Annotated in this window: 57 protein-coding genes and 4 tRNA genes; 52 read left to right on the forward strand and 9 right to left on the reverse strand. The window is 43.5% G+C overall.

What is annotated here, in order from left to right; genetic code table 11:
- Window positions 1-137 precede the first annotated feature (137 nt).
- Window positions 138-641: a lantibiotic ABC transporter permease gene (locus ADF75_RS10760; protein ID WP_239665193.1), complete on the reverse strand. Its 504-nt coding sequence runs from the start codon at window positions 639-641 to the stop codon at window positions 138-140.
- A 182-nt stretch (window positions 642-823) separates the two neighbouring features.
- A complete protein-coding gene (locus tag ADF75_RS01900; protein ID WP_048788956.1) occupies window positions 824-1,762 on the reverse strand; it encodes a DHH family phosphoesterase in 939 nt (312 codons plus the stop codon).
- A 177-nt stretch (window positions 1,763-1,939) separates the two neighbouring features.
- On the opposite strand from ADF75_RS01900, the gene ADF75_RS01905 reads away from it, so the two are divergent.
- From ADF75_RS01905 to ADF75_RS01925, 5 genes are all read left to right on the forward strand, one after another.
- Complete coding sequence (locus ADF75_RS01905) at window positions 1,940-2,383, forward strand: flavodoxin (RefSeq protein WP_023026746.1); 444 nt, start codon at window positions 1,940-1,942, stop codon at window positions 2,381-2,383.
- A 131-nt stretch (window positions 2,384-2,514) separates the two neighbouring features.
- Window positions 2,515-2,796 (forward strand): chorismate mutase, encoded by a 282-nt coding sequence (locus ADF75_RS01910; protein ID WP_048788957.1) that lies wholly within the window; start codon window positions 2,515-2,517, stop codon window positions 2,794-2,796.
- A gap of 1 nt (window position 2,797) precedes the next feature.
- A complete protein-coding gene (locus ADF75_RS01915) occupies window positions 2,798-4,009 on the forward strand; it encodes a chloride channel protein (RefSeq protein ID WP_048789041.1) in 1,212 nt (403 codons plus the stop codon).
- A gap of 117 nt (window positions 4,010-4,126) precedes the next feature.
- Window positions 4,127-4,474 carry a 50S ribosomal protein L19 gene (gene rplS / locus ADF75_RS01920; protein ID WP_003003254.1) on the forward strand — a complete coding sequence of 116 codons (348 nt, stop codon included), beginning with the start codon at window positions 4,127-4,129 and terminating at the stop codon, window positions 4,472-4,474.
- A 43-nt stretch (window positions 4,475-4,517) separates the two neighbouring features.
- Window positions 4,518-4,589: transfer RNA gene (locus ADF75_RS01925), tRNA-Arg, on the forward strand.
- Between the two features lie 65 nt (window positions 4,590-4,654).
- On the opposite strand, the gene ADF75_RS10110 is transcribed toward ADF75_RS01925, so the two are convergent.
- A protein-coding gene (locus ADF75_RS10110; RefSeq protein WP_239665194.1) for an IS3 family transposase occupies window positions 4,655-5,784 on the reverse strand; the annotation gives its coding sequence in 2 pieces (ribosomal slippage) (window positions 4,655-5,520 and window positions 5,520-5,784; 1,131 coding nt in all).
- Between the two features lie 260 nt (window positions 5,785-6,044).
- On the opposite strand from ADF75_RS10110, the gene ADF75_RS01940 reads away from it, so the two are divergent.
- From ADF75_RS01940 to ADF75_RS01970, 7 genes are all read left to right on the forward strand, one after another.
- The gene (locus tag ADF75_RS01940; RefSeq protein ID WP_048689901.1) at window positions 6,045-6,278 is read left to right on the forward strand and encodes an Imm74 family immunity protein; all 234 of its coding nucleotides are present in this window, start codon (window positions 6,045-6,047) and stop codon (window positions 6,276-6,278) included.
- Window positions 6,279-6,298: 20 nt separating this feature from the next.
- Window positions 6,299-6,853, forward strand: a complete 555-nt coding sequence (locus tag ADF75_RS01945) for a hypothetical protein (RefSeq protein WP_048689898.1) — start codon at window positions 6,299-6,301, stop codon at window positions 6,851-6,853.
- 70 nt (window positions 6,854-6,923) lie between these two features.
- Window positions 6,924-7,346 carry a hypothetical protein gene (locus tag ADF75_RS01950; protein ID WP_048689895.1) on the forward strand — a complete coding sequence of 141 codons (423 nt, stop codon included), beginning with the start codon at window positions 6,924-6,926 and terminating at the stop codon, window positions 7,344-7,346.
- Between the two features lie 33 nt (window positions 7,347-7,379).
- The gene (locus tag ADF75_RS01955) at window positions 7,380-8,024 is read left to right on the forward strand and encodes a DUF6572 domain-containing protein (protein ID WP_048689894.1); all 645 of its coding nucleotides are present in this window, start codon (window positions 7,380-7,382) and stop codon (window positions 8,022-8,024) included.
- Window positions 8,025-8,081: 57 nt separating this feature from the next.
- A complete protein-coding gene (locus tag ADF75_RS01960) occupies window positions 8,082-8,549 on the forward strand; it encodes a hypothetical protein (protein WP_048689892.1) in 468 nt (155 codons plus the stop codon).
- Between the two features lie 207 nt (window positions 8,550-8,756).
- Window positions 8,757-9,044, forward strand: coding sequence for a hypothetical protein (locus tag ADF75_RS01965; protein WP_239665195.1), 288 nt, complete (start codon window positions 8,757-8,759; stop codon window positions 9,042-9,044).
- Between the two features lie 253 nt (window positions 9,045-9,297).
- Window positions 9,298-10,110 carry a PrsW family glutamic-type intramembrane protease gene (locus ADF75_RS01970; RefSeq protein ID WP_048689885.1) on the forward strand — a complete coding sequence of 271 codons (813 nt, stop codon included), beginning with the start codon at window positions 9,298-9,300 and terminating at the stop codon, window positions 10,108-10,110.
- Between the two features lie 44 nt (window positions 10,111-10,154).
- Here ADF75_RS01970 and mnmE read toward each other — a convergent pair whose 3' ends face one another.
- Entirely contained in the window at window positions 10,155-11,528 is a 1,374-nt protein-coding gene (gene mnmE, locus ADF75_RS01975; RefSeq protein ID WP_048689881.1) for a tRNA uridine-5-carboxymethylaminomethyl(34) synthesis GTPase MnmE, read from the reverse strand.
- A 160-nt stretch (window positions 11,529-11,688) separates the two neighbouring features.
- Here mnmE and rpiA point away from each other — a divergent pair, with 160 nt between their 5' ends.
- The 8 genes from rpiA (at window position 11,689) to ADF75_RS02015 (ending at window position 18,967) form a co-directional block, all read left to right on the forward strand.
- On the forward strand, window positions 11,689-12,366 hold the full coding sequence (rpiA, locus tag ADF75_RS01980; protein WP_048788958.1) for a ribose-5-phosphate isomerase RpiA: 678 nt from the start codon (window positions 11,689-11,691) through the stop codon (window positions 12,364-12,366).
- 127 nt (window positions 12,367-12,493) lie between these two features.
- The gene (locus ADF75_RS01985; RefSeq protein ID WP_048788959.1) at window positions 12,494-13,705 is read left to right on the forward strand and encodes a phosphopentomutase; all 1,212 of its coding nucleotides are present in this window, start codon (window positions 12,494-12,496) and stop codon (window positions 13,703-13,705) included.
- 1 nt (window position 13,706) lies between these two features.
- The gene (locus tag ADF75_RS01990; protein WP_048788960.1) at window positions 13,707-14,249 is read left to right on the forward strand and encodes a DUF1697 domain-containing protein; all 543 of its coding nucleotides are present in this window, start codon (window positions 13,707-13,709) and stop codon (window positions 14,247-14,249) included.
- 13 nt (window positions 14,250-14,262) lie between these two features.
- Window positions 14,263-15,072, forward strand: coding sequence for a purine-nucleoside phosphorylase (locus ADF75_RS01995; RefSeq protein ID WP_048788961.1), 810 nt, complete (start codon window positions 14,263-14,265; stop codon window positions 15,070-15,072).
- A 5-nt stretch (window positions 15,073-15,077) separates the two neighbouring features.
- Window positions 15,078-16,343, forward strand: a complete 1,266-nt coding sequence (locus ADF75_RS02000; RefSeq protein ID WP_048788962.1) for a chloride channel protein — start codon at window positions 15,078-15,080, stop codon at window positions 16,341-16,343.
- A 413-nt stretch (window positions 16,344-16,756) separates the two neighbouring features.
- The gene (gene deoD, locus ADF75_RS02005) at window positions 16,757-17,467 is read left to right on the forward strand and encodes a purine-nucleoside phosphorylase (RefSeq protein ID WP_048789042.1); all 711 of its coding nucleotides are present in this window, start codon (window positions 16,757-16,759) and stop codon (window positions 17,465-17,467) included.
- A complete protein-coding gene (locus ADF75_RS02010; RefSeq protein ID WP_048788963.1) occupies window positions 17,467-18,225 on the forward strand; it encodes a hypothetical protein in 759 nt (252 codons plus the stop codon). Before deoD ends, ADF75_RS02010 begins: the two co-directional genes overlap by 1 nt.
- A gap of 10 nt (window positions 18,226-18,235) precedes the next feature.
- On the forward strand, window positions 18,236-18,967 hold the full coding sequence (locus ADF75_RS02015) for an NAD-dependent protein deacylase (protein ID WP_048788964.1): 732 nt from the start codon (window positions 18,236-18,238) through the stop codon (window positions 18,965-18,967).
- Between the two features lie 71 nt (window positions 18,968-19,038).
- Here ADF75_RS02015 and ADF75_RS02020 read toward each other — a convergent pair whose 3' ends face one another.
- Window positions 19,039-19,947, reverse strand: a complete 909-nt coding sequence (locus ADF75_RS02020; protein WP_048689847.1) for a LysR family transcriptional regulator — start codon at window positions 19,945-19,947, stop codon at window positions 19,039-19,041.
- Window positions 19,948-20,088: 141 nt separating this feature from the next.
- On the opposite strand from ADF75_RS02020, the gene ADF75_RS02025 reads away from it, so the two are divergent.
- The 18 genes from ADF75_RS02025 (at window position 20,089) to ADF75_RS02110 (ending at window position 37,878) form a co-directional block, all read left to right on the forward strand.
- Entirely contained in the window at window positions 20,089-21,456 is a 1,368-nt protein-coding gene (locus tag ADF75_RS02025; protein WP_048689843.1) for a DUF6688 domain-containing protein, read from the forward strand.
- A gap of 191 nt (window positions 21,457-21,647) precedes the next feature.
- Window positions 21,648-22,454 carry a dihydroorotate dehydrogenase electron transfer subunit gene (locus ADF75_RS02030; RefSeq protein ID WP_048689839.1) on the forward strand — a complete coding sequence of 269 codons (807 nt, stop codon included), beginning with the start codon at window positions 21,648-21,650 and terminating at the stop codon, window positions 22,452-22,454.
- A 10-nt stretch (window positions 22,455-22,464) separates the two neighbouring features.
- A complete protein-coding gene (locus tag ADF75_RS02035) occupies window positions 22,465-23,403 on the forward strand; it encodes a dihydroorotate dehydrogenase (RefSeq protein WP_048788965.1) in 939 nt (312 codons plus the stop codon).
- 375 nt (window positions 23,404-23,778) lie between these two features.
- Window positions 23,779-24,471, forward strand: a complete 693-nt coding sequence (gene pyrF / locus ADF75_RS02040) for an orotidine-5'-phosphate decarboxylase (protein WP_023023089.1) — start codon at window positions 23,779-23,781, stop codon at window positions 24,469-24,471.
- 266 nt (window positions 24,472-24,737) lie between these two features.
- Window positions 24,738-25,367: an orotate phosphoribosyltransferase gene (pyrE, locus tag ADF75_RS02045; protein ID WP_048689832.1), complete on the forward strand. Its 630-nt coding sequence runs from the start codon at window positions 24,738-24,740 to the stop codon at window positions 25,365-25,367.
- 60 nt (window positions 25,368-25,427) lie between these two features.
- Window positions 25,428-26,300, forward strand: coding sequence for a GNAT family N-acetyltransferase (locus tag ADF75_RS02050; protein WP_239665196.1), 873 nt, complete (start codon window positions 25,428-25,430; stop codon window positions 26,298-26,300).
- A gap of 39 nt (window positions 26,301-26,339) precedes the next feature.
- Window positions 26,340-27,851, forward strand: coding sequence for a glycosyltransferase family 39 protein (locus ADF75_RS02055; protein WP_006596441.1), 1,512 nt, complete (start codon window positions 26,340-26,342; stop codon window positions 27,849-27,851).
- Between the two features lie 25 nt (window positions 27,852-27,876).
- Entirely contained in the window at window positions 27,877-28,533 is a 657-nt protein-coding gene (locus tag ADF75_RS02060) for a uracil-DNA glycosylase (RefSeq protein WP_006596440.1), read from the forward strand.
- Between the two features lie 20 nt (window positions 28,534-28,553).
- The gene (locus ADF75_RS02065; protein ID WP_006596439.1) at window positions 28,554-29,018 is read left to right on the forward strand and encodes an NUDIX hydrolase; all 465 of its coding nucleotides are present in this window, start codon (window positions 28,554-28,556) and stop codon (window positions 29,016-29,018) included.
- Window positions 29,019-29,029: 11 nt separating this feature from the next.
- Window positions 29,030-30,298 (forward strand): dihydroorotase, encoded by a 1,269-nt coding sequence (locus ADF75_RS02070; protein WP_048788966.1) that lies wholly within the window; start codon window positions 29,030-29,032, stop codon window positions 30,296-30,298.
- A 53-nt stretch (window positions 30,299-30,351) separates the two neighbouring features.
- Window positions 30,352-31,191 (forward strand): SGNH/GDSL hydrolase family protein, encoded by an 840-nt coding sequence (locus tag ADF75_RS02075; RefSeq protein WP_048788967.1) that lies wholly within the window; start codon window positions 30,352-30,354, stop codon window positions 31,189-31,191.
- The gene (locus ADF75_RS02080) at window positions 31,163-31,819 is read left to right on the forward strand and encodes a YpmS family protein (RefSeq protein ID WP_048715892.1); all 657 of its coding nucleotides are present in this window, start codon (window positions 31,163-31,165) and stop codon (window positions 31,817-31,819) included. The genes ADF75_RS02075 and ADF75_RS02080 overlap by 29 nt, the downstream gene beginning before the upstream one ends.
- Before the next feature lie 314 nt (window positions 31,820-32,133).
- Window positions 32,134-33,696, forward strand: a complete 1,563-nt coding sequence (locus ADF75_RS02085) for a 2-isopropylmalate synthase (RefSeq protein ID WP_048788968.1) — start codon at window positions 32,134-32,136, stop codon at window positions 33,694-33,696.
- A gap of 11 nt (window positions 33,697-33,707) precedes the next feature.
- Window positions 33,708-34,745: a 3-isopropylmalate dehydrogenase gene (gene leuB / locus ADF75_RS02090; protein ID WP_048788969.1), complete on the forward strand. Its 1,038-nt coding sequence runs from the start codon at window positions 33,708-33,710 to the stop codon at window positions 34,743-34,745.
- The gene (locus ADF75_RS02095) at window positions 34,742-35,011 is read left to right on the forward strand and encodes a DUF1294 domain-containing protein (protein WP_048689804.1); all 270 of its coding nucleotides are present in this window, start codon (window positions 34,742-34,744) and stop codon (window positions 35,009-35,011) included. The genes leuB and ADF75_RS02095 overlap by 4 nt, the downstream gene beginning before the upstream one ends.
- Before the next feature lie 2 nt (window positions 35,012-35,013).
- Window positions 35,014-36,396 carry a 3-isopropylmalate dehydratase large subunit gene (gene leuC / locus ADF75_RS02100; RefSeq protein WP_048788970.1) on the forward strand — a complete coding sequence of 461 codons (1,383 nt, stop codon included), beginning with the start codon at window positions 35,014-35,016 and terminating at the stop codon, window positions 36,394-36,396.
- An 11-nt stretch (window positions 36,397-36,407) separates the two neighbouring features.
- The gene (leuD, locus tag ADF75_RS02105) at window positions 36,408-36,998 is read left to right on the forward strand and encodes a 3-isopropylmalate dehydratase small subunit (protein ID WP_048788971.1); all 591 of its coding nucleotides are present in this window, start codon (window positions 36,408-36,410) and stop codon (window positions 36,996-36,998) included.
- 94 nt (window positions 36,999-37,092) lie between these two features.
- Window positions 37,093-37,878 (forward strand): L-threonylcarbamoyladenylate synthase, encoded by a 786-nt coding sequence (locus ADF75_RS02110; RefSeq protein WP_006596430.1) that lies wholly within the window; start codon window positions 37,093-37,095, stop codon window positions 37,876-37,878.
- 75 nt (window positions 37,879-37,953) lie between these two features.
- On the opposite strand, the gene ADF75_RS02115 is transcribed toward ADF75_RS02110, so the two are convergent.
- From ADF75_RS02115 to plsY, 3 genes are all read right to left on the reverse strand, one after another.
- Window positions 37,954-38,586: a DUF421 domain-containing protein gene (locus ADF75_RS02115; RefSeq protein ID WP_048788972.1), complete on the reverse strand. Its 633-nt coding sequence runs from the start codon at window positions 38,584-38,586 to the stop codon at window positions 37,954-37,956.
- The gene (locus ADF75_RS02120; RefSeq protein ID WP_048788973.1) at window positions 38,583-39,035 is read right to left on the reverse strand and encodes a DUF3290 family protein; all 453 of its coding nucleotides are present in this window, start codon (window positions 39,033-39,035) and stop codon (window positions 38,583-38,585) included. Before ADF75_RS02120 ends, ADF75_RS02115 begins: the two co-directional genes overlap by 4 nt.
- Window positions 39,036-39,187: 152 nt before the next feature.
- Complete coding sequence (gene plsY, locus ADF75_RS02125) at window positions 39,188-39,829, reverse strand: glycerol-3-phosphate 1-O-acyltransferase PlsY (RefSeq protein WP_185761540.1); 642 nt, start codon at window positions 39,827-39,829, stop codon at window positions 39,188-39,190.
- A 188-nt stretch (window positions 39,830-40,017) separates the two neighbouring features.
- Between plsY and parE the strand changes: the two genes are divergently transcribed.
- From parE to ADF75_RS02180, 10 genes are all read left to right on the forward strand, one after another.
- Entirely contained in the window at window positions 40,018-41,967 is a 1,950-nt protein-coding gene (gene parE, locus ADF75_RS02130; protein WP_048788975.1) for a DNA topoisomerase IV subunit B, read from the forward strand.
- A 341-nt stretch (window positions 41,968-42,308) separates the two neighbouring features.
- Window positions 42,309-42,830 carry a hypothetical protein gene (locus ADF75_RS02140; RefSeq protein ID WP_048788977.1) on the forward strand — a complete coding sequence of 174 codons (522 nt, stop codon included), beginning with the start codon at window positions 42,309-42,311 and terminating at the stop codon, window positions 42,828-42,830.
- On the forward strand, window positions 42,820-43,638 hold the full coding sequence (locus ADF75_RS02145) for an aminoglycoside 6-adenylyltransferase (RefSeq protein ID WP_048788978.1): 819 nt from the start codon (window positions 42,820-42,822) through the stop codon (window positions 43,636-43,638). The genes ADF75_RS02140 and ADF75_RS02145 overlap by 11 nt, the downstream gene beginning before the upstream one ends.
- 204 nt (window positions 43,639-43,842) lie before the next feature.
- Entirely contained in the window at window positions 43,843-46,296 is a 2,454-nt protein-coding gene (gene parC, locus ADF75_RS02150) for a DNA topoisomerase IV subunit A (RefSeq protein ID WP_048788979.1), read from the forward strand.
- Window positions 46,297-46,469: 173 nt separating this feature from the next.
- Window positions 46,470-47,495: a branched-chain amino acid aminotransferase gene (locus tag ADF75_RS02155; protein ID WP_048788980.1), complete on the forward strand. Its 1,026-nt coding sequence runs from the start codon at window positions 46,470-46,472 to the stop codon at window positions 47,493-47,495.
- A 147-nt stretch (window positions 47,496-47,642) separates the two neighbouring features.
- Complete coding sequence (locus tag ADF75_RS02160) at window positions 47,643-47,873, forward strand: DUF2969 domain-containing protein (protein ID WP_048715920.1); 231 nt, start codon at window positions 47,643-47,645, stop codon at window positions 47,871-47,873.
- A 52-nt stretch (window positions 47,874-47,925) separates the two neighbouring features.
- Window positions 47,926-48,006: transfer RNA gene (locus ADF75_RS02165), tRNA-Tyr, on the forward strand.
- A gap of 9 nt (window positions 48,007-48,015) precedes the next feature.
- Window positions 48,016-48,087: transfer RNA gene (locus tag ADF75_RS02170), tRNA-Gln, on the forward strand.
- A 167-nt stretch (window positions 48,088-48,254) separates the two neighbouring features.
- Window positions 48,255-49,454, forward strand: coding sequence for a 30S ribosomal protein S1 (gene rpsA, locus ADF75_RS02175; protein ID WP_006596419.1), 1,200 nt, complete (start codon window positions 48,255-48,257; stop codon window positions 49,452-49,454).
- Between the two features lie 76 nt (window positions 49,455-49,530).
- Window positions 49,531-49,602 (forward strand) — tRNA-Arg (locus ADF75_RS02180).
- 162 nt (window positions 49,603-49,764) lie between these two features.
- Here ADF75_RS02180 and ADF75_RS02185 read toward each other — a convergent pair.
- Window positions 49,765-50,751 (reverse strand): L-lactate dehydrogenase, encoded by a 987-nt coding sequence (locus ADF75_RS02185; protein WP_048715922.1) that lies wholly within the window; start codon window positions 50,749-50,751, stop codon window positions 49,765-49,767.
- Between the two features lie 195 nt (window positions 50,752-50,946).
- On the opposite strand from ADF75_RS02185, the gene gyrA reads away from it, so the two are divergent.
- The 4 genes from gyrA (at window position 50,947) to radC (ending at window position 55,334) form a co-directional block, all read left to right on the forward strand.
- Window positions 50,947-53,403, forward strand: coding sequence for a DNA gyrase subunit A (gyrA, locus tag ADF75_RS02190; protein ID WP_048788981.1), 2,457 nt, complete (start codon window positions 50,947-50,949; stop codon window positions 53,401-53,403).
- A gap of 8 nt (window positions 53,404-53,411) precedes the next feature.
- Window positions 53,412-54,158 (forward strand): class A sortase, encoded by a 747-nt coding sequence (locus ADF75_RS02195; protein WP_048788982.1) that lies wholly within the window; start codon window positions 53,412-53,414, stop codon window positions 54,156-54,158.
- Window positions 54,159-54,311: 153 nt separating this feature from the next.
- Window positions 54,312-54,590 (forward strand): hypothetical protein, encoded by a 279-nt coding sequence (locus ADF75_RS02200; RefSeq protein ID WP_048788983.1) that lies wholly within the window; start codon window positions 54,312-54,314, stop codon window positions 54,588-54,590.
- A 60-nt stretch (window positions 54,591-54,650) separates the two neighbouring features.
- Window positions 54,651-55,334, forward strand: coding sequence for a RadC family protein (gene radC / locus ADF75_RS02205; RefSeq protein ID WP_048788984.1), 684 nt, complete (start codon window positions 54,651-54,653; stop codon window positions 55,332-55,334).
- Window positions 55,335-55,382: the final 48 nt, after the last annotated feature.

Consider the following 55,382-nt stretch of genomic DNA (forward strand, 5'->3'; position numbering starts at 1 on the left):
TGTTGAGGTGCTTGTTGGAACCCTTGTTGAGGCTGTTGAGGTGCTTGTTGGAATCCTTGTTGCGGCTGTTGAGGCGCTTGTTGGAATCCTTGTCCTGGAGCAGGTTGACTAAACCCTTGTTGTGGTTGTTGCCATTGTTATTGTCCAGGATGACCAGGTTGTTGAGGTGATTGGACAGATGATGCAACAGACTGTGCGAATCCTCTACTTGTTGATGCAAGTTCTTGGAATGTCCCTTTAGTGATTTTACCACCAGACATCGCAAGAAGTCCTGTGACAACAAGAGCAATACTTGCAATTACAGCAATAATCAAACCAAAACCAATAGAAAAGCCATCACCGAATTGGGATGAAGCACCCAAGACTCTAAACAAAGTGATGATCGTAATTAAGCTTTCAAGAATACCGATAGCAATGACACCAATAGAAAAATTCTTGTTCATTGGTGGAGCAATGTTTGGAAGGCAAGCTAGAACGATTGCACCAATAGCTAGGACAACGATGACCCATCCAAATTCACCTTGAATTCCACTGAAAGAATAACTTCCGAAGGATCCACCATTAAGTGTACTCCATGGCAAAAAGGTAGAAATGGCAGTAAGAGCTGCTGCGACAATGATAAAAATACGATGTTTATGCATAAAACGTCTCCTCTTTTTGTGATTATTATAGCATAAATAACCTCAAACTGGAATGGAAATGTAAGAAATCGTTCACATTTTTCTAAATTTTATTAACATTCATTCGTTTTTGTTTAAAATAAAAAAGGTCAATCGTCTCCACTAGAAACGACTGACCTGTCTGTTTGATTCGTTATTAATATCTACTTTGCTTTGGCAACTTCCTGTAATTCCCGATAGATTTGCTCGTTCTCTTCTAAGGAATAAGAGTTGGCTCCACTTGCGAGTGGGTGGCCTCCACCATCGTGGCGTTTGGCAATCTCGTTGATCACCAGAGCCTTACTTCTCATACGGACGCGGTAGTGGCCATCGGCTTGCTCGACAAAGATGGCCCAAACACTGACGTCTTCGATCCGACCAGGTGCTGAGACAATCGCAGCAGTTTCGGCATCAGTGATTTGGTAGTGTTTGAGGAGCTCTTGGGTAAGGGTCACGCGACTTGCTCCATTTTCATCGATTTCGAGATGGTCATAGACATAGCCTTGAAGCTTGGCAATCTTAAAGCTCATGCTATCCATGTGACGAGAAAGACCGGTAAAGTCAAAGTTAAAGCTACGAAGGTGGGAAACCATCTCGAAAGTCCGGCTCGTCGTTGAAGGGTAGAGGAAGCGTCCAGTATCTCCGACAATACCGGCATAGAGGAGACGGGCTGCTTCTGGAGTGATTTCAAGCTTTTGTTCAAGAGCCAAGAGGGTAATGAGTTCACTCGTAGAGCTCGAATCTGTGTCTACCCAGAGGAGATCTCCGTAGGCATCGTCGTTTGGATGGTGGTCAATCTTGATCAGAAAATCACCACTTGTGTAGCGTTTGTCATCGATGCGAGGGGTGTTGGCAGTATCGCAGACAATGACCAGGGCACCTGCATAGTCCTCATCTGTGACAGTATCCATGCTAGCCATCCAAGCAAGAGTTGGCTCATTAAAACCGGTTGCTAGGACTCTTTTATCTGGGAAGTTGGTCTGGATGATTTCTTTCAGGCCGACCTGACTCCCAATAGCATCCGGATCGGGATTCATATGACGGTGAAGGATAATGGTATCGTATTGGTTGATTTTCTCTATAATGTCCTGTGTAATCTGCATATAGTACCTCATTTAGTTCTCTTTCAATTTTAGCATAAGCCGGGCGTTTGGAAAAGGAAAAGGTCGACTGGTCATCTGGTGACGAATTTCCGAACAATACAAGGCACCCAGTACTTCCCTATGCAAAATGCGCGCGAAAGTGGTATAATGTCATAAGATTATTATTTGGAGGGAATTATGACATTAGCAAAGATTGTTTTTGCAAGTATGACAGGAAATACAGAAGAGATTGCTGATATCGTAGCAGATAAGTTTCGTGATCTTGGTGTCGAAGTAGAAGTCGACGAATGTACAACAGTAGACGCAGAGGACTTTCTTGAAGCTGATATTGCAGTCGTAGCGACCTATACCTACGGTGATGGGGAGCTTCCTGACGAAATCGTAGACTTTTATGAAGACTTAGCTGGTCTTGACTTGAATGGTAAAATCTACGGTGTTGTTGGATCAGGTGATACCTTCTACGACGAGTTCTGTAAGGCAGTCGATGACTTTGATCGTGTCTTTGCAGCAACTGGTGCGGTTAAAGGTTCTGAGTGCGTCAAGGTAGACTTGTCAGCTGAAGATGAAGATATTGAAAAATTAGAAGCTTTTGCAGAAGAAGTCGTAGCAAAAGTAGGCTAAACCATAGCTAAGAAAAGTGTTTGCATGTGGCAGGCACTTTTTTTGTGGTTGAAAACGTTCAACAGCTGGATAGGGCTAGTAAGATAGCTCGATTTTTGATAAAATGGGTAGCAAAAGGTGAGGAGACCAGTATGGAATTAGAGAAGATTCGCCAAGAGATTGATAGCATCGATAAAGAATTGGTCCATTTATTGGAACGCCGGATGCACTGTGTAGAAGATGTCATTCGGTACAAAGAAACCCATCAAAATCCTGTCTTGGATAGGGCCAGAGAAGATGAGGTCTTAGCCAATGTCGCTGGATTGGTCCAGGACAAGCGCTATGAAGAGACCATCCTTGCGACCTATCGTGATTTGATGAAGCGCTCCAGAGGCTACCAGGCCGATCAACTAGATGGGGATGAGGGTGCTTGAGATGACGATAAGTAAAAGAACCTTAGTATATACCCTAGACGCTCTCATGATTGGGGGGATCGTCGGGGTGATTGATACCCTCTTTGGGCGTGTCTTGATCGGGATTGGAGAAGTTCGTACGGATTACCTTCTCTATCTCTTACCCTTTCTGGCTCTAGCAGGTATCTTGATCACCTATCTCAATCGCACCTATGGAGGCAAGAGTCAAAAAGGGATGGAGCTTCTCTTTGAAGTGGGAGAGGGAAGGGAGAAGGACATTCCCAAGCGCTTGATTCCTTTGACCATCCTTTCTACTTGGTTGACCCATCTCTTTGGTGGATCTGCTGGTCGAGAAGGAGTGGCCGTCCAGCTTGGGGGAACTGTCGCCCATGCTCTTCGAAGAGACTGGCTTGGCCCATACGCTTCGCGGGTCTATTTGGTCACTGGGATGGCCGCTGGCTTCGGCGGGCTCTTTCAGACCCCTCTAGCTGCTATCTTCTTTGCTATGGAAGTCCTAGTGGTTGGGAGACTGGAGTGGCGGGCTCTCTATCCTGCGACCATCGCAGCCTTTGTTGCTAGTTGGACCTCTCACAGCTTGGGTCTAGAGAAGTTCACCCAGGTCATTTCTGACAAGCTCTCCCTATCCCCACAAGTATTTTTGCAGTTACTCCTCTTGGGGATCATATTTGGTCTGACAGGCAAGCTCTTTGCCTATCTCTTAAGCACCTTTAAACAAAGATTTGCCCAAGCCTTTGTCAATCCCTATGTGAGGATTGGAGTGGTCGGTCTCGGTCTGAGTATTCTCTTGTATCTGATTGGGACAGGTCGCTACACGGGACTGGGGACCAACCTGATTTCTCAAAGCTTTACTGTTGCTGATGGGAAGAGTTTGATCACTGGGGCAGACTGGAGCCTCAAGCTCCTCTTCACGGTGACGACCATTGCTGCAGGCTATAAGGGAGGAGAAGTGACCCCGCTCTTTTCTATCGGGGCCAGTCTAGGTGTCTGGCTAGCTCCTTTCTTTGGACTTCCGGTTTATCTGGTAGCGGCCTTGGGCTATGCGGCAGTCTTTGCTGGGGCAACCTCGACGACGATTGGCCCTATCTTGATCGGGTGTGAGGTCTTTGGTTTCCAGCATTGGCCAGCCTTTCTCCTGGTCTGTCTGGTAGCTACGCGTCTCTTTCCAGCCCTGTCTATCTATGGTGGACAAAAAGTTGCGAAAAAGTTGCAATAATCCTTTACAAACGGATATTCTTTTGGTATTATAAACTTTGTGCGTAATGGAAGCACAAAAATACAGTTTATCCGCTGAGGGAGTAACCCTCAAGATTGACGAAGATAGGAGAATAAAATGAATCCATTAATCCAAAGCTTGACTGAAGGTCAACTTCGTACTGATATCCCTGCATTCCGTCCTGGTGACACTGTTCGTGTACACGCGAAAGTTGTCGAAGGATCTCGTGAACGTATCCAGATCTTTGAAGGCGTTGTTATCGCTCGTAAAGGTCAAGGACACACTGAAATGTACACTGTTCGTAAAATCTCTAACGGTGTCGGTGTTGAACGTACATTCCCAGTACACACTCCACGTGTAGAAAAGATTGAAGTTGTACGTTACGGTAAAGTACGTCGTGCTAAATTGTACTACCTTCGTGCATTGCAAGGTAAAGCAGCTCGTATTAAAGAAATCCGTCGTTAAGACGAACAAGGAGGCGGGAGTAATCTCGCTTCTTTTTTTATAGGTCCCCTTAGTTCAATGGATATAACAACTCCCTCCTAAGGAGTAGTTGCTGGTTCGATTCCAGCAGGGGACAGAAATAGAAAAGAAAACACTGAAGATGGCACTGCACCCCAATAATGGGACAAGAGAAAAAACCTCTTATGCGACCAGTTTTCTGTACTCTACAGGAGACTGGTCATTTAATCTCTGTTGAATTCTAGTTTCATTATAAAATATGATGTAATTTTTAACAATATCTGTTATACTATCTTTAGTTAGGTTTCTCCACTTATGGAGATAGAAGGTTTCAGACTTTAGGATGGAATGAAACCATTCGATACAGGCATTATCTGCTGGTGTTCCTTTTCGGGACATGGAGCGGGTGATGCCTTTTTCTGTACAAGCCTGATAGTAGGCTTTTGAGGTATAAACAGATCCCTGGTCGCTGTGTAAAAGTGCTCCTTGAGGTAGCTCAAGTTGATGAAGTGTGTCGAGTACAAAGTCCGTATCTTGACACTCGGAGATGCTATAAGCTACAATTTCTCGATTATAGAGATCCATGATCGAAGATAGATAAAGTCTACAGTTTCCAAAGTAGAGGTAGGTGATGTCTGTGACAAGCTTCTCCATAGGCTTGTCTGCCTGAAAATCACGATCCAGCTTATTGTCTGTCACATGGTAAGGCTTCCCTAATTTAGGTCCCTTCTTGGGACGGACACGGCAAAGGCAGCCCTTTTCCTTCATGATACGATAGACCTTCTTGCGATTAACGACGAGGTTATAAACTTTCTTTAGTAAGCGAGTGATGGTTCGATAGCCGTAAATAAAGCGATTTGCCATACAGAGTTGTTCGATTTTATCTGCTATTTCGTCTCTTTTCTGAGAATTCTTACACTCCTGTTTCCAGCGATAAAAGGTGGAGCGTTTGACTCCGAAACACTCTAAAATAATAGATACAGGGCACGTTTTCTTATACTCTTCTGCTAGCTTGATAAGACTTACTTTGTCGATTTTCTTACCAAGCTCTGATACTTTTTTAGTAATTCCACCTGCAAACGTAACTGTTCGACTTCAGATAATTGTTTCATTCCTTTACCATAAGTATATTGTTTCCCCACAGGTTGGTGGAAACGGTACAATTCATCATTCTGATACCAACGCCACCAGGTCTTGACCTGACTAGCATTTTTGATACCGAGGGTATCCATGATAACCTTATTTGATTTACCCGCCTTCTTCATTTCGATACAGGCTAGCTTAGTTTCTACCGAATATGCTTTTTTGACCATAACAAAACACTCCTGTTTCTAGTTTACCAGATTTCAACAGGAGTGTTTTCTTGTGTCTCATTTTATGGGTGCAGTGCCGATTCAGTGTTTTTTTATTGGTTTATGGAAGGATGGATCTTGGGGAAAGTGCTTGTATGGTATAATAGTGGAAAATGAGAACATTGATTTTTAAGGTAGTCCTATCATTTTGGAATACCAAATTAAAAGATTATGAGTGCTCTACAAGTTTAGTCTGAAAGGGATAAAGAAAAGGGAGTAGAATGAAAATTTCTGGTACAAGGTCTATCATCACATTTGACTATGAAAATGGCTATGTTTTAAAAGAAGAGGGAGAGTTGCTGACTGATGGTAGCTTTATTGTATATAGGTCAAGCATACAGAATTGGGAGCCACCTTACAACCACATTCCTATCACACAGAACGAGATAGATAAACTTGTCGAGGAAGTGAACTCCATGATGACGGAGCAAACAATTCAGATCGAATTTATCTGAGTTAGAGTAGGAGAAGGGTGATGAAAATTGATTACAGTGAACAGATGCTCACTTGGGAGTGGGATGGTAGTGAAATAAAGATAGAATTACCAGATATCATTCATGCGGAATATCATAAAGATGAAAATATTATAATTGTCTATAGTGGAGAAAACTTTGTAAGCAAATCCATTTTCTACTTTAGTTTAGAAGGAAAATGGTTAGGGCAACAAAATCTACTAGAAGGAACCCTAGATTGGAATCATAATGGGAAGCATCAGGTTAGTTTTCATCATTTACATTGTCTTCGCTTTAGTCCTAAATATCAGCGTATCTTGAGCATATTTCGCTCATCCAGCGATTTTGACGTTCCATCACAACTAGAGGTTTATAATTTAGAAGGTGAGAAAATCGACAAAATTGAATCTCCTGCAGGATTTACTATGCTATATATTTCTGAGATAAGTAAGAAGAAACTGAGAATTGTATGCGAGGCTCTTAAAGAGGATTGTTTTGATAAATCTGGTCGAAGTGATTTCTATTTTGATGTGGATTTAGAAACTAGAAAATGGATAAAAGATGGTCCGGCTTACTAAAGAATAATAAACGAAATCTGAATTTTATGATATTTTGGTTGATAGATAAACTTGCATTAGGAGATATAAAATGAAACCAACAAACCTAGAATGGGAAGATGTTATCCAGTTTGAAGAGGTTGAAGGATATGGGAAATCCATCTGGAAAAATGAGGATAAATATTATTTAGTTTCAGAAGAGGGAACTGTAGCTTCTTGGTTAGTGGTTTATGAATTACCCCAAGAATTATTCTCTCTATTAGATAGTGGAGAGAGATCGCTACTCGAAATTTCTTGGAAGATTAAACACAATTGTTGGCCACCGACGGAAGAAGAGAAGAAAGCTAGTGAGAAACAATTTGTATTAAAAGGCTTAACTCCTTTAATAGCTAGTCCTAAGAGTTGGGAATTATTTACTCAGGAAGAGCTTGAAAGATTAATTCCACTTGCTGAACGGAAATGGATTGACTGGAGAGGCAAACTTCCAGATGATTATGTATCGCCATTGAAATAGCTTATGGGGAAAATAGAAAGGGTTTATTTTTAAATGAATCAGATAAAGGGGAATGGATTCATTATAACTGAAGAAAATGGCAATTATACAATGTCCTGGATGACAGGAGGTTTCCAAGATAGAGAAGTTACTTATCCAGTTAGTAAAGAATTAGTGGACAAGGCTTTAAGGTCAGAACAGGATGCTTATGAGGTTGAACTATTCTTACAAACTGGAGAATGGGTGACAAAAGAAAGTAAGAAAGTAGCCGGACAAAATTATTTTAGATCTTCACCAGTTCGGATTTTAGTAAATCCATCATCTATTAAACGGTTGTTTTCCAATCAAGAATTTGAAGAACTGATACAAAAAGCAATTTCCTCAGAGCTCAAACCAACTGAACTTGATGCTATTGGTGTTGTTGATAGTCATTTAGGACTTCTTCTGGTGGATCCAGTTGGCTGGGAGGAAGAGATAGAAGCAGTCCATCTGGAAATTCTGCAGGAAAAAATCAACAATTGTATTCACTTCCTCGAAAGCAAGCAGTATGTGGAGCGATACGGTGATAAGTTTGACAAAAAAATCATCCAAATTACTTTCCAATACTCTCCATCTGATAATGGATTGGCCTTTCTCGCAGCTGTTCAGAAAGTGTTACAACCAACAGATATGAGCTTGAAGGTGGAATTGCCGGAGTAATAAAGGGAGCGGGAACGCTCTCTTTTTGTGCTATAATGGAATACGTGGAGGGATAAAATGGATAAAGAATATCTAGTTTACCAAAACAAAGTATACTCGAATTTTGTGAATTATATAAATGACTATATTCTTCTTTCAAAAGATCCGGCAATGTTGAAAGAAGGCTACGTTCCCTATAGTTCCTATGTAGATGATGCCGGAGAAGGCGTATACGGGAAGCTTGTGCCTTATAGTGAGGTTAGTCAGAGGTATTCGGTTTATGATCGTGTTTTGTATAAAGGTCAGGAATTTGAAATAGCTGGTCACAAGCGTGGAGATGATGATTTTACAGCACCCGATTCTTATGTGCGAATATTAGTTTCTGATAAAGAATTTTTAAATGAAAACAATATAGCAGATGGTGCGGAATTGATGGATGATAAGTATGGTCTTATCACGTATGCATCAGGAAAAATCCCTGTCAGCGAAGTAACCATTTTACGTCGGAGAAAGGATTTGCCAGTAGACCGAAGGAGAAAAATATGAAATCATTTTCTATTTAACCTAGTATCGGTAAGGCTGTTTCTGGAGTTGGTTTTTGTACTCTCAAGATTTAAGTAACTGTACAACTGAATGCGAGGAAATGGAAGTTGAGGAGGTTGAGTGAGTTTTAGAGCTGTGTTGTTTCGACTGCTCCCAAAATTTATTTTTTGTATGATATAACAGAATATTTTAAAAATGAAGGGGGGTTCTATGGAAAATGATGTGTTTTTTGATTATTACTTAAAATCACTTAGGTTTTATTTTCGTGATAGGTGTGAGGATATTGGATTTATAAAGTTTTTTAAAGATGAAAATAATTGTTTTATTACTATAGAGGATTATGTTTTGGAATCATTTGTAGTATTGTCAAATTTTTTGAGTACGGATAGGATTGTGTTTTCTTGTGGAATTATTTATAGTAAGGGAGTAGTTACTGGAGTAGAAGTGTGTATGAATGTATCAGAGCTAGAAAGATTAAATAAATTGTACAAGATATAGTTTTGAAGAATATTAAAAAACATAAGGGAAATTATCTACGTGGGATGTGTGGAGTGATAGTATTAATGTTTCCTAGTTCTAGAGCTCTGTTGTTTTGAATGGTCCCAAAATGCCTTCAATAATTTGCAGTCACCAGCAATCTCTATTACCCGTATCCATTTATTGTTTTTTTAAGCTTTTATTGTTACAATATCCATATAGACAAAAAGACTGGGATTCCAGCCTTTTTAATTGTTTTAAAGAAAGGTTTTTTATGAAACGCAAATCGATTTTGTTTCTATTTTTGTTCTTGCTCTCGATTGGTCTGGCCTATGAGACGCAGTCTATCACAGCTGGTTGGATGACAGGCAGTCAGTATGGGATTATTGGTATCTCTGTCCTCTTGCTCCTAGTATATGCTATTCCTGCTGTTTGGGCTCTCTTTCATTTCGCCAAGAAGTGGAAGTTGTCTTGGATTCCGGTTCTTTTTTCTCTCCTAGGTGGGGGATTTATCGCAGGTTGGCTGTCAAGTTTTGCCAATACCTATTTCCATGAGATAATTCAAGCGGTAGCGCCAAATAGCGATTTTTGGAACCAGTATGAGAGTGCCATCGCAGGACCACTCTTTGAGGAACCCTTCAAGTTGATTCCGATCTTCTTTGTCCTCTACTTGTTCAATGTACGTCGGATCAAATCCATCTTCCTTTTAGCGATTGCATCTGGTCTTGGTTTCCAGATTGTGGAGGACTTTGCCTATATCCGTCAAGACATGCCAGAAGGCTTCTCATACGCAGTATCTGGTATCCTAGGTCGGATCATGAATGGGGTCGTATCACACTGGGTCTACACAGCCCTCTTCATGGTGGGTCTGTTCTTGATCGTTCAAGCGACAAAAGGTCGCAAGGAGTTGATGCTGACGGGTTGGTTCTATTTTGTATCTGGTTTTGGCCTTCACTTTGTCGGCAATTCACCATTTGGCCAAATCGAGACAGAACTCCCTCTCGCTATTCCATTCTTGACAGCAGTAGGACTCTTCTTGGTCTACCAAGCCTACCTCACCGTCCAAAGTCTGGACCAAGGAAATTAAGAATAGAAAAATCGTATGTTTCAAACATACGATTTTTTTGAATCTTATTTTCCAAGACAGAACTGGCTGAAGAGTTGGGTGATGAGCTCGTCTGGAGCAGCGTCTCCTGTGATCTCTCCAAGGATTTCCCAAGTACGGGTCAGATCGACTTGGAGTAAGTCCACTGGCATGCCCATAGCCAAGCCTTCATTGACTGCTTGGAGGCTTTCAACGGCTTTCTCAATGAGAGAGATGTGGCGGGCATTTGAGAGATAAGTAGCATCTTGCTCGACCAGGCCAGCATTTTCGAAGAAGAGGGCGTTAATCCGGTCTTCGATCTGGTTGATATTTTGGTTTTTCAGGACAGAAATTTTGATATGATCAGCAGGAATCTCGTCCAACTCGATTTGCTGCGGGAGATCGACCTTGTTGAGGAGGATGATGCGGTTGCTATCTTGGGAAATTTCCAGCAACTGGCGATCCTGATCGGTCAAAGGTTCACTTGCATTGAGGACCAGAAGGACCAAGTCGGCTTCTTTAAGGGCTTTGCGAGAGCGCTCCACTCCGATGCGTTCGACGATGTCCTCGGTCTCGCGGATCCCAGCCGTATCGACCAGCTTGAGGGGCACACCGTTGATGTTGACGTATTCCTCGATGACGTCCCGGGTTGTCCCTTCAATATCAGTCACGATGGCTTTTTCCTCACGCAGGAGGTTGTTGAGAAGGCTAGACTTGCCGACGTTTGGCCGGCCGATGATAGCAGTAGAGATCCCTTCGCGGAGGATCTTGCCCCGGCGAGCTGTCTTGAGGAGATTGGTCAAGAGGGCTTCAAACTCAGTGGTCTTCTCACGGATGATCTCAGTCGTTGCTTCCTCGACATCGTCGTACTCTGGATAGTCGATGTTGACTTCGACCTGAGCCAGGGTATTGAGGATCTCTTGGCGCGTGTTGTTGATGAGGTCAGATAGGGATCCATCCAACTGTTTGACAGCGATGTTCATAGCCTTGTCAGTCTTGGCGCGGATAATATCCATGACCGCCTCAGCCTGGGTCAAATCGACACGACCATTAAGGAAGGCCCGCTTGGTAAATTCACCTGGCTCAGCTAATCGAGCACCTTCGCGGATCACCAATTGCAGGATTTCATTGGTCACAGCAATCCCACCGTGGGTATTGATCTCGATGATGTCTTCGCGAGTGAAGGTCTTTGGTGAACGCATAGCTCCGATCATAACTTCGTCGAGGATCTCATCCTTATCTGGATCCACGATATGGCCGTAGTTGAGGGTATGGCTAGCCACGCTGGTCAAGTCTTTACCCTTGAAGATCTTTTGTGCGATTTTAAAGCTGTCTGTTCCACTCAAGCGGACAATCCCGATAGCCCCTTCACCGAGTGGAGTCGAGATCGCAGCGATGGTATCAAATTCTCTAGTAATCATGTATCTTCTCTTTTCCTGTATTCTCTTCTATTCTATCGTAAACTAGCAAGAGGGGCAAGATTTTGCTTTTAGAAGGTGGAGGTGAAAAGGTTTTCAGTTAAGTAGTGAAATCTGTCCGCCAATATGCTATACTAAATATGAATAGAAATGGAGGTCTAAGATGGTAAACCTAAAAGAACAGGTAGGCATTAAGGCGGCTGAGTTTGTCAAAGACGGCATGATTGTCGGTCTCGGTACAGGGTCAACTGCTTATTATTTTGTGGCTGAATTGGGACGTCGTATCAAGGAAGAAGGTTTGCAGATTACAGCTGTAACGACCTCAAGCGTGACCTATGAACAGGCTGAAGGTTTGGGTATTCCTCTAAAAGCGATTGACGATGTCGAAGTAGTGGATTTGACCGTAGATGGTGCGGATGAAGTAGACCCAGCTTTGAACGGAATCAAAGGTGGAGGCGGTGCCCTCTTGATGGAGAAAATCGTTGCAACCAACTCAAAAGACTGCATCTGGATTGTCGATGAGTCAAAACAAGTGGAGACACTTGGTGCCTTTAAACTGCCAGTGGAAGTCGTTCAATACGGAGCAGAGAATCTTTTCCGTCATTTTGAAAAGAAGGGCTATTCTCCAGCTTATCGTGAAAAAGATGGCCAGCGCTTTGTGACCGACCAAGGGAACTTTATCATCGATTTGGATTTGAAAGTGATCCCAGACGCTGAAGCCTTGGCAGAAGAGTTGGACCGGACTGTCGGTGTTGTTGACCATGGTCTCTTTTTAGGAATGGTTTCTAAAGTCATCGTAGGGACACCGGAAGGTCCAAAAATCATTAGCAAATCACTTTAAAGAAGGGCATTTTGTCCTTTTTTCTAAGGATATAGAACTTATTTATAAAATTTTATATGAAAGCGTTACATTTTCAAAAAATTGTGTTATACTGTATTCAGTTTAAATGATAAAGGAGACATTCAATATGCCAAAATTTAATCGTATGCATTTAGTGGTTTTGGATTCAGTAGGGATCGGAGCAGCTCCAGATGCTAATAACTTTGTCAATGCTGGTGTACCTGATGGTGCATCTGACACACTTGGACACATCTCAAAAGCAGTTGGTTTGAATGTGCCAAACATGGCAAAACTTGGTCTTGGAAATATTCCTCGTGAACAAGCCTTGAAGACTGTTCCAGCTGAGAGCAATCCAACTGGTTACGCAACGAAGTTAGAAGAAGTCTCTCTTGGAAAAGATACCATGACAGGTCACTGGGAAATCATGGGTCTTAATATTACAGAACCCTTTGATACTTTCTGGAATGGATTCCCAGAAGAAATCTTGACAAAAATCGAAGAATTCTCAGGTCGCAAGGTCATCCGCGAAGCCAACAAACCTTATTCTGGTACAGCTGTTATCGATGACTTCGGACCACGCCAAATGGAAACTGGCGAGTTGATCATCTATACATCAGCTGACCCTGTTCTTCAAATCGCAGCTCACGAAGACATCATTCCTTTGGATGAACTTTACCGTATCTGTGAATATGCTCGTTCCATCACTTTGGAACGTCCAGCTCTTCTAGGTCGTATCATTGCCCGTCCTTACGTTGGTGACCCTGGAAACTTCACTCGTACGGCTAACCGTCGTGACTTGGCTGTTTCACCATTTGCTCCAACTGTTTTGGACAAATTGAACGAAGCAGGCATCGATACCTATGCAGTTGGTAAGATCAACGATATCTTCAACGGTGCTGGTATCAACCACGATATGGGCCACAACAAATCAAACAGCCACGGTATTGACAACTTGATCAAAGCAATGAAATCTGAAGAATTCAAACATGGTTTCTCATTCACTAACTTGGTGGACTTCGATGCTCTTTACGGTCACCGTCGTGATCCACATGGTTACCGTGATTGCTTGCATGAGTTCGATGAGCGCTTACCAGAAATCATCGCTGCAATGAAAGAAGACGATCTCCTGATGATTACGGCTGACCACGGAAATGACCCAACTTACGCTGGCACAGACCATACGCGTGAATACATCCCATTCTTGGCTTACAGCCCATCCTTCAAAGGAAGTGGCTTGCTCCCAGTTGGACACTTTGCAGATATCTCAGCTACAGTGGCGGACAACTTCGGTGTTGAGAAAGCCATGATCGGTGAAAGCTTCTTAGATAAATTAGTATAAGATGATGCGTTTTGCTTTACTCGTAAGAGGAATCAATGTTGGCGGCAAGAATAAGGTGGTCATGGCGGATCTGCGTCAGCAATTGACCGAGCTGGGCCTCAGCCAGGTGGAAACCTACATCAATAGTGGCAATATCTTCTTTACGACAGATCTTTCTCGCTCTCAGTTAGTGGAGTGCCTGTCGACTTTCTTTGAGAAAGCCTATCCCTTCATTCAGCGCTTTTCTCTCCTGAGTCGTCAAGACTACGAAGAGGAATGTGCGCGGTTACCGGAATGGTGGACAGAAGAAATGGCTCGAAAGGACGTGCTCTTTTATACGGAGGGCTTGGATAGGGAATCTGTAGAAGAGAAGTTGCTTGCTTTGAAGCTAGGAGATGAGGTGCTTCACTTTGGCAAATCAGCGGTTTTCTGGGGGAAATTCTCAGAAGACAGCTACGCTAAAACCGCCTACCACAAACATCTGATGAAGATGCCTTTCTATCGCCAGATCACTATTCGTAACGCTAATACCTTTGACAAAATTGGTAGATTACTTAAGAAATAAAAGGAGATACACAATGACATTAGTAGCAAAAATCAATGAAACAGCAGCATTTTTGAAGGGCAAAGGAATCGAAGCTCCTGAGTTCGGTTTGATCCTTGGATCAGGTCTTGGAGAATTGGCTGAAGAAATCGAAAATGCAGTCGTAGTAGACTATGCTGACATTCCAAACTGGGGTCAATCAACAGTCGTCGGACACGCTGGTAAATTGGTTTATGGTGATCTTGCTGGACGCAAAGTCTTGGCTCTTCAAGGTCGTTTCCACTTCTACGAAGGAAACCCATTGGAAGTGGTGACTTTCCCAGTTCGTGTCATGAAAGTTTTGGGATGTGAAGGAGTGCTTGTAACCAACGCTGCTGGAGGTATCGGCTTCGGTCCTGGTACCTTGATGGCTATTACTGACCACATCAATATGACAGGTCAAAACCCATTGATCGGTGAAAACTTGGATGACTTTGGTCCACGTTTCCCTGATATGTCGAAAGCTTACACTCCAGAATACCGTGAGACTGCTCATCAAGTAGCAGACAAATTGGGCATTAAACTGGATGATGGGGTTTATATCGGTGTGACAGGTCCTACCTACGAAACCCCAGCTGAAATCCGTGCGTATAAGACACTTGGTGCAGATGCTGTCGGTATGTCAACTGTTCCTGAAGTCATTATTGCGGCTCATTCTGGCTTGAAGGTTCTTGGTATTTCATGTATTACTAACTTTGCGGCTGGTTTCCAAGAAGAGCTCAACCACGAAGAAGTAGTCGAAGTGACTGAGCGCGTCAAAGGAGACTTCAAAGGATTGCTGAAAGCGATTCTTGCTGAATTGTAAAAAAGATGGAAAGAATTGTGAGAATCATCCAAGCAATTCCCTATAAACTGAGAATAGTCCTAGCAGCTTGTCTGCTAGGGCTTGTTTCGGGTTTTGCAGGTATTATTCTTCATGATCTTCTGGAATTTGTTGAAGGGCTAGTATTTGGTCACTCCGAGCATGAGTCTAGTTTTTTGACGGATGGAGTTCCCCCTTATCGGATAGGAATCAATTTACTAATTGTAGGTCTTACTTCAGCCTTAGTCTGGTATTCTTTGCAACGAAAGGGGAAGCTTCTCTCCATCAAGGGGCAGATGAATGAGGAAGATTCCCGTCTTTCCCTTCATTTCTGGAGACAATTGCTCCATTCTAGCTGGCAAATTGTGGCTGTTGGAGGAGGAGCACCGATCGGCAAGGAAGGAGCGCCCCGAGAGACCGGGGCCTTGTTGGCAGGTCGTCTTGCGAAAGGTTTTGGCCTGACGCTGGCAGATCGTGTTTTTTTGATCGCTTGTGGGGCGGGAGCAGGATTGGCTGCGGTTTACCAAGTCCCATTAACGAGTGTGTTTTTTATTTTTGAAACCTTAGGCATTGCATTTTTACTTAAACGCTTTTTCTTGGCAGGGATTTCCACATATGTGGCTGCTTATACGGCAGGTTGGGTGATTTCAGATCATGCACTCTACAAGCTGCCGGTTACGACTTGGTCACTACAGGTGTTGTGGTTGATGCCAATCTTAGTCTTGGTCTTAACGCCCCTAGCCTTTGGATTTGCGCGATTGACCAAGCAAGTTACTGCTCATCGGATTAAAGACAAGCGTATTCTCATGACTCTTCCACTTGCATTTCTTTTCTTAGCTGGCCTAGCTCAGAAACTGCCCCACCTTCTTGGAAATGGACGAATGGTAGCTCAAGAGGTCATCAATGGAATTTCATGGAAGACGGCATTTCTCTTGTTTGTCCTAAAGGCACTTGTCGTTTTGCTTACTCTCTGGGCGGGAGCTTATGGAGGGACTTTGACGCCTTCCTTTGCCTTGGGGATGGCAGGAGCGGCATTTTTCACTCTAGCTTTTGGACTTGAGAGTCCATCTACCATCTTACTTATTGGCGCTGTTTGCTTTTTGACCGTGACCTTAAAGGCTCCCTTTTCTGCAACAGGTTTGGTGATTGGCTTTACAGGTCAAGGATTAGATGCGCTGCCTTACCTTTTACTAACAGCCTTTCTAACTGCTGGTTTGTCCCAAAGATTGGATCGTATGATGGGGAGAAAATTAAAGGAGTCTTCAAGTAGATAAGATTCAGGAGCTTTTTATGGAGGGGATTTACCCTACAAGCTAGATGAATCCTATCTTCTTATGGTATAATTGATGTATACGCAATAGGGCAGGTTAGTCTGGGGTTCAAATAGAATCTGAGGCCTGACCTATAAGAAAAAAACAAGAAGCTAGAACGTGTGTTCTCTATGAACACGAGCAGAAAGCTTTTCTAAACAAAATACACACAGAAAGGTAGAGCATGTGTTCTGATTTGAACACGAGCGGAAAGCTTTTCTAATTACTCAATAAAAAAAGAAAGGATGGGTTAACCGTATTCGCTGAATTGAATACGGGCGGAGAACTGTGTAAAAAAGATAAACTGTCTAGCATCTACGATGCGTCGTCAGTTTCCTATTTTTACTTTGTTCTCTGTCGCCCTTTATATCTTAATTATGTCTATCCATATTGCTGCTAAGCAAGGTGAAATTGCTGATAAAATTCTCCTTCCTGGAGATCCTCTTCGTGCGAAATTTATCGCTGAGAACTTTTTAGAAGACGCTGTTTGCTTCAACGAAGTTCGAAACATGTTTGGTTACACGGGTACCTACAAAGGTCATCGTGTATCTGTTATGGGAACTGGAATGGGGATGCCATCCATCTCTATCTATGCACGTGAGTTGATCGTAGACTACGGCGTGAAGAAATTGATCCGTGTGGGAACGGCTGGTTCTTTGAATGGCGATGTCCACGTTCGTGAATTGGTCTTGGCGCAAGCTGCCGCAACCAACTCAAACATCATCCGCAACGATTGGCCTCAATACGATTTCCCACAAATCGCTAGCTTTGATTTGCTAGATAAAGCCTACCACATTGCCAAAGACCTTGGTATGACCACTCACGTCGGCAATGTCTTGTCATCTGATGTCTTCTATTCAAACTATGGTGAAAAGAACTTAGAGCTTGGTAAATGGGGCATCAAAGCTGTGGAAATGGAAGCAGCAGCTCTTTACTATTTGGCGGCTCAGCATCATGTGGATGCCCTTGCCATCATGACGATTTCAGACAGTTTGGTTAATCCAGATGAGGACACGACTGCTGAAGAACGTCAAAATACTTTCACTGATATGATGAAAGTTGGTCTTGAGACCTTGATCGCAGACTAATGACAGAATACCTTCATGATGAGTGGCTCTACGACCTGCAGACCTACCAGTATAGTCGGGCCCTACGCTCTGCTAAGAAGCAGAAGGAAGTTCCGGAGCTGGTCTTGACCTTATTGCAGTTAATGACCGAGCGTCGAGAGCTCAATATCCAACCGATCATGAACCAAAAGTTGAGAACCGACTTGCTAGATACAACAGGTTTTCAGCTTTTTTGGCATGAGGACCCAGAAGAGGAGCAACTGGCTAACTATCTGTACGATTTAGAGGCCAAGCTCCGCAACGATCAGATTATCGACTTTATTCGTGCGGTGAGTCCCGCTATTTACCGAATTTTTATGCGCTTGATTGAGATGCAGATCCCTGATATTGCAGACTACATTCACAACTCCAAGGAGTCCAGCTATGACCATTGGAAGTTTGACAAGATCCGGGCATCTGACAATCCAGCCTTGCAGAATTTCCATAGCGAGAGTGCAGTCAATTCGTCCAGTTTGACGGAGTTGATCATACTCTTGGACTTGCCGGATTCCACCAAAGATGCAGCTAAGCAACTGCGGGAGTTGGAAAAATCTGTTCGCAATCCTTTGGCCCACTTGATCAAACCCTTTGATGAGGAAGAATTGCACCGGACGACTGGTTTCTCTTCCCAGCATTTTATGGAGCTCTTAGTGAGCTTGGCCCAGGAGACGGGGATTGTTTATCAGAGAGAACCTTTTTATTTCGACCAGGCCAATGCTGCTATCGAGGCTCTTTTGTAAGGAGTATGAGATGGATAAATTGAAAGAATTGCAAGAGGTTATTGATCATAGTCAACGGATCGTCTTTTTCGGTGGGGCAGGAGTGTCCACGGAGTCCAATATTCCTGACTTTCGTAGCTCAGATGGGGTCTATAGTGTCACCTTAGGTCGGCATTTTACGGCTGAGCAACTGGTCTCTCATACCATGTTTGAGCGCTATCCAGAGGACTTTTTCGACTTTTATAAGAAATACCTGATCTATCCAGATGCCAAGCCCAATGCGGCCCATCGTTATCTGGCTCGGCTGGAGCAGACAGGGAAGCTCAAGGCAGTGGTGACGCAAAATATTGATAGTCTCCATGAAATGGCGGGGTCTAAGAAAGTCTTGAAACTCCATGGTAGTGCCGACCGTAATTACTGTACAGGTTGCCAGCGCTTTTATGATTTAGAGTCCTTTCTAGCTTTAGAAGGTCCTGTTCCACACTGTCTCGATTGTGGTAAGGTGGTCAAGCCGGATGTGACCCTCTATGAGGAACCCCTCGATATGGAGGTCTTTAGCCAAGCAGCCAAAGCTATCCAAGAGGCGGATCTCCTGATCATCGGTGGTACCTCCCTCGTCGTCTACCCAGCAGCCAGCTTGATCCAGTATTTCCAAGGGAAGAAGCTGGTCGTCATTAATAAAACCAGCATTCCCCAGGACAAAGAGGCAGACCTGGTTATCGAAGGGAAGATTGGGGAAGTATTTTCGAAATTAAGACAATAAAAGAACACCTGAGAGAAGTGGAAATCCACTTGTTTCAGGTGTTTTATTGTGCTTGTGTAGCTAGTTAGTTCTTATTTATCAAACTGGACTTCCTCAAGTAAGTATTCGATAAATTTCTCACCCATCTTAGAGAGGCTAGCTTTTTCGTGTTGGATGTAGACCAGCTCGATTGGGTCATCGATATCTAGCGGGATGGAAACGATATTGTCTCCATTGAGGTTGCTGTTAAGGATACCGGTCGCAATGGTGTAGCCGTCCAGACCAATCAAGAGATTGAAGAGGGTGGCACGGTCACTGACGACGATGGACTTCTTGTGATGCTCTTGGGAGAGGATCTCTTCTGAGAAGTAGAAGGAGTTGTGGGTCCCTTGGTCATAGCTGAGATAAGGGAAGTCCTCTAGATCTTCTAATTTCACCACCTCTTTGTTAGCTAGAGGGTTAGTCTTGCTGACGAAGATATGAGGTTGGGCAGTGAAGAGGTGGGTTGCCTTAAGGTGGCTGTCATCCAGCATTTTAGAAAGGACATCCCGGTTGTACCCATTGAGGAAGAGGACACCGATCTCACTACGGAAGTTCTTGACGTCATCGATGATTTCCCAGGTTCTGGTCTCCCGTAGGAAGAGTTCATATTTCTCCATGTCGCTTTTCTTGAGGAGAGAGACGAAGGCTTCGACTACGAAGGCATAGTGCTGGGAGGATACGCTAAAGAGCTCCCTATTGGCTACTGGATTTTTATAGCGTTCTTCTAGGAGTTGGGTCTGCTCGACGACTTGACGGGCATAAGAAAGGAACTCCATCCCATCCTTGGTCAAAGTGATTCCTTTGGGATTACGGATGAAGATATCAATTCCCATTTCTTTTTCCAAGTCCCGCACAGCATTGGACAAACTTGGCTGGGTGATGAAGAGTTGCTTGGACGCCTCATTCATAGAGCCTGTTTCGACGATTTTGATAATGTAATGTAATTGTTGGATTCTCATGCTTATATTTTAACATACTTTTGACAAAAAATCCTAGCTAGTATCAGTCTCTAGAAGGATTTTTCCCTATAAAACAGGTTTAGAATTGAAGGATTGATTGTAGCTTGATAGAATGATGACAAATAGTGCTTAGGAGGCCTTATGAAAAGAATTGCTCACTGGTACAGAAAATGGAATCAAGAACTGGAGATCAAATTTTTAGCCAGTCTATTAAAGATTAACTTTATGACCAACTTATTGATCTTTCTTGGTTTGTACGTCTTTCTAATCCTTGGTAGCTTGCGAGGAAATATCCAATCTTTGGGTTTCTGGAATGCTATTTTTGGAGTCGCAATATACAGTGTTACAATTCTTGTTCATGCCCTAGGGGTTAGTTATTTTGTTCCCAATATTTTTGTGATTTTGTATGTTATTTCTCGCTGGTCTACGATTCAGGCCCAGACATTGGAAAAGGAACTGGTCGGTGTCTATGATGAGAGAGAAGAGGAAAAAATTAAACGAAGGGTTAACAATCGTAAGTACTTTGTAATCCTTTGGATAGGAGTCTTTGGCTGTATCCTTGAATCCTTCGTCATCTATCTAGTAAAGGATTTGACAGATTATGATTGGACCAAACAGCTCATCAATGAGCAGAAGCATACCATGATTTGGTCGGAGGCTCTCCCGACGATTCTTACTTTGGCATTGATTTCCTTCCTAGCGCTGGTCATTTATTCTTATAGGGATGCTAATTCCTTGTCCCCAATTTTAAATATCTTTTGTATCAGTGGGATATTGATGGGATTGGTATTGTTAGCGGTATTTGACATCCAGGTGCAAGTCATCGGTTGTCACACGGTCTTCTTGTTGGTTTATTCCATTAGCCTCCTGCGGACCAGGATGAAGGAGTGGGAGGGTGCTGATCCCATTAGGGCCTATGACAATCCAATTCTCCAGCGCTTTCACCTGATCCTCCACCAATCCAAACACTGGCCTTGGTTGGCAGTCGTCTTTGCCCTCCCCTTGTTAGCGCTATTGGTCATGGTTCTCATGCTCTTTGGTCAACGTCCTGATAGCTTGGTCAAGGCCTGGACCAATACGGCAGATTGGACCTTCTCGGAAAAGATCCCTCCTCAGAATCTCATCATGGATGAGCACTATCTCTGTACGGTTGCGGCTGGTGGCCATGAAAAAGTTGTCAAGCCCCAACGGATGGGAGTCCGGCATGGTCATCCTGTTGTGGTGAATCGCCAGCTCTGTATTGCCAATGCCTTTGAGCAGGTTCTAGAAGAAAAAACGCCACGTTTCCATCGCTTCCTGCGTCGTAATTATGACCGCTATGGCTACCCCTTTGCCAAACATATCAAGAAGAAATGGGCCATGGATGTCATTTACTATCTGATGAAGCCCCTGGAATGGATCTTTTTGTTGGTTCTCTACTTGGTCGATCGCAAGCCAGAAAATCGCATCGCTTTACAGTATATCCCACCGCTACCAGAAGGGTTTTCTCCTGAGACAGATGGGAAATGAGCGGACCCATCGGGCTTCTACTTGACAAGAGACAAGGAGAGCGATATAATGAGACAAATTTAACCTTTAAGGGGTCCAGAGAGGCCTGCAAGGAAAGACAGAAAAAAAATCAGCGGACCGAGTCTAGCTGATCATTTGTAGGACCTTGCTTTTGCGAGGTCTTTTTTGCTGGAAGAAAGAAGAGGAAACCAATGGTCAGTGACAGCTGTAAAAAACGGTTTGGAAAAATCATGATGGAAGACATGGAGTTAATCGCTCAAGAAGAGATTGCGCCACGGATTTTTTCAATGGTCTTGAAGGGGGAAATGGTGGAGCAGATGCTACCGGGGCAGTTTCTCCATATCCGTGTACCGGATGACTCTAAACTCCTTCGTCGTCCCATTTCCATCTCAGAGATTGATCCAGACAGCAAGACCTGTCGCCTCATTTATCGGGTAGAAGGGGGAGGGACAGCCATCTTTTCTCACTTGCCTGTCGGTAGCTTCCTCAGTGTCATGGGTCCTCAAGGAAACGGCTTTGACCTTAAGGGTCTTGGTCAAGGGGCACGTGCCTTGATCATCGGTGGCGGGATTGGAGTGCCTCCCTTGGTCCAAGTGGCTAAACAACTACATGAGCAGGGAGTAGAAGTCCATTCTGTCCTTGGATTTGCCAATAAAGAAGCTGTGATCCTGGAAGAAGAATTGAAGCAGTACGGCCAAGTCACCATTACAACAGACGATGGTTCTTATGGTACCAAGGGTTATGTGTCAACAATCGTTGATCAGATGGACCAGGAGTTTGATGCCGTCTATTCTTGTGGGGCACCTGGTATGCTCAAATATGTCAATACCAAATTCCATGACCATCCTCGCGCCTATATTTCTATGGAATCGCGTATGGCCTGTGGGATGGGTGCCTGCTATGCCTGTGTGGTGCATCTGGAAAATGAGAGCCAAGCAGCCAACAAGCGCGTGTGTGAAGATGGACCGGTCTTTGAAACTGGTACGATTGTGATGTAGGGAGGAAAGTATGACAAGTAATCGATTAGCTGTATCCTTACCAGGATTAGACTTGAAAAATCCCATTATTCCGGCTTCCGGCTGTTTTGGCTTTGGTCAGGAATATGCCAAATACTATGATTTAGACCTGCTTGGATCCATTATGATCAAGGCGACAACCGCTGAGGCTCGCTTCGGAAATCCCACACCACGTGTTGCCGAAACACCTGCCGGCATGCTCAATGCCATTGGGCTCCAAAATCCAGGGGTAGACGTGGTTCTATCAGAGAAACTTCCTTGGTTGGCCCAGCATTATCCAGATCTACCGATTATCGCCAATGTAGCTGGCTTCTCTAATGAAGAGTATGCGACGGTATCTGGCAAGATCTCGCAAGCACCAAATGTCAAGGCCATCGAGCTCAATATCTCTTGTCCCAACGTAGACCATGGCAACAATGGCCTCTTAATCGGACAAGTTCCTGAGTTGGCCTATGATGCAGTAAAAGCAGCGGTAGAAGCCTCCTCCGTTCCTGTCTATGTCAAATTAACACCTAGTGTGGCGGACATTACTCAAGTCGCAAGGGCTGTAGAAGATGCAGGGGCTAGTGGCTTGACCATGATCAACACGCTAGTCGGGATGCGCTTTGACCTCAAGACTGGCAAGCCCATCATTGCCAATGGCACAGGTGGCATGTCAGGTCCAGTTATCTTCCCAGTAGCCTTGAAACTCATCCGCCAAGTAGCCCAATCGACCAAACTTCCGATTATTGGGATGGGCGGTGTAGATTCAGCAGAAGCAGCCCTGGAGATGATGATTGCTGGTGCCTCTGCAATCGGAGTAGGAACTGCTAACTTTACAGATCCATATGTTTGTCCGACTATTATCGAAAATCTTCCACAGGTCATGGATCAGTATGGAATAACTAGCTTAGAAGATCTGCGTCGGCATGTCCGAGAAAATCTATTATAAAGATCATCAAGAAAATAAAAAATGCCTGCTGGCTACAACCCCAACAGGCTACTGAGTAAGCTACAATTGAAACAACCCTTACTCAGCATAGCAAAAATTTTACAGGAAAATCGGTAATATGTCAAGTTTTTTGTTATGATCAAGGACTCTTACTAGTCTAATCCGAAAAGACAGACTGAATCCGAACGTTTTTCGATTATTTCTTGACTTTTCTTTCATATCGTACTACAATGTAGAAAAACCTTTAAAGTAGTCCTGAGAGGCTCCTAAGGTCTAGACGGTGAATCAGGGTAGATACTACCTAATTTTCGTGTAACCTTGCCTCGGGCAAGGTTTTTTTGTGGAAAAAATGTCAGCCATAAAAAGGAGAAACCCATGCGTGAAGAACGTCCCATCATCGCCCTTGATTTTCCAGCTTTTGAAGATGTCAAAAACTTTCTAGAACATTTCCCAGAAGATGAAAAACTGTTTGTAAAAATCGGAATGGAATTTTTCTATGCAGTCGGCCCAGAAATTGTTCACTATCTGAAAGGTCGTGGCCATAGCATTTTTTTGGATTTAAAATTGCACGACATCCCAAATACGGTTAAGTCAGCCATGTCTGTCCTAGGCACCTTTGGTGTGGATATGGTGACAGTTCATGCAGCAGGTGGTGTAGAGATGATGCGCGAAGCCAAAAAAGCACTTGGACCAGGAGCTAAGTTGGTAGCGGTGACTCAATTGACTTCTACCAGTGAAGAAGACATGCGTGATTGCCAAAACATCCAAACCACTGTCCAAGAATCAGTAGTTAATTATGCCCGTAAGGCGCAAGAAGCAGGCTTGGATGGCGTTGTTTGCTCAGCCCATGAAGTAGATTTGATCAAGAAAGCTACATCAGAAGAGTTTGTTTGTGTGACCCCAGGGATCCGTCCTGCAGGAGCAGAAATTGGTGACCAAAAACGGGTCATGACCCCACAAGAAGCCCATGCTATCGGTTCAGACTACATCGTGGTTGGACGTCCGATTATCCAAGCAGAAAATCCATGGGATGCTTATCATGAGATTAAGAGACAATGGAATAGTTAAGAACGTCTTAGAAGCTGTGCTTCAAGACGTTCTATGGGAAGCCCGATAGGGCCTTCCCTAACGAGTTCACTAGATCTCAGAAGAGAAAATTATCGTTTCTCTTCTGAGATCGTCGGAATAATAATCGCCAGTAAAAGTAAAACTTTTGTAGTTCTACGGGAAGCCCGATAGGCCCTTCCTTGAACTATTCACTAACCTGTACAGTTGTTTAAAAATAAATAATTGATTTAATTCGTATTCGATTAAAATCGTAAAAAGGAGTTATCATGTCATTAGCTAAAGATATTGCCAGCCATCTTCTAAAAATTGAAGCTGTTTATTTGAAACCAGAAGAGCCTTTTACTTGGGCTTCTGGGATCAAATCTCCAATTTATACCGATAATCGTGTGACCCTCGCTTATCCTGAAACTCGTACCTTGATTGAAAATGGATTTGTAGATAAAATCAAGGAAGCTTTCCCTGAAGTAGAAGTGATTGCTGGTACAGCAACTGCGGGGATTCCTCATGGTGCTATTATTGCGGACAAGATGAATTTGCCATTTGCCTACATCCGTAGCAAACCAAAAGACCATGGAGCTGGAAACCAAATAGAAGGTCGTGTACCTCAAGGTCAAAAGATGGTCGTAGTGGAAGATTTGATTTCTACTGGTGGGTCTGTTTTGGAGGCTGTCGCAGCTGCGAAGCGTGAAGGAGCAGACGTCCTTGGTGTGGTGGCTATCTTCACCTACCAATTGGAGAAAGCAGATAAGAAATTTGCGGAAGCTGGCGTTCAACTTGAAACCTTGTCTAACTACACAGAATTGATTCATTTGGCTGAAGAACAAGGTTATATCACTTCTGAAGGTTTGGAACTGTTACGCCGTTTCAAGGAAAACCAAGAAACTTGGCAATACTAAAGTATAATGGAGGAGGGCCAACGTTTGGCTCTCCTTTTGTTTTTGTAAAAGGAAGAAAAAATGATGCAGCTTGAAAGACGCACTCGTCTTAGTCTAGAAGAAAAGAAGCAGTGTGAACAGCTTGTGAGAGCCTCTCACCAAAATGACCATACCTATCGCTTGCCCTATTTGGACAATCTCTATAATGATGATCCTACGATGCCAGCATTTATCCTTGCATTGGTGGAGGGGCAGCTGGTTGGATTTTTGTCCATCTATGCGGATGAACCCAAGGAAGCAGAGGTTCAGCTCTTTGTGACTCCTTCTTTTCGTAGACAAGGTATTGCCCGTTCCTTATGGGAAGACTTTATGGACTTGGCCAAGGACTATCAGCTAGAAGAACGACTATATGTGTCAGAGGTTCGGTTTTTGGATCAAAACACGGACTTACTTAGCCATTTTCATTTAGTGGAGGCGGAAGAGGAAGACCACGAACTTTGGTTGGAGGCCCCATGTCAGGTCACCGACCATGAGAAGAGAGAAGGGCTGATGGTATTGGAGGCTGTGGAGTCCATGCTCCAAGAGATCGCGCATTTTCAATCCAAGGCTTTTGAGACAGATCTTGACTATGCCCTAAAGTATGCGACCGAGTCTCTCGAGGGGCAGGATACCCGTCTCTTTGTCTTGCGTGACCAAGAGCAAGTTCTTGCTTCTGTTACGGTGGATCTATCTCAGGGAACGACCTATTTCTTTGGATTAGCCGTTGACCCGGATCATCTCCGCAAAGGGTACGCACGCTATCTCTTACGAAGTGTGATGAATCAGATGGCTGCAGAAGTGGAGCAGCAATTTCAGATTGTCGTTGAAAAAAAGAATCAAGCAGCCCTGAGTCTATATCTAGGGCTTGGCTTCACCATCCAAACTGAAGTCCTCTATTTGATGGAGAGCCGATAGAATCCAGCGAAATCCCTATTTTTTTGCTATAATGGAGCTATGTTAGTAAAAAGTAAAAACATCTTATTTGGGGTGCTCCATCTGGTTATGTTGCTCCTGATGGTGCACTGGTTTGTCATTAGTGTCGTCTACCTAAAAGATATTTCGGGATGGGGCCTTGTAGTTGGGGGACTTATCTTTCTCCTAGCTTATATTGGTCGCTCCTATCTCAAAAGGGCCTTTGCCTGGTTGATGAAATACAAGACTGGATTGATGGTTGGAGCGATTCTAGTTCAGATTGTTTTTATGCTGTCTGCGGAACTCTTAATCCGTCGGGATGCTGCGGTGGTCTATACGGGAGCTTTTGGCCTTCTAAAAGAGTCCTCTATCTCTAGCTACCTGAGCCGGAATCCCAATAATCTTCCCTTGTTCTTGTACGAACGCTTTTTCTACCAACTCTTTGGTGGAGCGGGCCTCTGGGTCATGCAAGTTCTCAATATGGTCTTTGTGAATGCAGGAGCTATCCTCTTGTATCGTTTAGGGCTGAAACATTATGACCAAAAAGTGGCAGACTGGGTGTATACCCTCTATGTGGTCTTAATCTGTTATTCCCCTTATTTTTACTCCATGTATACGGATATTCCGCCTCTTCCTCTCATCGCCTTGCAATTAGGGCTAGCCTTGGATCTCTTAAAAGAGAGCGACAGTGGTGCACAATGGAAGACATCCTTGTGGCTAGGCCTCTTATCAGGGCTTACTATGCTGATTCGTCCGACGACTATTATTGTCGTGATGGCCTTTTGGATGGTCCTCTTCTTTAAAGGGCAGTGGAAGGTCTTTGGAAAAGTCTTTGCTTTAACCCTTTTATCAACTGGTCTGGTCTTTGGAGCTCTGAATACAGCTGTCAAACACCAAACAGCTGTCCCTATTTTAAAAGGGGAAGGGCTGGCTAAAGGACCGCTCTTGTTTATTAACTTGGGCTTGACGGATATTGGGCACAACCAAGCAGATATGAAAGAAGGGCTCTTGAAATATGTCGACGAAGATAAGCGAGACGAGTACAATAATGGGATGTTCAAGAACGAATATATCATTAAAGAAATCAAACGGCGCTTGAAGGAATATGGTCCGATTGGACTCCTGGGACATCTTTATACCAAGCAATCCTTAACGGTTGCAGAAGGGACACTTGGTTGGCTCTATCGGGATGTTGAATACGAAAAGACTCCGGTCATTAACCCTCTTTACGAGCCTTATACCAAGGATTTACCAGTTGCCAAATGGATTCGTACCTACTTCTTAAGTACAGATCGTCCTCAGTATCGTTATTATGAGTTCGTTAAACAGTTGTTTTGGATTGTGATGGCAGCTGGCCTGGTCCTTGTCTATCTCAGGAAGAAGAACGATGACGATTTCCACTTCCTATCGCTTGCTGTCTTTGGTGGTCTTCTCTTTTTGACCATCTTTGAAGGTGGCAAGACTCGTTATCTGATCCAATTTCTACCACAAATTCTCTTGTTAGCCTCTATTGGTTTGGCTGCTGGTCCAAGGAAATCTCAAGAGAACGGTTAATTATTTTATACTGTAAGGAGAAGCGATGGAACATTCAAGATGGCACCAATTGCTTAAGGAGCAGCTTCCAGAGGGCTACTTTAAGCAAATCAATCAATTTTTAGATCAGGTCTATGCATCAGGGACCATCTACCCACCTCGTGAAAAGGTTTTTCAGGCCTTAAAGACAACGAATCTGGAAGAGGTTAAGGTCGTGATTCTGGGTCAGGATCCCTATCACGGTCCTGGTCAAGCACAGGGGCTCAGCTTTTCTGTACCGGATGATATCCTAGCACCTCCATCCTTGCAAAACATTTTAAAGGAGTTGGCGGAAGATGTGGGGCTTAAGCCTTCCCATGACTTGACGCCTTGGGCAGAGCAAGGGGTTCTCTTACTCAATGCCTGTCTGACAGTGCCTGCTGGCCAAGCCAATGGGCACGCTGGCCTGATTTGGGAAGAGTTTACAGATGCAGTTATTCGCCTAGTCAGTCAAGAGGAAGAGCATGTTGTCTTTATTCTGTGGGGTGCCTATGCTCGGAAGAAGAAGTCTTTGATTGATGCAAGCAAACACTTGATTATTGAGAGTGCCCATCCCAGTCCCTTATCGGCCTATCGCGGTTTCTTTGGCTCTCGTCCTTTTTCAAGGGCTAACGCTTATTTAACAGAGATGGGTCGCGAGCCGATTGATTGGCTGCGAAGTTAGGAAAATAGAAAGAAGAAATAATGCCACAATTAGCTACAATTTGCTATATCGATAATGGAGAAGCGTTTTTGATGCTTCATCGCAATAAAAAGCCCAATGATGTCCATGAAGGCAAATGGATCGGTGTTGGTGGAAAATTAGAACGCGGGGAAACTCCTCAAGAATGTGCTGCTAGAGAAATTCTTGAAGAAACGGGTCTAGTTGCTAAGCCAGTTCTAAAAGGAATTATCACCTTCCCTGAATTTACTCCCGATCTAGACTGGTACACCTATGTCTTCAAGGTGACTGAGTTTGAAGGGGAACTCATCGAGTGTAACGAAGGGACGCTGGAGTGGGTGCCTTATGATCAAGTCTTAAGTAAGCCAACTTGGGAGGGGGACCACACCTTTGTTGAGTGGCTCTTGGAGGATAAACCCTTCTTTTCAGCTATGTTCCGCTATGATGGGGATCGCTTGCTAGAGACCCATGTTGATTTCTATGAATAAAGGAGTAGAAGATGTTAGTCATTAAAAATGGTCGGGTAATGGATCCAAAAACTGGTTTGGACCAAGTATGTGATCTTTTGGTAGATCAGGGGAAAATTGTGGAAATAGGTCCATCTCTTTCTTATGAAGGAGCCCAAGTTATCGATGCGAGTGGCAAGGTGGTAGCGCCAGGTTTGGTGGACATTCACGTTCACTTCCGTGAACCAGGTCAGACCCACAAGGAAGATATTCACACTGGGGCTCTCGCAGCTGCTGCAGGTGGTTTTACGACAGTCGTCATGATGGCCAATACCACTCCAACAATCTCGGATGTCGTGACCTTAAAAGAAGTCTTGGATTCTGCTGCTAAGGAAGCCATCCATGTAAAGACCGTTGCGACGGTTACCAAGAACTTTGATGGCCAACATCTCACCGACTTTGAAGGCTTGTTACAAGCTGGCGCTGTCGGTTTCTCAGATGATGGGATCCCGTTGCAAAGTACCAAGGTAGTCCGTCAGGCTTTGGAAGAAGCCAAACGTCTGGGGACCTTCATTAGTCTCCACGAAGAAGATCCAGAGTTGAACGGCATTCTGGGACTCAATGAGCACATTGCTCGGGAGCACTTCAAGGTTTGCGGAGCGACTGGAGTGGCAGAATACTCGATGGCAGCGCGGGATGCTATGATTGCTCACGCAACAGGTGGCCACCTCCACATCCAACACCTCTCGAAAGCTGAGAGTGTCAAGGTGGTCGAGTTTGCCCAAGCGATCGGTGCTCCTGTTACAGCAGAAGTAGCTCCTCAGCATTTTTCTAAGACTGAAGATCTCTTGCTGTCTAAGGGAAGCAATGCCAAGATGAATCCGCCTCTTCGTCTGGAAGAAGACCGTCGTGCAGTCATCGAAGGCTTGAAGTCAGGAGTCATTACCGTAATCGCAACGGACCACGCGCCTCATCATGCGGATGAAAAGAACGTAGCCGATATCACCAAGGCTCCTTCCGGCATGACAGGATTAGAGACTTCTCTATCGCTTGGTTTGACCTATTTGGTCCATGCAGGAGAGCTCAGCTTGATGGAACTCTTAGAAAAAATGACCTATAATCCCGCTAAATTATATAATTTTGAAGCGGGCTATTTGGAAGTCGGTGGACCAGCAGATATTGTGATTTTTGATCCGGATGCTGACCGTTTAGTGTCTGATCATTTTGCTTCCAAGGCAACTAATTCACCGTTTGTCGGTGAATCCCTCAAGGGGCAGGTAGCCTATACCATCTGCCAGGGCAAGATTGTCTACCAAGCCTAAACCTGACTTAAGAATAAGAAAGTCAAATTAAAAGCTGGACGAATGAGGAGTATATGAATAGTAGAAAAATACTAGAGATGATCTTGTATTGTTTGGTCACTTTTCTGGTCTGCTTTTTTCTGGTCAATTGGCTCCTTCCTTCGGCAGAACCAGTGATGACCAAACCGTCAACAAGTGCCAAAAAGAAGGTAGTCACCTATGTAGCGATTGGGGATTCCTTGACCAAAGGCGTGGGGGATAGCACCAATCAGGGAGGTTTTGTTCCACTACTCGCTCAGAGTTTGACCAATGAAACAAATCTTGAATTCAAAGCGATCAACTATGGTGTTTCTGGTAACACGAGCAGTCAAATTTTGTCACGTATGCAGGAGAAAAAGGAGATTGGAAAGGACCTGAAGAAGGCTCAGTTAGTGACCATTACTGTCGGGGGCAATGACCTGCGAAAGGCCATTCTTGAGGATACCAGTAACTTAGATCTGGACCGCTTCGAAAAAGCATCGAAGACCTATGAGAAAAATCTCAAACAGATCATCGAATTGGCCCGCAAGGACAACCCGGATCTGCCCGTTTACGTGGTGGGGATCTATAATCCCTTGTATCTCAACTTCCCCGATCTAACGGAATTGCAGACCCTTGTCGATCAGTGGAACCAAAGAACGGAGGAGACCCTCTCTGCCTATCAAGGCGTCTACTTTGTTCCGATCAATGACCTCCTCTATAAGGGTATTGATGGCAAGAGTGGGGTGACAGAATCCGAATTAGGAAAAGAAACTGTGACCAATGATGCCTTGTATGATGAGGATAGTTTCCATCCCAATAATACTGGTTATGAGATCATGAAAGAAGCCGTACTGGAGAAAATACATGCAACTGAGAAAAAATGGTTCGAGTGAGAAGAAGGTTAAACCAGCAACCACAGGACCTCATTTTAAGGAGAGACGAGAAAAAACGCCGATTAACATCTGGAAATGGCTCTTTCTAGGCTTGGTCAGTTTCTTGCTGGCAACAAGTCTAGTCGTATGGACTCGTTTCTCAACGGTACGAGAGGATGTCCGGCAACTACAGACTCCTAGCCAAGGAGGAGATGTCAAGATCGGCAGTATGACCACAACTAGGGCTCAACTAAATGAAACCATCAAGGTCATGCTTAAAAGTTATCATTTGAGTGATTATCAACTGTATGCAGACAACCAACAGATGTTACTAGAGGGGAAGATGGACTTTTTAGGGAAGGAGTACCCGCTCTATATCTATTTCCAGCCAAGTAAGCTAGAGGATGGAAGTATTCTCTTGACCCTCAAGGATTTTTCGGTTGGGACCTTGAAACTTCCTAAAAAGACCGTGATGCAGGTGCTGTCTACAAACAAGGATCTACCTGACTTTGTAAAAATTGATAGCAAAGAAGCGACGATCAAGATCGAGCTTGCCAAGATTAAAAATGAGATGGATTTCTATGTCAAGGCCAATACCATTGATCTATACAATGATCAAATCATCTTTGATCTCTACAGGAAAAAATAAGAAGATCAGGCGAAAGTAAGAAAGCGACTTTCGCCTTTATTTTGTTTCTATTCAAAAAATTCAGAATATTGTAGAAAATTCTTGACATTCAATTTTCCCTATGCTAAAATACTAAACAAGACATCAATCAAAGGAGAAAGTCAAACATGAAAACAGCTAAGTTTATTCAATTTGCTTTGTTGTTGAGGTACTCGGGCTAGTGCAAAAGCATTAGTCCTGTTTGGCTTACCAAGCGGGAGTAACAAAACATCTCGCTTAGGTAACTGGCGAGATGTTTTTATTTTATTCACTATGTTTAGAAAAGAGGAGACCCTATGCGTAAAGTTGAATTTTTAGATACCAGTCTTCGGGACGGTGAACAGACTCCAGGAGTCAATTTCTCCATTAAAGAAAAGATTGCCATTGCCAAGCAATTGGAAAAGTGGGGCATTTCTGCTATTGAGGCTGGTTTTCCTGCAGCTAGTCCGGATTCCTTCACTGCTGTGCAGGAGATTGCAAAAGTCTTGACCAAGACTGCTGTGACAGGTTTGGCTCGCTCCGTTAAATCCGATATCGATGCTTGTTATGAAGCCTTAAAAGATGCCAAGTATCCGCAAGTTCACGTCTTTATCGCTACGAGTCCCATTCACCGGGAGTTTAAACTTAACAAGACCAAGGAAGAAATTCTTGAAGCCATCAAAGAACACGTTTCTTATGCTCGCTCAAAGTTTGAAGTTGTTGAATTCTCACCCGAAGATGCGACACGGACGGAGTTGGATTTCCTCTTGCAAGTTGTCCAGACTGCAGTCGATGCTGGTGCTAGCTACATCAATATTCCTGATACAGTCGGTTTCACGACACCAGCAGAGTACGGAGCTATTTTCAAATACTTGATCGATCATGTCAAGACAGATCGTGAGATTATCTATTCCCCTCATTGCCATGATGATCTAGGAATGGCGGTGGCTAATAGCCTCGCCGCTGTCAAAAATGGAGCTGGTCGTGTCGAAGGAACCATCAATGGCATCGGGGAACGGGCTGGCAATGCGGCACTTGAAGAAGTAGCGGTCGCTCTTAATATTCGCGAAGACTATTTCCAAGTGGAGAGTCCGATTGTCCTCAATGAAACCATCAACACCTCTGAGTTGGTCTCTCGTTACTCTGGGATTCCAATTCCTAAAAACAAGGCGGTTGTTGGTGGCAATGCCTTCTCACACGAGTCTGGGATTCACCAAGATGGAGTCCTTAAAAATCCGCTTACCTATGAAATCATCACGCCTGAGTTGGTGGGGGTTAAGAGCAATAGCCTTCCACTTGGTAAATTGTCTGGTCGCCATGCCTTTGTAGAAAAACTGCATGAGTTGGGACTGGAATTCACAGAAGAAGACATCCAGCCATTGTTTGCTAAGTTCAAATCTCTGGCAGACAAGAAACACGAGATCACTGATGCCGATATCCGCGCCCTTGTTGCTGGTACAGCAGTGGAAAATCCAGAAGGCTTCCACTTTGATGATCTTCGCCTCACAACCAATGAAGATGAAAGCATCACCGCAGCAGTCAGTCTGAAAAATGAAGATGGTGAAATTCTTGAATACCTTGCCAAAGGTCAAGGTTCAGTGGAAGCAATCTTTAACGCTATTGATCAATTCTTCCACCAAGAAGTGCGTCTGACTTCCTATACCATTGATGCGGTGACGGATGGAATTGATGCCCAAGCGCGTGTGCTGGTCACTGTTGAAAACGAAGCGACGGATACCATCTTTAATGCTTCTGGTTTAGACTTTGACGTATTGAAGGCGTCAGCAATTGCCTATATCAATGCCAATACCTTGGTGCAAAAAGAGAATGCTGGAGAGATCGGTCACATTGTATCCTATCGTGATCTACCAGATGCCTAAAGGAGAACACTATGACGAAGAAGATTGTCGCCCTAGCTGGAGACGGGATTGGACCAGAAATCATGGAGGCTGGCCTGTCCGTGCTGAAAGCAGTGGCAGAAAAAACAAATTTTGACTATTCAGTCCAAGCTCATCCATTTGGGGGAGCAGGGATTGATGCGGCTGGTCATCCTCTACCAGCTTCTACTCTAGAAGCTACAAAGGAAGCTGATGCCATTCTCTTAGCGGCTATCGGAAGTCCTCAGTATGACCAAGCACCGATTCGTCCGGAGCAAGGCTTGTTAGCTCTTCGTAAGGAGCTCAACCTTTATGCCAACATTCGTCCGGTTAAAATCTACGATGCCCTCAAGCACCTCTCTCCTTTGAAGGAGGAGCGCATTCATGGTGTGGACTTCGTAGTGGTTCGCGAGCTCACCGGCGGGATTTACTTTGGAGAGCATATCTTAGAAGAAAACCAAGCATGGGATATCAACGACTACTCAGTTGAAGAAGTGGAGCGAATTGTGCGGAAGGCTTTTGAGATTGCACGGGGACGTCGCAAGAAAGTCACCAGCATTGATAAGCAAAATGTTCTCGCAACCTCCAAGCTTTGGAGAAGAGTAGCTGATCGAGTGGCTCAAGACTTCCCAGATGTTACCTTGGAGCACCAGTTGGTAGACTCAGCAGCCATGCTCATGATTACCAATCCATCTCGCTTTGATGTCATCGTGACGGAAAACCTCTTTGGTGATATCCTTTCAGACGAGTCCAGTATCTTGTCTGGCACTCTTGGGGTTATGCCATCGGCTAGCCATTCAGAGACAGGTCCAAGCATGTATGAGCCTATTCATGGATCGGCTCCAGATATTGCGGGTCAAGGCGTGGCGAATCCAGTCTCGATGATCCTCTCTGTTGCCATGATGATGCGTGAAAGTTTTGATCGAGAAGAAGATGCTAGCCGCATTGAAAAAGCAGTTGAAGCGACTCTTGCTGCAAGGATCTTTACGAGAGATCTAGGAGGCAGTGCTTCGACAAAAGAAATGACAGAAGAGATTATAAAACGATTATGAGTGTAAAAGGAATGATTACTGGCTTGATCCTTCTATGGAATCTCTTCGTAGGGATTCTCTACGGAGTTGATAAGGAAAAGGCTAAAAGAAATACTTGGCGGATACCAGAAAAGACCTTGCTCTTTTATGCTTTTGCAGTTGGAGGGCTTGGAGCCTGGATAGGAGGGCTACTCTTTCATCACAAGACACAGAAATGGTATTTTAAGGTCACCTGGCTCTTAGGAACCCTTCTCACACTTTACACACTCTACGCTTTATGGAGGTAAGGATGGCAGGAAAATCAATTTTTGATAAAATCTGGGAACGGCATGTAGTGACCGGTGAGGAAGGCCAGCCCCAACTCATGTATGTGGACCAACACTATATCCACGAGGTGACCAGTCCCCAGGCTTTTCAAGGGCTTAGAGACACTGGTAGACAGGTTCGGAGACCAGATTTAACCTTTGGAACCTTTGATCACAATGTCCCAACGGTTAACATTTATGATATCCGGGATGTGATTTCCAAGGCTCAAATTGATAAATTAGCTGAAAATGTCAAGGACTTTGGGATCGATCATGCAGGTCATGGTTCAGAAAAACAGGGAATTGTCCATATGGTTGGTCCTGAAACTGGCCGTACCCAGCCTGGAAAGTTCATTGTCTGTGGAGACAGCCATACGGCGACCCATGGAGCTTTCGGTGCCATTGCCTTTGGGATTGGGACCAGTGAGGTGGAGCATGTCTTTGCGACTCAGACCATCTGGCAGGTTAAACCGAAGAAACTCTTGGTCGAGTTTACTGGAAAGCCTCAGAAGGGGATTTATGCCAAGGACTATATTTTGGCCTTGATTGCTCGTTATGGCGTAGCCTGTGGGGTTGGCCATGTGGTCGAGTATAGAGGGGAAGCAATCGATAGCCTCACCATGGAAGAGCGGATGACCATCTGCAATATGTCCATTGAATTCGGCTCTAAGATGGGGATTATGAATCCAGATGAGACGACTTTTGACTATCTCCGTGGTCGTGAATGTATGCCAAAAGATTTTGAAGCTGCAGTAGCCGATTGGCAGTCCCTGGTCAGTGACAACGATGCGACATATGATAGAGTCATCACCATCGATGTATCCCAGTTAGCACCCATGGTGACCTGGGGGACCAACCCTTCTATGGGAGTCGACGTGGAAACAGCCTTCCCAGAAATTCGGGATATGAATGACGAACGGGCCTATGCCTACATGGATCTCCAACCAGGTCAAAAGGCCTCAGACATCGAGTTGGGCTATATATTTATCGGATCTTGTACCAATGCCAGACTCAGCGATTTGCAGCTGGCTGCCCGTTTCGTAGAAGGGAAAAAAATTGCCCCTAATTTGACCGCCATCGTAGTTCCAGGTTCTCGTCCTGTCAAACGAGCAGCGGAGAAAATGGGCTTGGATAAGATCTTTATGGATGCTGGCTTTGAATGGCGTGATCCAGGCTGCTCCATGTGTCTCGGGATGAACCCAGACAAGGTGCCGGATGGCGTCCACTGTGCCTCTACTAGCAACCGGAACTTTGAAGACCGCCAAGGATTTAGGGCCAAGACCCATCTCTGTAGCCCAGCAATGGCGGCAGCAGCAGCAATCGCCGGTCGCTTTGTCGATGTGCGCCAAATGCCAGAAGTTGAGTAAAAGGAGGAATCATGGAGAAATTTACCATTTATACGGGAACTACGGTTCCTTTGATGAACGATAATATCGATACCGACCAAATCCTCCCCAAGCAATTTTTAAAGCTGATTGATAAAAAAGGCTTTGGCAAGTACCTCATGTACGCTTGGCGCTACTTGGATGATCAATACACCGAGGATCCTGAATTTATCTTTAACAAAGCAGAATATCGTCAGGCCACCATTTTGATTACTGGTGACAATTTTGGGGCGGGTTCTTCTCGGGAGCACGCAGCCTGGGCTTTAGCTGATTATGGCTTTAAAGTCGTTATCGCCGGCTCTTTTGGAGATATCCATTACAATAATGAACTCAATAATGGGATGCTACCAATAGTCCAGCCTTTAGAGGTTCGTCAAAAGCTGGCAAGCTTGAAGCCGACAGATGAGGTAACGGTGGATTTGGAAGAGCAGAAGATCATCTCGCCTGTTGGAGAATTTAGCTTTGAGATCGATGGGGATTGGAAGCACAAATTACTCAACGGTCTAGATGATATTGGGATTACCCTCCAATATGAGGACTTAATCGCTGCTTATGAGAAGAATCGGCCAGCTTACTGGCAATAAAAATTGTATAGTTAATTAAGAATTTTCAGAAAATATATTGAAGCTTTTTGGGAATTTTGATAGAATAGAAAAAAAATAGAAGAGGACGAAATTTATGACAAAACACATTCAATGGGACGGAACACTTTCACAAGAAGGATTTGACATTCTTAAAGGAGAGGGCGGCTGTATCGTCTGCCCTACCAAAGTTGGTTACATCATCATGACCAGTGACAAGGCTGGCTTGGAACGGAAGTTTGAAGCCAAAGAACGCAACCGTAACAAACCAGGTGTCGTTCTTTGCGGAAGCATGGATGAACTCCGCGCCCTTGCGCAATTGAATCCTGAAATTGAAGCCTTCTACCAAAAACATTGGGATGAAGATATCTTGCTTGGTTGTATCCTTCCATGGCGTGAAGATGCCTATGCAAAATTACAAGCCTTCGGAGATGGACGTGAAGAACTCATGACAGATGTTCGTGGAACCAGCTGTTTTGTCATCAAATTCGGTAAAGCTGGTGAGCAAATCGCCAAAGAAATGTGGGAAAAAGAAGGCAAAATGGTTTATGCCTCTTCAGCTAACCCATCTGGTAAAGGAAATCGTGGGAAAGTCGAGGGAATCGGAGAGCGAATCGAAGGTGCCGTGGATTTGGTCATCGAAGCCGATGATTATGTAGCCTCTATCCAACCAGACAAGACTATTGAAACTCGCTATGAACAAGGAGTGATGGTTTCTATGGTTGATGCAGAAGGAAAACTCATCCCAGAACAAGGAGCAGGTAGCCGTTCTGTCAATACTTGCCCAGTCGTGATCCGTAAGGGATTGGATATCGACAAGATCATGATGCACTTATCTGATCATTTCAACTCTTGGAACTACCGCCAAGGGGAGTACTATTAAAAGATAGAAAAAAGGTCGTTACAGTTCGTAACGACCTTTTACTTGTCTATTTTATCGAATAGCTGATTTCCAACTTTAATAAGTCACGACATTAATCTCACCCTTGTCGTACTCAGCGATAAAAATGTCATCAACAGTTTCAAATCCTTTTTTATTGAGTTCGGCTATAAGCCATTCTTCAGTTTTACCAATGGTCTCTAAGATCTCTACTTGGACCACACCATCTGTAATGATTGGGTATTTGGGATTTTCATCTCCCATTCGAACGATTATGAGTTGGCCATTTTGTTCGATGACGGCTATTTTGACTTCTTTCAATTGGAAGACCCCTTGAGAGCGCAACTTAAGAGCGACGTCAGAAGCAGAAAGGCCTTTTGAGCGACAAGCTTCTGGATCTAATTTTCCGTTTTTTATGATAATAGTTGGTTTTCCATCAATCAGATGTTTGATGAAGTAAACATTGGTATTAAGCCATTTGAGTGACAGAATCAAAATCGTCCAGATGATGAGGATGACGATATATTGAAGGATGGTAATCGAGCTATTGTAGATGACCCCGCCGATAATACCCCCGAGAACAAAGTTCTGTATTTGGTCTACTGCAGAACTTGGAGCTAAATTTCCTTTTCCTGTTACGTTAATAACAAAAACAAGAGAAAGAAGCCCAAAGGCCAATTTAATTGCAATTGTAGCAAAAAAGCTTATCATTTTTCAACCTCCACCAGTTCTACATCTGTTTTATATAAGTCCATTTTTTCAAGTAAATAGCTATCTGGGTCTGTTCCGCTAATCACACGATAGAATTGCTTGTCTACCTTGATAATAGCTCCGTCGGTCGTATCCGAAGTATTGACATAGACATCTTCTTTATCTACACCTAATTCTTTTGAAACAACTTCGATAAAGTGTAGGGAAGAGCGGAATTGATTGTCATTAGACTGATTGTTTTGAAAATTTGAAATGCTAATCAAAACAACGGCTACTAAGATTAAGACAGAAATAATAGACAATTCACGGAACTTACTTCCACGTTTATCCTTATATGCCTTAAAGACAAAAAAAGCCGTTACCAACACTAAGAGAATGGACATGATTACCATGACCCAATTTTGCTGGCTAATCTGACTCAATACATAATCATATGAATAGAATTTCATAAAAATCCTCCCGATTTTGAATTCAAGATATTATAAACTAAATCCTCCTTAATTGCAATGATTAAAAACAAAAGGAAGAAAAAACTTATAGAACTTTTTTGAAGAGAAGTGCTGACAAAGTGATCGCAAACAAAAAAACTAGAGCAAAAGTTCTAGTCTTTATGTTTTTGATGGGTGATGTTTTTTCCCCAGGAGATGATATTTTCATTCTTGTTGAGGATTCGTTTGATATTGTCCTTGTGGCGGATAATAATCAAGGTCGCTAAAGCGAGGACGACGATGGTAAAAATCAGATCGTAGCTCGGGAGAACCCAACCAGTCAGCGGGAGGATGAGGACTCCGATACTAGCCAGAATAGCGACCGTCACACTTGAAAAGGAAATCATACTTGTCAAGTAAAGGCTAGCAAAGAAATAAATGGCTAAAAGGATGAGGAAAACGGGAGAGAAGCCGATGAGGACCCCTGCACTAGTCGCTACTGCCTTGCCTCCTTTAAAGCCTGCAAAAATTGGGAAGGTGTGTCCAAGGACTGCTAAAAGACCAAAGACCATAGGAGAAATTCCTGAAACCCCAAAAATAGTCGGCAATAAAACAGCCAAGGTTCCCTTGAGGAAATCAACAGCAAAGACGACCAGACCTGCCTTTGTCCCTAGGATACGGAAGGTATTGGTGGTTCCTGTATTTCCAGAACCGTGTTCGCGGAGATTGATGTTAAAGAAGGCTTTTCCTATCCACAAACCAGAAGGGATAGAGCCTAATAGGTATGCTAATACGAGTAAAAGAATTGTTTTCATCATAGTTTCATTATATCAAAAATGCTTTGAATGAAAAAGAAAATATCTAGCTGATTTGTCACATCGGATAGTTGGTTTGAATCAATCGCACTTAAATAGCCTAGTTAAAGGGAGAGAAGAAAGAAAAATTTTGCAAAATTTCCTAAAAAACTGTAATATAGAAAAGATGAACAAACAGGAGGTTCCTTGTGTCTAAAAAGGAAATCAACATTAATAATTATAATGACGATGCCATTCAGGTACTAGAAGGGTTGGATGCGGTCCGTAAACGTCCAGGGATGTATATTGGATCCACGGATGGAAATGGGCTTCACCATTTGGTCTGGGAAATTGTCGACAATGCTGTCGATGAAGCCCTATCTGGTTTTGGTTCTCAAATTGACGTTACCATCAACAAAGACGGGTCCTTATCTGTAGCAGACCAAGGTCGGGGGATGCCGACAGGGATGCATGCTATGGGTAAACCAACCGTTGAGGTCATCTTTACCGTCCTCCATGCGGGTGGGAAGTTTGGTCAAGGTGGCTATAAGACTTCTGGTGGTCTCCACGGGGTAGGATCTTCGGTCGTGAATGCCCTCTCCAGCTGGCTTGAGGTAGAGATTACCCGTGATGGAGCGGTCTACAAGCAACGCTTTGAAGGTGGTGGGAAGCCTGTTACCACTCTTGAGAAGATTGGGTCGGCTCCTAAGTCTAAGACGGGAACCAAGGTTACTTTCATGCCGGATGCCACCATCTTCTCAACGACGGATTTCAAGTTTAATACCATTGCGGAGCGGATCAAAGAATCAGCTTTCTTACTCAAGGATGTAACACTGACGTTGACCGATCTCCGTAAGGAAGAAGACAACTATGTCGCCTTCCATTACGAGAATGGTGTTCAGGATTTCGTTGAGTACTTAAATGAAGATAAAGAAACCTTGACGCCGGTGCTCTACTTTAATGGAGAATCAGAAGGCTTCCAAGTAGAAGTTGCCCTCCAATACAATGATGGCTATTCCGACAATATCTTGTCTTTCGTCAATAATGTCCGTACCAAAGATGGGGGAACCCACGAAACTGGACTCAAGACAGCCATTACCAAGGCCATGAACGACTATGCAAGAAAAACAGGACTTCTCAAAGAAAAAGACAAGAACTTAGAAGGCTCCGACTACCGGGAAGGTCTTTCCGCTGTTCTTTCGATCTTGGTGCCAGAAGCTCATTTGCAGTTTGAAGGGCAGACCAAGGACAAACTAGGAAGTCCACTTGCTCGACCAGTTGTTGACGGGATTGTCGCTGACAAGTTGACCTTCTTCCTCATGGAAAATGGGGAGTTGGCTTCCAATCTCATTCGTAAGGCTATTAAGGCCCGGGATGCGCGTGAAGCTGCTCGAAAGGCGCGGGATGAAAGCCGAAATGGCAAGAAGAGCAAAAAGGACAAGGGACTTTTGTCTGGTAAATTGACACCAGCCCAGTCTAAAAATCCTAAGAAAAACGAACTCTATCTAGTCGAAGGAGACTCAGCCGGCGGTTCTGCCAAACAAGGACGGGACCGGAAGTTCCAAGCGATTCTTCCACTTCGTGGGAAGGTTCTTAATACTGAGAAGGCCAATATGAGTGATATCCTCAAGAACGAGGAAATCAACACTATGATCTACACCATTGGTGCAGGAGTTGGGGCAGATTTCTCTGTGGAAGACGCCAACTACGATAAGATCATTATCATGACCGATGCGGATACAGATGGTGCCCACATTCAAACCCTCCTCTTAACCTTCTTCTATCGCTATATGCGCCCTTTGGTAGAAGCAGGGCATGTCTACATTGCACTTCCTCCTCTTTATAAGATGTCGAAAGGCAAAGGCAAGAAAGAAGAAGTAGCCTATGCTTGGACAGATAGCGAATTAGAAGAGTTGCGTCGGACCTTTGGCCGTGGAGCAACCATTCAACGGTACAAAGGGTTGGGTGAGATGAATGCAGACCAGCTTTGGGAGACCACCATGAACCCAGAAACCCGTACCTTGATCCGTGTCACGATTGATGACTTGGCGCGTGCAGAACGCCGTGTCTCCGTACTCATGGGGGATAAGGCTGCACCACGTCGTCAATGGATTGAAGATAACGTTAAGTTTACCTTGGAAGAAACGACCGCGTTTTAAGGAGTGTGAGTGATGGATAGTTCAGGACATTCGATTATATGGACTTACTTAGGTTTTATTTTCATAGTCTCGTCGCCCTAGGTGTTCCTATGATCGTGATTGCCTTGCTTTATCACGTCATCCGATTATTTCCTGTTTTTCCTAAATATGGATGGAAAATAATCCTAATTTTCCTTGCTTATCTAGCGAGTGCTGTCCTTTTTTACCTGGTTGTGCTAGTATGTCGGAAAAGTTTTTGCAACATCGAAGCATGATGATAGGGGTAATGTTCCTTTCTCTTGTTCTATCTTATTTGCCAGCCATATTTTTGAATATTATTTAGAATCGTAGGAAGGTCTGAAATGAATGATATCTTATTACCTATAACTTTCTCTACTTTCCCATTCTTACCGGTCGTATTAGTCGCTACATTTATTTATATTGCAATTAAGAAAAATAAATCCAAGATCCATTTTTTAGGATATTATTTCCCTATTGCAGGGATTTTAACCATGAATGCAATCAGTGATTATTCCTCTAAGAATTTTGAAGGACATTTGTCAATTATCATAGTATTGGTGACGTTTTACTTGCCTTTATTATATACATCCCTAGTTTATAGTGGCATACGTCTCTATTCGGTTTATAGCCATCAATTATTGAAAGCCTCTCTGATTTTAGGGATTTATCTCCTAGCTAGCATCTATATGCATTTGATGATCTTTAAAGTTCAAGGTCAATTTATTAAGGTGGTCATCAACTTCCATTTAGCGAAACTTATAATTATGATTTCCTCGTTTCTTCCATCTGTTTATCTATTTTTTGATAAAAACCAACAATTCCAAGGATTTGTAAGTAATGAAGGAGTAAAAGATGAGAACTGATACAGAAATGATGAATCTGATTGTGCAAATAGCTGAATCTCTGCAAGTGGAAGCAGTGGCCTTATCCGGATCGAGGACTAGCCCACATCCCCTGAAAGATGAGTTCCAAGATTATGATGTGGTCTATATTGTTGAGAATCTAGAAGACCTGGTTTCAGATTTATCATGGATGGATCAGTTTGGTAAACGCATCATTGAGCAAGAAGTTACTCTAGGACACCGTCATCTTTACCTCATGCTCTTTGAAGATGGCAATCGTATTGATTTGACACTCTGTCCCAAGGAACATATTCAAGAGTGGGTGGATAGCGAAGCAGATTTTAGAGCGCTTAAAGACGACAAAGGTTTGTTTGACTCTTACATTCCTAGTCCGAAGCGCTACTGGACCGCTCCGCCTACTGAAGAGGAATTTGCTGTATCCTGCAATGAATTTTGGTGGGTATCGACTTATGTCGTCAAAGGGATTCGAAGAAATCAGCTTCTCTATGCGACTGATCACCTCTATGGCATCTGCCAGCAAGAACTTCTCAAGGTATTAGCTTGGCAGGTGACAACCTATAGAGGATCAGTTGATATCGGAAAGAACTACAAGTACCTCTTCCAGTATCTACCAGCTGAGCAAGAGAAGGAGTTCTCAGCACTTCTTGATTTATCTAGTTTAGAGAAGGTTAGTCAATCCTTATTTGCTACCATGAAGTTATTCGATTGTGAAGCACAAAGTCTGGCCCAAAAGATGGGATTTGACTATGATCAGGAAGTGGCTGTAAAGATGATGACTTATGCTGAAGAGAAACTTTCTAATCATTAATTAATCTATTTTAAACAGCAGAAAGGATAGTTTAGTTACTTGTAGTAACTGAACACCTTCTTTTATAAAAATCTACTCAACATTCTTTGAAAGGAGTTGAACACGCCCTAAATACTGTGTGAAAAAGATAAATTCTTTTGTGAGCATCGCTCACTGCAAGAATTTCCTATTTTCACTTTGTATTTTACGGGCTTTGTATCCTATATGAGTAATATCCAAAACATGTCTCTAGAGGACATCATGGGAGAGCGCTTTGGTCGCTACTCCAAATACATTATTCAAGAACGGGCTCTTCCTGATATTCGGGATGGCTTGAAGCCAGTTCAACGGCGGATTCTTTATTCTATGAATAAGGATGGCAATACCCATGACAAGGGCTACCGCAAGTCTGCCAAGTCTGTCGGAAATATCATGGGGAATTTCCACCCTCACGGGGATTCTTCTATCTATGATGCCATGGTCCGCATGTCTCAAGACTGGAAGAACCGCGAGATCCTTGTTGAAATGCACGGAAACAATGGTTCCATGGACGGGGATCCACCAGCAGCCATGCGTTATACGGAAGCTCGTTTGTCTGAAATTGCGGGCTATCTTTTGCAAGATATCGAAAAGAACACAGTGCCATTTGCCTGGAACTTTGACGATACAGAAAAAGAGCCAACTGTTTTGCCGGCAGCCTTTCCAAACCTCTTGGTCAATGGAGCTACAGGGATTTCAGCTGGTTACGCGACAGATATTCCGCCACATAATCTTGCTGAAGTCATCGATGCGGTTGTCTACATGATCGACCATCCTTCTGCTAAGGTAGACAAACTCATGGAGTTTCTTCCTGGACCTGATTTCCCGACCGGTGCCATTATCCAAGGGCGCGATGAGATCAAGAAAGCCTATGAAACTGGTAAGGGAAGGGTGGTTGTCCGCTCTAAGACAGAGATCGAGCAACTCAAAGGCGGCAAGCAGCAAATCGTCGTTACCGAAATCCCTTATGAGATCAACAAGGCAGTTTTGGTCAAGAAGATCGACGATGTCCGTGTTAACAACAAGGTGGCCGGTATTGCGGAAGTCCGGGATGAGTCTGACCGAGATGGTCTTCGCATTGCCATTGAGTTGAAAAAAGATGCCAATGCAGACTTGATCTTAAACTACTTATTTAAGTACACAGATTTGCAGGTTAACTACAACTTCAATATGGTAGCAATTGACAACTATACCCCTCGTCAAGTGGGGATTTTACCGATTCTGTCTAGCTACATTGCTCACCGTCGAGATATTATTGTCGCTCGCTCACGCTTTGATAAGGAAAAGGCAGAACGACGCCTCCACATCGTAGAGGGCTTGATCCGCGTCATTTCCATTCTCGATGAGGTCATTGCCTTGATTCGTGCGTCAGATAATAAGGCAGATGCTAAGGAAAACCTCAAGGTCAGCTACGATTTTACGGAAGAACAAGCAGAAGCTATTGTTACCTTGCAATTGTACCGTTTGACCAATACGGATATCGTGACATTGGAAGAAGAGCATGCTAGTCTCAAGGAGCAAATCGCGACCTTGGCAGCCATTATTGGGGATGAACGAACCATGTTCAATCTCATGAAGAAAGAGTTGCGTGAAGTCAAGAAACTCTTTGGCAATCCGCGTCGTAGTGAGTTGCAAGACACTGCTAAAACGATTGAGATCGATACAGCCAGTCTGATCGTTGAAGAGGAAACCTTCGTTAGCGTGACCCGTGCGGGTTACATTAAACGGACCTCTCCTCGTTCCTTCAATGCGTCGACAGTGGAAGAAGTCGGTAAGCGGGACGACGATGAATTGATTTTCGTAGAGCCTGCTAAGACCACCCAGCATCTTTTGCTCTTTACCAACTTAGGAAATGCCATCTATCGACCTGTTCATGAATTGGCAGATACCAAGTGGAAGGATATCGGGGAGCACCTTAGTCAGACCTTGACCAATTTCGAGCAGGAAGAAGAAATCCTCTTTGCGGAGATTGTGGATCAGTTTGAAGGAGTGACCTACTTTGCAGCAACTCAACAAGGCCAAATCAAGCGTTTTGAACGCAAGGAATTGAGCCCATGGCGGACCTATCGTTCTAAATCAACTAAGTACGCTAAACTGAAGGACCAAGAGGACCGTATCGTAGCGGTTGCACCAGTTGTCCTCGAGGACATCATGATCATTACTAAAAATGGTTACGGGTTGCGGTTCAATATTGAAGAGGTGCCAGTAGTTGGTGCCAAAGCAGCAGGTGTTAAAGCCATTAACCTCAAAGATGGAGATCAAGTGGTAGCCGTCTTTAAGTCAACGACGCCAAGTATGTACATTCTGACCCAGCGAGGCAGCCTCAAACGAATGTCACAAGATGATATTCCTGTGACCAGCCGTGCCAAACGTGGTCTACAGGTCCTGCGTGAACTGAAGTCTAAACCACACCGCGTCTTTAAGGCAGGTCCAGTCTTCACCGACCAGGGCGATTTTGACCTCTTTACGAGCCAGGAAGAAGTGCCAGAACAAGATCAAATCCTTCAGATTACCTCGACAACAGGTCAGGTGACAGAAGTGGATGTTACCCAACTCAGCTTGTCAGAACGAACTAGCAATGGTTCTTTTGTCAATGATCAAATTTCTGATCAAGAAGTCTTTACTGCTAGAATTAAATAAAAGCAAAATTAGCCAGTTTATGGCTAATTTTGTTGCTCGACAAATTTTCTGAAAATTGCAAATTTCACTTGAAATTCTCATGAAATGGTGTAAAATAGAGTACATGAATAAAGTCATCCTTTGTGGTGGCTCTTGCTATTTAGCAAGTCTTGAATGGAAGAAGGAAAACTGACATGACAGTATCACTTGATTGGGAAAATCTTGGATTTTCTTATATGAAACTACCTTACCGCTACATCGCCTATTATCGTAATGGTGCCTGGGAAAATGGAGAACTATCCGAAGATGCCACTCTTCATATTTCTGAATCTTCTCCGAGTTTGCACTACGGACAGCAAGCTTTCGAGGGTCTGAAAGCCTACCGGACAAAAGATGGCAGCATTCAATTGTTCCGTCCCGATGAAAATGCCAAACGCCTTCAACGGACTGCAGATCGCTTGCTTATGCCTCAAGTTCCAACGGATATGTTTGTGGAAGCTTGTAAGGCAGTAGTTCGTGCCAATGAAGAATATGTCCCACCATATGGAACAGGTGGAACCCTCTATCTTCGCCCATTATTGATTGGGGTTGGAGATATCATTGGAGTGAAGCCAGCAGAGGAATACATCTTTACGATCTTTGCTATGCCAGTCGGAAACTACTTCAAGGGTGGCTTGGTTCCAACCAACTTCTTGATCCAAGACGATTATGACCGCGCAGCTCCTCATGGGACTGGTGCAGCGAAAGTCGGTGGGAACTATGCCGCTAGCCTCTTACCTGGTAAATTAGCTAAGTCTCGAAACTTCTCAGACGTAATCTACTTGGATCCTGCAACCCACACCAAGATTGAAGAAGTGGGATCTGCTAACTTTTTTGGGATCACAGCTGATAATGAGTTTGTGACACCTCTTAGTCCATCTATTCTGCCATCCATTACCAAATATTCTTTGCTCTATCTAGCAGAGCACCGTCTTGGTTTGACACCAATCGAAGGGGATGTCCCAATCGATAACTTGGACCGCTTTGTTGAAGCAGGTGCTTGTGGAACTGCCGCTGTTATTTCACCAATCGGGGGAGTTCAGCACGGAGATGACTTCCATGTCTTCTATTCAGAAACGGAAGTAGGACCGATTACCCGCAAGCTGTATGATGAATTAACGGGCATCCAGTTTGGTGATATTGAAGCACCAGAAGGATGGATTTTCAAAGTAACTGAATAAAACAATCATAAGGGGGAGAAGAACTTCCCTCTTTTTTTCTTAGGAAGAAGATACTAGCAAATTAAAATAATTTAATCATGAAACATTTTCGGCTTGCAAGCATGTGAAAAATTTTGTAAAATAAAGGGGTTGAAATGAGGTAGAAGAATGAGTAAAAAAGATAAAAAAATCGAAATCCAAATTTCTGATAGCAAGGTAGTTGTAGGAAAAGATACCTTTGATGGCTACCAATTAGCGATTGGGAAGAAGGCTATTGCTGAGATTGCTGATATGGGAGCTCAGTTCGCTCTTGTGAAAAACGGAGCCGTAGAAAGTCTCTATAAATCACTGGAAAAAGCAGTAGAAAGTGCCATCGAAAATTACAATTTGAACAAATAAGGGGTTGCATTTTCATGAAATCAATGGTATAATTGTGTCTGTTGATTTGCTTGGAGAGATAGCGAAGAGGCTAAACGCGGCGGACTGTAAATCCGCTCCTTCGGGTTCGGGGGTTCGAATCCCTCTCTCTCCATTTAACTTTTGGGGTATAGCCAAGCGGTAAGGCAAGGGACTTTGACTCCCTCATGCGTTGGTTCGAATCCAGCTACCCCAGTTCTAGGTAATATCATATAAGGTGGTAAAATATCTACTCAGGTATTTTATTTCTTTATATGAAGAAGTCGTTGTAGATCATTTTGATTTCGTTGCGAGTGCTTGCTTAGGAAAAATAATTATAAGTATGTCAAGTTTAGAAAACTTGATTGTTGGAGGATTTTTTAGATGAATGAATTTGAAGATTTGCTAAACAGTGTTAGCCAAGTTGAGCCAGGTGATGTTGTTACTGCTGAAGTTTTGACAGTTGACGCTACACAAGCTAACGTTGCAATCTCTGGAACTGGTGTCGAAGGTGTCTTGACTCTTCGCGAATTGACAAACGATCGTGATGCTGACATCAATGACTTGGTTAAACCAGGTGAAACACTTGAATTGCTTGTTCTTCGTCAAGTAGTTGGTAAAGATACTGATACAGTAACTTACCTTGTATCTAAAAAACGTTTGGAAGCTCGCAAAGCATGGGACAAATTGGTCGGACGTGAAGAAGAAGTTGTTACTGTTAAAGGAACTCGCGCTGTTAAGGGCGGACTTTCAGTAGAATTTGAAGGACTTCGTGGATTTATTCCAGCTTCAATGCTTGATACTCGTTTTGTACGTAACACTGAACGTTTCGTAGGTCAAGAATTTGATGCTAAAATCAAAGAAGTTGACGCAAAAGAAAACCGCTTCATCCTTTCTCGTCGTGAAGTTGTTGAAGCTGCATCAGCTGCAGCTCGCGCTGAAGTATTCGGTAAATTGAACGTTGGTGACGTTGTAACTGGTAAAGTTGCTCGTATCACTAGCTTCGGTGCTTTCATCGACCTTGGTGGTGTTGATGGATTGGTTCACTTGACTGAATTGTCACACGAACGCAACGTTTCACCTAAATCAGTTGTAACTGTTGGTGAAGAAATCGAAGTGAAAGTCCTTGACTTGAACGAAGAAGAAGGTCGCGTATCACTTTCATTGAAAGCTACAACACCTGGACCATGGGATGGCGTAGAACAAAAATTGGCTGCTGGTGATGTCATCGAAGGTACTGTTAAACGTTTGACTGACTTCGGTGCATTCGTTGAAGTATTGCCAGGTATCGATGGACTTGTACACATCTCACAAATTTCACACAAACGTGTTGAAAATCCAAAAGATGTTCTTAAAGTTGGACAAGAAGTAACTGTTAAAGTTCTTGAAGTAAATGCTGCTGATGAACGTGTATCACTTTCTATCAAAGCTCTTGAAGAACGTCCAGCTCAAGAAGAAGGTGAAAAACAAGAAAAACGTCAACAACGTCCACGTCGTCCAAAACAAGAAAAACGTGACTTTGAACTTCCAGAAACTCAAACTGGATTCTCAATGGCTGACTTGTTTGGTGATATTGAATTGTAATCAACATAAAAAGCTTGCTTAGGCAAGCTTTTTTTACTTGTAAAATGATCGATTTTTTGATATACTATCATAGTTGCCACCCTTAGTGTAATGGATATCACGTAAGATTCCGGTTCTTGAGATGGGAGTTCGATTCTCTCAGGGTGGATGACGATAGGAGAGCCTTGAGGCTCTCTTTTTTTGTTTTTGGATGAAGAAAGATAGCAGTGAGTTTTTAAGAGCAGGATGGGGCTCTCAGGGCTCTCTAGGATTTCATAATAATGAGATCAAGAAAACACCATGTCCTAAGACATGGTGTTTAATGTTTTGTTTAGTTTTTAGAAGCTGCTTGGAATTCTGGGTTCTTCCATGCTTCATCGATAATTGCTTGCAATTCTTTTGCAGATGCTTGCATTTTTTGTGTTTCAGCGTCGTTCAATGGGATGTTTACTGGACGAACGATACCGTGAGCACCAACGATCGCTGGTTGACCGATAAAGACGTTCTCAACTCCGTATTGTCCTTCTTGGAAGACTGAAAGTGGAAGTACAGCATTTTCATCATCAAGGATGGCACGAGTAATACGTGCAAGGGCAACGGCGATACCGTAGTAAGTAGCCCCTTTCTTGTTGATGATTGAGTAAGCAGCATCACGTACAGAGATGAAGAGATCTACAAGGTCAGCTTCGTTCAAGTCACGGTTTGCTTGCAACCATTGTTCCAATTTCACACCGGCAACGTTGGCATGTGACCAAACAGCGAACTCTGAGTCACCGTGTTCACCCATGATGTAGGCATGGACTGAACGAGCGTCAACACCAATCTTTTCAGCAAGTGCTTGACGGAAACGAGCTGAGTCAAGAGAAGTACCTGAACCGATAACTCGTTCTTTAGGGAAACCTGAGAATTTCCAAGTAGAGTATGTCAAGACGTCAACTGGGTTAGCAGCTACAAGGAAGATACCGTTAAATCCTGAAGCAACAACTTGCTCAACGATTGATTTGTTGATGGCAAGGTTTTTACCAACAAGGTCAAGACGAGTTTCACCTGGTTTTTGAGGAGCACCCGCAGTAATGACAACGAGGTCAGCATCCGCACAGTCTTCGTACTTAGCAGCATAAATCTTCTTAGGAGAAGTGAAGGCAAGTGCGTGGCTAAGGTCTTCAGCATCACCAACCGCTTTTTCAAACAATTGAGGGATTTCGATGATACCTAATTCTTGTGCGATACCTTGAGTAACAAGTGCGAAAGCATAAGATGAACCTACAGCGCCGTCACCAACAAGGATAACTTTTTTATGTTGTTTAGTTAATGTCATTATTCTAAACGTCTCCTTCTATTTTTTTGGGTTTCCCCATTCGCATTTATTCTACCACTTTTACTTTTCTTTGTCACGGTTTTACGCCTATTTTGGACGATGTAAACGTTTTTACTCTTGTGTTCCGAAGGAGAAAAAAAGTCCTAAATGTGTTATAATAGTATGGTGAATTAATTAAAGAGAGGCATTGTTTTAATGCAGGATAATAACTTAGTTGATGTTAACTTAACATCGGAAATGAAGACCAGTTTCATCGATTACGCTATGAGTGTTATCGTGTCTCGGGCTCTTCCTGACGTGCGAGATGGTTTAAAGCCAGTTCATCGTCGGATCCTTTATGGAATGAATGAACTTGGAGTTACACCAGATAAACCACATAAGAAATCTGCCCGTATTACTGGGGATGTTATGGGTAAATACCATCCACACGGGGACTCTTCTATTTATGAGGCTATGGTTCGGATGGCTCAATGGTGGAGCTATCGTTACATGCTTGTAGATGGGCATGGGAACTTTGGTTCTATGGACGGTGATGGAGCCGCGGCCCAACGGTATACAGAAGCTCGTATGAGCAAGATTGCTCTTGAAATGCTTCGGGATATCAACAAGAATACAGTTGATTTCACAGATAACTATGATGCCAGTGAACGCGAACCAAACGTCCTTCCAGCTCGCTTCCCTAACTTGTTAGTCAATGGGGCTACAGGGATTGCGGTAGGGATGGCGACAAATATCCCTCCACACAACCTCGGTGAGTCTATTGATGCTGTCAAGCTAATGATGGATAATCCTGATGTGACCACGCGCGAACTGATGGAAGTGCTTCCTGGACCAGATTTCCCTACCGGAGCCTTGGTCATGGGCAAATCAGGTATTCATAAGGCTTATGAAACAGGAAAAGGCTCAATTGTCTTGCGGTCTCGAACGGAAATTGAAGAGACCAAGACAGGCCGTGAACGCATTGTCGTTACAGAATTTCCTTATATGGTCAACAAAACCAAAGTGCATGAGCATATCGTTCGTTTGGTTCAAGAAAAACGGATTGATGGAATTACGGCAGTTCGGGACGAGTCTAACCGAGAAGGGGTTCGTTTCGTCATCGAAGTCCGTCGCGATGCCTCAGCCAATGTTATCTTAAACAACCTCTTCAAGATGACCCAAATGCAAACCAACTTTGGTTTCAACATGTTGGCAATTCAAAATGGTGTCCCTAGGATTCTCTCTCTTCGTGAGATTTTAGGATCTTATATTGAGCACCAAAAAGAAGTGGTAACTCGTCGGACCATCTTTGATAAAGAGAAGGCGGAAGCTCGTGCCCATATCTTGGATGGTCTCTTAATCGCTCTCGATCACATCGATGAAGTGATTAAAATCATCCGTAATAGCCAGACAGATGCAGAAGCACAAGCAGAATTGATGAGTAAGTTCAAGCTTTCTGAGCGTCAAAGTCAAGCTATCTTGGATATGCGTCTTCGTCGTTTGACTGGTTTGGAACGTGACAAGATTCAAAGCGAATACGATGATCTCGTTGCTCTGATTTCTGATCTTGCTGATATTTTATCCAAGCCAGAGCGTGTAGTTGCGATTATCAAGGAAGAATTGGACGAGGTCAAACGGAAGTTTGGAGATCCACGTCGGACAGAATTGATGGTAGGAGAAGTTCTATCACTAGAAGACGAAGATTTGATCGAAGAAAGCAATGTCCTGATTACTCTCTCTAACAAGGGCTACATCAAGCGATTGGATCAAGATGAATTTACTGCTCAAAAACGTGGGGGACGTGGTGTTCAAGGTACAGGGGTCAAAGATGATGACTTTGTCCGTGAATTGGTTTCTACCAGCACCCATGATCGTTTGCTCTTCTTTACCAATAAGGGACGGGTTTACCGTCTGAAAGGCTATGAAATCCCTGAATACGGCCGTACAGCTAAGGGACTTCCAATTGTCAACTTGCTTAAGTTAGATGACGGAGAATCCATTCAGACCATTATTAACGTCGCTCAGGATCGTAGTGAAGACGCTTATCTCTTCTTTACAACCCGTTCAGGTTTGGTGAAACGGACCAGTGTAGCTGAGTTTGCTAATATTCGTCAAAATGGCTTGAAAGCTCTTAACCTTAAAGATGAGGATGAGCTGATCAACGTCTTCCTTACAGACGGAAATACGGACGTGATTATCGGGACTAAATTTGGTTATTCTGTCCGCTTCAATGAGTCTGTCGTACGGAACATGGGCCGTTCGGCAACTGGGGTACGAGGTGTCAACCTTCGTCCAGGTGACCAAGTGGTCGGTGCAAGCGTCATTACAGATCAAGATGAAGTATTGATCATCACTGAAAAGGGATACGGTAAACGCACGCGTGCTGATGAGTATCCAACAAAAGGACGTGGTGGTAAAGGGATTAAAACTGCTAATGTGGTTGATAAGAATGGTCCTCTGGCCGGTCTCATGACTGTCAAAGGAGATGAGGATTTGATGATTATCACCAATACTGGTGTCATGATTCGTACCAGCGTCGCCAATATTTCTCAAACTGGACGTTCGACCATGGGTGTGAAAGTGATGCGTCTGGATCAAGATGCCCAAATCGTAACCTTTACAACGGTTCAAGCTGACGAAAAAGATGAGTCAGACACTGAAAGTGAAGGGTAGGATAAAAAATGGCTTCAAGAAGAAAAAAGAAGAAAACAAGCTTACGCAATCGCTTGATTAATATCTTTGCTACCTTACTAATCCTTTTGTCTATTGCCTTGATCTTTAATGCTCCGATTCGGAACATGATCATGGTGTGGCATACCAATCAATATCAAGTCAACAAGGTATCGAAAAAGACCATCGATAAGAATAAAGATGCCAAGACTAGCTTTGATTTTAAAGAAGTCAAATCGCTTTCTACAGAATCTGTTATCAATGCCCAGTGGCAGGCGCAGAAGTTGCCTGTTATTGGGGGAATAGCAATTCCTGAGTTGAAGATGAACCTTCCGATTTTTAAAGGCTTAGATAATGTGGGACTCTATTATGGGGCAGGTACCATGAAAGAGGACCAGGTTATGGGGGAAAGGAATTACTCCTTGGCTAGTCACCATGTCTTTGGTTTGACAGGGGCAAATGAAATGCTCTTTTCCCCGTTAGAACATGCCAAAGCTGGAATGAAAATCTATATCACTGATAAGGAAAAGGTCTATACCTATGTCATCAATTCTGTTGAGACAGTGACACCAGATCGGGTCGATGTCATTGCAGATCGTGAAGGGGTTAATGAAATCACCTTGGTGACCTGTGAGGATGCAGCAGCAACTTATCGTACGATTGTAAAAGGTACTTTGGAAACTTCAGTAGATTACTCAAAAGCACCAAATGATATACTGGAAGCTTTCACAAAATCTTATAATCAAATGCAATTATAATCAATTTAAAAAGAGGTCTTTGACCTCTTTTTTTCTGTTAATTTTCTGCCAACTTGTAAGAGGATAGTCATAAAATGTTACCTGACTGACATATTTTTGCATGCTTTCTATTTTATAATAGAAGAGTGATAGAAAGAAGCTTGGAGGAACTGAATGCGCACAGAAGATATCTATACTTTGTTAAGAAATTTCCATGGCTTGTTGGTCAATGATTTCCCTAAAACAGGGCTCATTACCAAGGGTATCTACGAAGTTGAACAGGTCTTCGAAACCATTGAAAACCTTCCTGATGATCAAGAACACTTAATTCAATACGAAATTCGTCAATTTCTTGCGTCTTTGGAACAAGTGCAAGAGTGCTATAAAATTAACTTCTCAAATGAAGAAACTCGAATTCTTGAAAACTTAAGAGAAGTAGTTTGTCCAATTTAATTTATACAGAATCGTCCTTTTTCCTCCTCAATTGCGAATTATTAATTGAGGAGGTTTTTTATGTATCATATTGTATTTCAAGAATCAGGTCTCTTACCTAGAGAACGTTTGCTAACAGAAGGACCTGATAAGCTCAGTCATCAAGAATTGCTGTCCATCTTATTACGGACGGGGAACAAAAATAAACCAGTCTACGAGATCGCTCAGGACCTGCTGGGCTCACTAAAGAGTTTAAAAGAACTGGCTAGTATGAGTTTTCAGGAGTTAAAGGAAGTTCCAGGAATTGGGAAAGTTAAAGCCATTGAGCTGTTAGCTGCTATTGAATTAGGGAAACGAATACAGACTTCTGAAGTGATTGAAACGGAACAAATCATAAGTAGTCAGAAGCTGGCAAAAATGATGCAGCAAAAAATAGGCCATGAGAAACAGGAGCATTTACTGGCCCTGTATCTGAATACCCAAAATCAAATTATCCATCAGCAAGTGATTTTTATCGGAACAGTTAATCGTAGTATTGCAGAACCGAGAGAAATCTTGCACTATGCCATCAAGCATATGGCGACATCTTTAATCTTGGTTCACAACCACCCTTCTGGAATCATTCATCCCAGCAAAAATGATGATGGTGTCACCCAACAAATGATTGAAGCCTGTAATTGTCTAGGAATTGTTTTCCTGGACCTTCTGATTGTCTCAACTGATGATTATTATAGCTACCGGGAAGAAACAGATTTATTGGTATAAAAAAAGAGAGTGGGACAGAAATCGGTAATTCGTTAGAATTCGATTTCG

Origin of the sequence: Streptococcus sp. 1171_SSPC (assembly GCF_001069335.1) — a bacterium.
Taxonomy (GTDB): domain Bacteria; phylum Bacillota; class Bacilli; order Lactobacillales; family Streptococcaceae; genus Streptococcus; species Streptococcus xiaochunlingii.

Coding starts and splice junctions, on each gene's coding strand:
- ADF75_RS10760 (WP_239665193.1), bottom strand. CDS start 641: ATGCATAAACATCGTATTTTTATCATTGTCGCAGCAGCTCTTACTGCC.
- ADF75_RS01900 (WP_048788956.1), bottom strand. CDS start 1,762: ATGCAGATTACACAGGACATTATAGAGAAAATCAACCAATACGATACC.
- ADF75_RS01905 (WP_023026746.1), top strand. CDS start 1,940: ATGACATTAGCAAAGATTGTTTTTGCAAGTATGACAGGAAATACAGAA.
- ADF75_RS01910 (WP_048788957.1), top strand. CDS start 2,515: ATGGAATTAGAGAAGATTCGCCAAGAGATTGATAGCATCGATAAAGAA.
- ADF75_RS01915 (WP_048789041.1), top strand. CDS start 2,798: ATGACGATAAGTAAAAGAACCTTAGTATATACCCTAGACGCTCTCATG.
- rplS (WP_003003254.1), top strand. CDS start 4,127: ATGAATCCATTAATCCAAAGCTTGACTGAAGGTCAACTTCGTACTGAT.
- ADF75_RS01940 (WP_048689901.1), top strand. CDS start 6,045: ATGAAAATTTCTGGTACAAGGTCTATCATCACATTTGACTATGAAAAT.
- ADF75_RS01945 (WP_048689898.1), top strand. CDS start 6,299: ATGAAAATTGATTACAGTGAACAGATGCTCACTTGGGAGTGGGATGGT.
- ADF75_RS01950 (WP_048689895.1), top strand. CDS start 6,924: ATGAAACCAACAAACCTAGAATGGGAAGATGTTATCCAGTTTGAAGAG.
- ADF75_RS01955 (WP_048689894.1), top strand. CDS start 7,380: ATGAATCAGATAAAGGGGAATGGATTCATTATAACTGAAGAAAATGGC.
- ADF75_RS01960 (WP_048689892.1), top strand. CDS start 8,082: ATGGATAAAGAATATCTAGTTTACCAAAACAAAGTATACTCGAATTTT.
- ADF75_RS01965 (WP_239665195.1), top strand. CDS start 8,757: ATGGAAAATGATGTGTTTTTTGATTATTACTTAAAATCACTTAGGTTT.
- ADF75_RS01970 (WP_048689885.1), top strand. CDS start 9,298: ATGAAACGCAAATCGATTTTGTTTCTATTTTTGTTCTTGCTCTCGATT.
- mnmE (WP_048689881.1), bottom strand. CDS start 11,528: ATGATTACTAGAGAATTTGATACCATCGCTGCGATCTCGACTCCACTC.
- rpiA (WP_048788958.1), top strand. CDS start 11,689: ATGGTAAACCTAAAAGAACAGGTAGGCATTAAGGCGGCTGAGTTTGTC.
- ADF75_RS01985 (WP_048788959.1), top strand. CDS start 12,494: ATGCCAAAATTTAATCGTATGCATTTAGTGGTTTTGGATTCAGTAGGG.
- ADF75_RS01990 (WP_048788960.1), top strand. CDS start 13,707: ATGATGCGTTTTGCTTTACTCGTAAGAGGAATCAATGTTGGCGGCAAG.
- ADF75_RS01995 (WP_048788961.1), top strand. CDS start 14,263: ATGACATTAGTAGCAAAAATCAATGAAACAGCAGCATTTTTGAAGGGC.
- ADF75_RS02000 (WP_048788962.1), top strand. CDS start 15,078: ATGGAAAGAATTGTGAGAATCATCCAAGCAATTCCCTATAAACTGAGA.
- deoD (WP_048789042.1), top strand. CDS start 16,757: ATGTCTATCCATATTGCTGCTAAGCAAGGTGAAATTGCTGATAAAATT.
- ADF75_RS02010 (WP_048788963.1), top strand. CDS start 17,467: ATGACAGAATACCTTCATGATGAGTGGCTCTACGACCTGCAGACCTAC.
- ADF75_RS02015 (WP_048788964.1), top strand. CDS start 18,236: ATGGATAAATTGAAAGAATTGCAAGAGGTTATTGATCATAGTCAACGG.
- ADF75_RS02020 (WP_048689847.1), bottom strand. CDS start 19,947: ATGAGAATCCAACAATTACATTACATTATCAAAATCGTCGAAACAGGC.
- ADF75_RS02025 (WP_048689843.1), top strand. CDS start 20,089: ATGAAAAGAATTGCTCACTGGTACAGAAAATGGAATCAAGAACTGGAG.
- ADF75_RS02030 (WP_048689839.1), top strand. CDS start 21,648: ATGGTCAGTGACAGCTGTAAAAAACGGTTTGGAAAAATCATGATGGAA.
- ADF75_RS02035 (WP_048788965.1), top strand. CDS start 22,465: ATGACAAGTAATCGATTAGCTGTATCCTTACCAGGATTAGACTTGAAA.
- pyrF (WP_023023089.1), top strand. CDS start 23,779: ATGCGTGAAGAACGTCCCATCATCGCCCTTGATTTTCCAGCTTTTGAA.
- pyrE (WP_048689832.1), top strand. CDS start 24,738: ATGTCATTAGCTAAAGATATTGCCAGCCATCTTCTAAAAATTGAAGCT.
- ADF75_RS02050 (WP_239665196.1), top strand. CDS start 25,428: ATGATGCAGCTTGAAAGACGCACTCGTCTTAGTCTAGAAGAAAAGAAG.
- ADF75_RS02055 (WP_006596441.1), top strand. CDS start 26,340: ATGTTAGTAAAAAGTAAAAACATCTTATTTGGGGTGCTCCATCTGGTT.
- ADF75_RS02060 (WP_006596440.1), top strand. CDS start 27,877: ATGGAACATTCAAGATGGCACCAATTGCTTAAGGAGCAGCTTCCAGAG.
- ADF75_RS02065 (WP_006596439.1), top strand. CDS start 28,554: ATGCCACAATTAGCTACAATTTGCTATATCGATAATGGAGAAGCGTTT.
- ADF75_RS02070 (WP_048788966.1), top strand. CDS start 29,030: ATGTTAGTCATTAAAAATGGTCGGGTAATGGATCCAAAAACTGGTTTG.
- ADF75_RS02075 (WP_048788967.1), top strand. CDS start 30,352: ATGAATAGTAGAAAAATACTAGAGATGATCTTGTATTGTTTGGTCACT.
- ADF75_RS02080 (WP_048715892.1), top strand. CDS start 31,163: ATGCAACTGAGAAAAAATGGTTCGAGTGAGAAGAAGGTTAAACCAGCA.
- ADF75_RS02085 (WP_048788968.1), top strand. CDS start 32,134: ATGCGTAAAGTTGAATTTTTAGATACCAGTCTTCGGGACGGTGAACAG.
- leuB (WP_048788969.1), top strand. CDS start 33,708: ATGACGAAGAAGATTGTCGCCCTAGCTGGAGACGGGATTGGACCAGAA.
- ADF75_RS02095 (WP_048689804.1), top strand. CDS start 34,742: ATGAGTGTAAAAGGAATGATTACTGGCTTGATCCTTCTATGGAATCTC.
- leuC (WP_048788970.1), top strand. CDS start 35,014: ATGGCAGGAAAATCAATTTTTGATAAAATCTGGGAACGGCATGTAGTG.
- leuD (WP_048788971.1), top strand. CDS start 36,408: ATGGAGAAATTTACCATTTATACGGGAACTACGGTTCCTTTGATGAAC.
- ADF75_RS02110 (WP_006596430.1), top strand. CDS start 37,093: ATGACAAAACACATTCAATGGGACGGAACACTTTCACAAGAAGGATTT.
- ADF75_RS02115 (WP_048788972.1), bottom strand. CDS start 38,586: ATGATAAGCTTTTTTGCTACAATTGCAATTAAATTGGCCTTTGGGCTT.
- ADF75_RS02120 (WP_048788973.1), bottom strand. CDS start 39,035: ATGAAATTCTATTCATATGATTATGTATTGAGTCAGATTAGCCAGCAA.
- plsY (WP_185761540.1), bottom strand. CDS start 39,829: ATGAAAACAATTCTTTTACTCGTATTAGCATACCTATTAGGCTCTATC.
- ADF75_RS02140 (WP_048788977.1), top strand. CDS start 42,309: ATGAATGATATCTTATTACCTATAACTTTCTCTACTTTCCCATTCTTA.
- ADF75_RS02145 (WP_048788978.1), top strand. CDS start 42,820: ATGAGAACTGATACAGAAATGATGAATCTGATTGTGCAAATAGCTGAA.
- parC (WP_048788979.1), top strand. CDS start 43,843: ATGAGTAATATCCAAAACATGTCTCTAGAGGACATCATGGGAGAGCGC.
- ADF75_RS02155 (WP_048788980.1), top strand. CDS start 46,470: ATGACAGTATCACTTGATTGGGAAAATCTTGGATTTTCTTATATGAAA.
- ADF75_RS02160 (WP_048715920.1), top strand. CDS start 47,643: ATGAGTAAAAAAGATAAAAAAATCGAAATCCAAATTTCTGATAGCAAG.
- rpsA (WP_006596419.1), top strand. CDS start 48,255: ATGAATGAATTTGAAGATTTGCTAAACAGTGTTAGCCAAGTTGAGCCA.
- ADF75_RS02185 (WP_048715922.1), bottom strand. CDS start 50,751: ATGACATTAACTAAACAACATAAAAAAGTTATCCTTGTTGGTGACGGC.
- gyrA (WP_048788981.1), top strand. CDS start 50,947: ATGCAGGATAATAACTTAGTTGATGTTAACTTAACATCGGAAATGAAG.
- ADF75_RS02195 (WP_048788982.1), top strand. CDS start 53,412: ATGGCTTCAAGAAGAAAAAAGAAGAAAACAAGCTTACGCAATCGCTTG.
- ADF75_RS02200 (WP_048788983.1), top strand. CDS start 54,312: ATGCGCACAGAAGATATCTATACTTTGTTAAGAAATTTCCATGGCTTG.
- radC (WP_048788984.1), top strand. CDS start 54,651: ATGTATCATATTGTATTTCAAGAATCAGGTCTCTTACCTAGAGAACGT.